At 66.8% G+C, this 56,077-nt stretch carries 49 protein-coding genes (2 of these 49 running past the window's edge); 17 read left to right on the top strand and 32 right to left on the bottom strand.

Translation table 11 applies throughout. The features are described 5' to 3' along the window. Positions 1-3,840, top strand: the 3' portion of a protein-coding gene (locus AC5WJ1_RS27765; RefSeq protein WP_494476792.1) for a response regulator. Its footprint begins 6 nt before the window's first position; 3,840 of the gene's 3,846 nt are visible here — the last part of the coding sequence; its start codon lies off the left edge, out of view; it ends in the stop codon at positions 3,838-3,840. A gap of 16 nt (positions 3,841-3,856) precedes the next feature. Here the strand turns inward: AC5WJ1_RS27765 and AC5WJ1_RS27760 are convergent, their stop codons facing one another. The 7 genes from AC5WJ1_RS27760 to AC5WJ1_RS27730 all read right to left on the bottom strand — a co-directional run bounded on the left by AC5WJ1_RS27760 (position 3,857) and on the right by AC5WJ1_RS27730 (position 9,727). Then, complete coding sequence (locus AC5WJ1_RS27760; RefSeq protein ID WP_133093184.1) at positions 3,857-4,192, bottom strand: cupin domain-containing protein; 336 nt, start codon at positions 4,190-4,192, stop codon at positions 3,857-3,859. A gap of 122 nt (positions 4,193-4,314) precedes the next feature. Beyond that, a complete protein-coding gene (locus AC5WJ1_RS27755; protein WP_135702608.1) occupies positions 4,315-4,509 on the bottom strand; it encodes a hypothetical protein in 195 nt (64 codons plus the stop codon). Between the two features lie 104 nt (positions 4,510-4,613). Continuing rightward, the gene (locus AC5WJ1_RS27750; protein WP_135702610.1) at positions 4,614-4,955 is read right to left on the bottom strand and encodes a hypothetical protein; all 342 of its coding nucleotides are present in this window, start codon (positions 4,953-4,955) and stop codon (positions 4,614-4,616) included. 192 nt (positions 4,956-5,147) lie between these two features. Next, the gene (locus AC5WJ1_RS27745) at positions 5,148-6,623 is read right to left on the bottom strand and encodes an efflux transporter outer membrane subunit (protein ID WP_494476791.1); all 1,476 of its coding nucleotides are present in this window, start codon (positions 6,621-6,623) and stop codon (positions 5,148-5,150) included. After that, positions 6,620-7,510: an efflux RND transporter periplasmic adaptor subunit gene (locus AC5WJ1_RS27740; RefSeq protein WP_494476790.1), complete on the bottom strand. Its 891-nt coding sequence runs from the start codon at positions 7,508-7,510 to the stop codon at positions 6,620-6,622. The genes AC5WJ1_RS27745 and AC5WJ1_RS27740 overlap by 4 nt, the downstream gene beginning before the upstream one ends. Next, positions 7,507-7,725 (bottom strand): DUF1656 domain-containing protein, encoded by a 219-nt coding sequence (locus tag AC5WJ1_RS27735; protein WP_135702616.1) that lies wholly within the window; start codon positions 7,723-7,725, stop codon positions 7,507-7,509. Before AC5WJ1_RS27735 ends, AC5WJ1_RS27740 begins: the two co-directional genes overlap by 4 nt. A gap of 28 nt (positions 7,726-7,753) precedes the next feature. Next, positions 7,754-9,727: an FUSC family protein gene (locus AC5WJ1_RS27730; RefSeq protein ID WP_494476789.1), complete on the bottom strand. Its 1,974-nt coding sequence runs from the start codon at positions 9,725-9,727 to the stop codon at positions 7,754-7,756. A 204-nt stretch (positions 9,728-9,931) separates the two neighbouring features. Between AC5WJ1_RS27730 and AC5WJ1_RS27725 the strand changes: the two genes are divergently transcribed. Continuing rightward, the gene (locus tag AC5WJ1_RS27725) at positions 9,932-10,837 is read left to right on the top strand and encodes a LysR family transcriptional regulator (protein ID WP_135702620.1); all 906 of its coding nucleotides are present in this window, start codon (positions 9,932-9,934) and stop codon (positions 10,835-10,837) included. A 28-nt stretch (positions 10,838-10,865) separates the two neighbouring features. Here the strand turns inward: AC5WJ1_RS27725 and AC5WJ1_RS27720 are convergent, their stop codons facing one another. The 3 genes from AC5WJ1_RS27720 to AC5WJ1_RS27710 form a co-directional block, all read right to left on the bottom strand. After that, positions 10,866-11,426, bottom strand: a complete 561-nt coding sequence (locus AC5WJ1_RS27720) for a hypothetical protein (RefSeq protein WP_135702622.1) — start codon at positions 11,424-11,426, stop codon at positions 10,866-10,868. A 148-nt stretch (positions 11,427-11,574) separates the two neighbouring features. Then, positions 11,575-13,917, bottom strand: a complete 2,343-nt coding sequence (locus tag AC5WJ1_RS27715; protein ID WP_494476788.1) for a cytochrome P450/oxidoreductase — start codon at positions 13,915-13,917, stop codon at positions 11,575-11,577. Positions 13,918-13,981: 64 nt separating this feature from the next. Continuing rightward, positions 13,982-14,980: a Bug family tripartite tricarboxylate transporter substrate binding protein gene (locus AC5WJ1_RS27710; protein ID WP_434034043.1), complete on the bottom strand. Its 999-nt coding sequence runs from the start codon at positions 14,978-14,980 to the stop codon at positions 13,982-13,984. 144 nt (positions 14,981-15,124) lie between these two features. Between AC5WJ1_RS27710 and AC5WJ1_RS27705 the strand changes: the two genes are divergently transcribed. Together AC5WJ1_RS27705 and ampC are read left to right on the top strand one after the other, a co-directional pair. After that, the gene (locus AC5WJ1_RS27705) at positions 15,125-15,976 is read left to right on the top strand and encodes an IclR family transcriptional regulator (RefSeq protein ID WP_133093174.1); all 852 of its coding nucleotides are present in this window, start codon (positions 15,125-15,127) and stop codon (positions 15,974-15,976) included. A 101-nt stretch (positions 15,977-16,077) separates the two neighbouring features. After that, positions 16,078-17,262 carry a class C beta-lactamase gene (ampC, locus tag AC5WJ1_RS27700; RefSeq protein WP_494476787.1) on the top strand — a complete coding sequence of 395 codons (1,185 nt, stop codon included), beginning with the start codon at positions 16,078-16,080 and terminating at the stop codon, positions 17,260-17,262. A 79-nt stretch (positions 17,263-17,341) separates the two neighbouring features. Here the strand turns inward: ampC and AC5WJ1_RS27695 are convergent, their stop codons facing one another. The 3 genes from AC5WJ1_RS27695 to AC5WJ1_RS27685 form a co-directional block, all read right to left on the bottom strand. Continuing rightward, the gene (locus tag AC5WJ1_RS27695) at positions 17,342-19,126 is read right to left on the bottom strand and encodes an acyl-CoA dehydrogenase (RefSeq protein ID WP_434034041.1); all 1,785 of its coding nucleotides are present in this window, start codon (positions 19,124-19,126) and stop codon (positions 17,342-17,344) included. Between the two features lie 229 nt (positions 19,127-19,355). After that, positions 19,356-20,291, bottom strand: coding sequence for an AraC family transcriptional regulator (locus AC5WJ1_RS27690; protein WP_135703936.1), 936 nt, complete (start codon positions 20,289-20,291; stop codon positions 19,356-19,358). 152 nt (positions 20,292-20,443) lie between these two features. Beyond that, the gene (locus AC5WJ1_RS27685; protein ID WP_494476786.1) at positions 20,444-21,007 is read right to left on the bottom strand and encodes a MarR family winged helix-turn-helix transcriptional regulator; all 564 of its coding nucleotides are present in this window, start codon (positions 21,005-21,007) and stop codon (positions 20,444-20,446) included. A gap of 318 nt (positions 21,008-21,325) precedes the next feature. Here AC5WJ1_RS27685 and AC5WJ1_RS27680 point away from each other — a divergent pair, with 318 nt between their 5' ends. Beyond that, the gene (locus AC5WJ1_RS27680; protein ID WP_135702634.1) at positions 21,326-21,718 is read left to right on the top strand and encodes a hypothetical protein; all 393 of its coding nucleotides are present in this window, start codon (positions 21,326-21,328) and stop codon (positions 21,716-21,718) included. A gap of 90 nt (positions 21,719-21,808) precedes the next feature. Here AC5WJ1_RS27680 and AC5WJ1_RS27675 read toward each other — a convergent pair whose 3' ends face one another. The 3 genes from AC5WJ1_RS27675 to AC5WJ1_RS27665 form a co-directional block, all read right to left on the bottom strand. Further along, on the bottom strand, positions 21,809-23,188 hold the full coding sequence (locus tag AC5WJ1_RS27675) for an MFS transporter (RefSeq protein ID WP_135702636.1): 1,380 nt from the start codon (positions 23,186-23,188) through the stop codon (positions 21,809-21,811). A 349-nt stretch (positions 23,189-23,537) separates the two neighbouring features. Continuing rightward, entirely contained in the window at positions 23,538-24,062 is a 525-nt protein-coding gene (gene uraD, locus AC5WJ1_RS27670; protein ID WP_135702638.1) for a 2-oxo-4-hydroxy-4-carboxy-5-ureidoimidazoline decarboxylase, read from the bottom strand. A 130-nt stretch (positions 24,063-24,192) separates the two neighbouring features. Next, positions 24,193-25,149, bottom strand: coding sequence for a LysR family transcriptional regulator (locus AC5WJ1_RS27665; protein WP_133094712.1), 957 nt, complete (start codon positions 25,147-25,149; stop codon positions 24,193-24,195). Positions 25,150-25,561: 412 nt separating this feature from the next. Here AC5WJ1_RS27665 and AC5WJ1_RS27660 point away from each other — a divergent pair, with 412 nt between their 5' ends. The 3 genes from AC5WJ1_RS27660 to uraH are packed head-to-tail and all read left to right on the top strand — an operon-like array spanning position 25,562 to position 27,788. Next, positions 25,562-26,902 (top strand): MFS transporter, encoded by a 1,341-nt coding sequence (locus AC5WJ1_RS27660; RefSeq protein WP_494476785.1) that lies wholly within the window; start codon positions 25,562-25,564, stop codon positions 26,900-26,902. A 1-nt stretch (position 26,903) separates the two neighbouring features. Continuing rightward, positions 26,904-27,425, top strand: coding sequence for a hydroxyisourate hydrolase (locus AC5WJ1_RS27655; RefSeq protein WP_494476784.1), 522 nt, complete (start codon positions 26,904-26,906; stop codon positions 27,423-27,425). Between the two features lie 27 nt (positions 27,426-27,452). Continuing rightward, complete coding sequence (gene uraH / locus AC5WJ1_RS27650) at positions 27,453-27,788, top strand: hydroxyisourate hydrolase (RefSeq protein ID WP_135702642.1); 336 nt, start codon at positions 27,453-27,455, stop codon at positions 27,786-27,788. Between the two features lie 8 nt (positions 27,789-27,796). Here uraH and AC5WJ1_RS27645 read toward each other — a convergent pair whose 3' ends face one another. The 3 genes from AC5WJ1_RS27645 to AC5WJ1_RS27635 form a co-directional block, all read right to left on the bottom strand. Next, entirely contained in the window at positions 27,797-29,185 is a 1,389-nt protein-coding gene (locus tag AC5WJ1_RS27645; RefSeq protein ID WP_494476783.1) for a beta-propeller fold lactonase family protein, read from the bottom strand. 11 nt (positions 29,186-29,196) lie between these two features. Beyond that, positions 29,197-29,640, bottom strand: coding sequence for a DUF305 domain-containing protein (locus tag AC5WJ1_RS27640; RefSeq protein WP_135702646.1), 444 nt, complete (start codon positions 29,638-29,640; stop codon positions 29,197-29,199). A 119-nt stretch (positions 29,641-29,759) separates the two neighbouring features. Further along, positions 29,760-31,286, bottom strand: a complete 1,527-nt coding sequence (locus AC5WJ1_RS27635) for a Fic family protein (protein ID WP_434034656.1) — start codon at positions 31,284-31,286, stop codon at positions 29,760-29,762. A gap of 453 nt (positions 31,287-31,739) precedes the next feature. Here AC5WJ1_RS27635 and AC5WJ1_RS27630 point away from each other — a divergent pair, with 453 nt between their 5' ends. From AC5WJ1_RS27630 to AC5WJ1_RS27620, 3 genes are all read left to right on the top strand, one after another. After that, the gene (locus tag AC5WJ1_RS27630) at positions 31,740-32,546 is read left to right on the top strand and encodes a hypothetical protein (protein ID WP_135702650.1); all 807 of its coding nucleotides are present in this window, start codon (positions 31,740-31,742) and stop codon (positions 32,544-32,546) included. A gap of 103 nt (positions 32,547-32,649) precedes the next feature. After that, the gene (locus AC5WJ1_RS27625; RefSeq protein ID WP_135702652.1) at positions 32,650-33,105 is read left to right on the top strand and encodes an Xre family toxin-antitoxin system antitoxin; all 456 of its coding nucleotides are present in this window, start codon (positions 32,650-32,652) and stop codon (positions 33,103-33,105) included. Beyond that, positions 33,102-33,578 (top strand): RES family NAD+ phosphorylase, encoded by a 477-nt coding sequence (locus AC5WJ1_RS27620; RefSeq protein ID WP_133094703.1) that lies wholly within the window; start codon positions 33,102-33,104, stop codon positions 33,576-33,578. Before AC5WJ1_RS27625 ends, AC5WJ1_RS27620 begins: the two co-directional genes overlap by 4 nt. A gap of 53 nt (positions 33,579-33,631) precedes the next feature. Here the strand turns inward: AC5WJ1_RS27620 and AC5WJ1_RS27615 are convergent, their stop codons facing one another. The 4 genes from AC5WJ1_RS27615 to AC5WJ1_RS27600 form a co-directional block, all read right to left on the bottom strand. Continuing rightward, on the bottom strand, positions 33,632-34,708 hold the full coding sequence (locus tag AC5WJ1_RS27615; RefSeq protein ID WP_133094702.1) for a porin: 1,077 nt from the start codon (positions 34,706-34,708) through the stop codon (positions 33,632-33,634). Between the two features lie 571 nt (positions 34,709-35,279). Next, complete coding sequence (locus AC5WJ1_RS27610; RefSeq protein ID WP_494476782.1) at positions 35,280-36,680, bottom strand: ISNCY family transposase; 1,401 nt, start codon at positions 36,678-36,680, stop codon at positions 35,280-35,282. 198 nt (positions 36,681-36,878) lie between these two features. Further along, positions 36,879-37,466, bottom strand: coding sequence for a hypothetical protein (locus tag AC5WJ1_RS27605; protein WP_133094701.1), 588 nt, complete (start codon positions 37,464-37,466; stop codon positions 36,879-36,881). A gap of 167 nt (positions 37,467-37,633) precedes the next feature. Continuing rightward, complete coding sequence (locus AC5WJ1_RS27600) at positions 37,634-38,899, bottom strand: IS256 family transposase (protein ID WP_022540107.1); 1,266 nt, start codon at positions 38,897-38,899, stop codon at positions 37,634-37,636. A 795-nt stretch (positions 38,900-39,694) separates the two neighbouring features. Here AC5WJ1_RS27600 and AC5WJ1_RS27595 point away from each other — a divergent pair. From AC5WJ1_RS27595 to AC5WJ1_RS27585, 3 genes are all read left to right on the top strand, one after another. Then, entirely contained in the window at positions 39,695-40,066 is a 372-nt protein-coding gene (locus AC5WJ1_RS27595) for a PHA-granule associated protein 4 (protein ID WP_133094699.1), read from the top strand. A 145-nt stretch (positions 40,067-40,211) separates the two neighbouring features. Continuing rightward, positions 40,212-40,640 carry a GNAT family N-acetyltransferase gene (locus AC5WJ1_RS27590; protein ID WP_133094698.1) on the top strand — a complete coding sequence of 143 codons (429 nt, stop codon included), beginning with the start codon at positions 40,212-40,214 and terminating at the stop codon, positions 40,638-40,640. 96 nt (positions 40,641-40,736) lie between these two features. Continuing rightward, positions 40,737-41,504 carry a ParA family protein gene (locus tag AC5WJ1_RS27585; protein WP_133094697.1) on the top strand — a complete coding sequence of 256 codons (768 nt, stop codon included), beginning with the start codon at positions 40,737-40,739 and terminating at the stop codon, positions 41,502-41,504. A 33-nt stretch (positions 41,505-41,537) separates the two neighbouring features. Here AC5WJ1_RS27585 and AC5WJ1_RS27580 read toward each other — a convergent pair whose 3' ends face one another. Beyond that, the gene (locus tag AC5WJ1_RS27580; RefSeq protein WP_368671110.1) at positions 41,538-43,577 is read right to left on the bottom strand and encodes a transcriptional regulator; all 2,040 of its coding nucleotides are present in this window, start codon (positions 43,575-43,577) and stop codon (positions 41,538-41,540) included. A gap of 93 nt (positions 43,578-43,670) precedes the next feature. Between AC5WJ1_RS27580 and AC5WJ1_RS27575 the strand changes: the two genes are divergently transcribed. Together AC5WJ1_RS27575 and AC5WJ1_RS27570 are read left to right on the top strand one after the other, a co-directional pair. Next, positions 43,671-44,912, top strand: coding sequence for an MFS transporter (locus AC5WJ1_RS27575; protein ID WP_494476781.1), 1,242 nt, complete (start codon positions 43,671-43,673; stop codon positions 44,910-44,912). Positions 44,913-44,922: 10 nt separating this feature from the next. Continuing rightward, a complete protein-coding gene (locus AC5WJ1_RS27570; RefSeq protein WP_494476780.1) occupies positions 44,923-45,753 on the top strand; it encodes an alpha/beta fold hydrolase in 831 nt (276 codons plus the stop codon). A gap of 24 nt (positions 45,754-45,777) precedes the next feature. Here AC5WJ1_RS27570 and AC5WJ1_RS27565 read toward each other — a convergent pair whose 3' ends face one another. The 5 genes from AC5WJ1_RS27565 to AC5WJ1_RS27545 all read right to left on the bottom strand — a co-directional run bounded on the left by AC5WJ1_RS27565 (position 45,778) and on the right by AC5WJ1_RS27545 (position 51,542). Next, a complete protein-coding gene (locus AC5WJ1_RS27565) occupies positions 45,778-46,710 on the bottom strand; it encodes a GntR family transcriptional regulator (protein ID WP_494476779.1) in 933 nt (310 codons plus the stop codon). A 214-nt stretch (positions 46,711-46,924) separates the two neighbouring features. Next, the gene (locus AC5WJ1_RS27560; RefSeq protein WP_133094693.1) at positions 46,925-47,902 is read right to left on the bottom strand and encodes a Bug family tripartite tricarboxylate transporter substrate binding protein; all 978 of its coding nucleotides are present in this window, start codon (positions 47,900-47,902) and stop codon (positions 46,925-46,927) included. A 125-nt stretch (positions 47,903-48,027) separates the two neighbouring features. Next, positions 48,028-49,275, bottom strand: coding sequence for a CaiB/BaiF CoA transferase family protein (locus tag AC5WJ1_RS27555; RefSeq protein ID WP_135702667.1), 1,248 nt, complete (start codon positions 49,273-49,275; stop codon positions 48,028-48,030). Between the two features lie 303 nt (positions 49,276-49,578). Beyond that, on the bottom strand, positions 49,579-51,240 hold the full coding sequence (locus tag AC5WJ1_RS27550; protein WP_133094691.1) for a cation acetate symporter: 1,662 nt from the start codon (positions 51,238-51,240) through the stop codon (positions 49,579-49,581). Continuing rightward, positions 51,237-51,542: a DUF485 domain-containing protein gene (locus tag AC5WJ1_RS27545; protein WP_133094690.1), complete on the bottom strand. Its 306-nt coding sequence runs from the start codon at positions 51,540-51,542 to the stop codon at positions 51,237-51,239. The genes AC5WJ1_RS27550 and AC5WJ1_RS27545 overlap by 4 nt, the downstream gene beginning before the upstream one ends. Before the next feature lie 375 nt (positions 51,543-51,917). Between AC5WJ1_RS27545 and AC5WJ1_RS27540 the strand changes: the two genes are divergently transcribed. Further along, positions 51,918-52,448, top strand: a complete 531-nt coding sequence (locus AC5WJ1_RS27540; RefSeq protein WP_494476778.1) for a hypothetical protein — start codon at positions 51,918-51,920, stop codon at positions 52,446-52,448. 16 nt (positions 52,449-52,464) lie between these two features. Here the strand turns inward: AC5WJ1_RS27540 and AC5WJ1_RS27535 are convergent, their stop codons facing one another. The 3 genes in view from AC5WJ1_RS27535 to AC5WJ1_RS27525 are tightly spaced (at most 2 nt apart) and all read right to left on the bottom strand, a layout consistent with a single transcriptional unit that may run on beyond the window. Further along, positions 52,465-54,450 carry a hybrid sensor histidine kinase/response regulator gene (locus AC5WJ1_RS27535; protein ID WP_494476777.1) on the bottom strand — a complete coding sequence of 662 codons (1,986 nt, stop codon included), beginning with the start codon at positions 54,448-54,450 and terminating at the stop codon, positions 52,465-52,467. Positions 54,451-54,452: 2 nt separating this feature from the next. After that, positions 54,453-55,361 (bottom strand): sensor histidine kinase, encoded by a 909-nt coding sequence (locus AC5WJ1_RS27530; RefSeq protein WP_195427364.1) that lies wholly within the window; start codon positions 55,359-55,361, stop codon positions 54,453-54,455. A gap of 2 nt (positions 55,362-55,363) precedes the next feature. Then, positions 55,364-56,077, bottom strand: partial view of a SpoIIE family protein phosphatase gene (locus AC5WJ1_RS27525; protein WP_494476776.1) — the 3' portion only. Its footprint extends 285 nt past the window's final position; the window shows 714 of its 999 coding nt (coding positions 286-999); its start codon lies off the right edge, out of view; its stop codon occupies positions 55,364-55,366.

Genomic DNA, 56,077 nt, shown 5'->3' with positions numbered 1-56,077 from the left:
TCGCTGCGCATGGCACTGCGCCGCCGCGCCGGCGTGCGGCCGTTCGGCCCGCTGCTCGCCTATGCCGCGCTGCTGGCGGTGGCGGTATGGCTGCTCGCGCTCGGTGCAGCGTCGGTGGTGCGCGAGAACGAGCAGGCCAGCGTGGGCGCGCGCCTGGGCGCCACCGTCAACACCACCGCGCGGCTGCTGGAGGTCTGGGCGGGCGAGCAGCGCCGCCGCGCCGTGTCGATCGCCGCAATGGACCACACCGTGCGGCTGGCGCTGCCGCTGCTGGCCAGCCATGGCGGCGCCACCCCGGCGCAGGCTGCCGAATTTGCCCGCTGGATCGCGCCGCTGATGCGTTCGCACGGCTATATCGGCTTTGCGCTGGTGAACGCGGACGACCGCATCGTGGCCTCCGAACTGGCCGACCGCACCGGCCAGCTGCTGTTGCCCGAGTCCGCCCGCACCGCGCAGCGTGCGCGCCACGACGGCGCCGCGGTGTCCGCGCCGTATCCCGGCCCGCAGCCGATCCCCAATGCCAGCGGTCGTGCCGGCGTCCCGACATTCCAGGTGGTATGCGCGCGGCTGTCGGATCTTGCCGGACAGGATGCCAGGCGCGCGGCCGGCACCCTGTGCCTGCGCATCGACCCGCATGTGGTCATGCTGCAGATCGTCATGGCGGCGCGCTATGGCCGCAGCGGCGACCTGTACATGATCGACGGCCAGGGCCGCCTGGTGTCCCCCGCGCGCTTCGATGAAGAACTGGCCGCGCAGGGGCTGCTGGCGCCCGGCATGGCGTCGATGTTCCATACCGTGGCGCGGATTCCCGCGGCTGACGGCAACGGCACCTACCGCCTGCCGCCGGGAGCGCCGCTGACCCGGCTGGCGCAGCAGGTGCTGTCGCACCAGACCCTGCAGCTTGCCTTCGGCTACCGCGACTACCGCGGCCGGCGCGTGGCCGGCGCCGGGCTGTGGGTGCCGGCGCTGGCGAGCGGGCTGATCGTCGAGCAGGACATGGAGGAGGCCTTCCATTCGTACTTGTCGACCCGCACCGTGGTCATCGGCATGGCACTGGCGATCCTCCTGCTGATCGGCCTGGCGGCGTGGGCGCTGCGCCGCGGCCAGCTGCGCCTGGCGCACAGCGAGGAGCGGCTGCGCGCCATGCTCGACCATTCGCCCGCCATCATGCACCTGAAGGACCGCAACCACGCCTTCCTGGCGCTGAACCCGGCCACGCAGGCATTGATCGGACAGCCCGAGCGCGCGGCGCTAGGCCGCACCGACCGCGAATTGCCGGCGATGCCCGATGGCACGCAGGAGCGCTGGGATATCGAAGAGCGGGTGATGGCGAGCGGGCAGGCGGAGGAACACATCTACACGATGCAGGCGGCGGAGGGCGCGCGCGAACTGCAGGTGATGCGCTTCCCGGTGCGCAATCCGGCCACCAACGAAGTGGTCGGCGTGGGTTCGGTCGGCATCGACATCACCAGCCAGGTGCGGGCGCATCGCGAGCTGAAGGAGCTGTCGCAGACGCTGGAGCACAAGGTGTCCGAGCGCACCCGCGAACTTGCCATCGCCAACGCCGAGCTGGCCGAGGCCAAGCACGCCGCGGAATCGGCGGCGCAGGCCAAGGCCAGCTTCCTGGCCAACATGAGCCATGAGATCCGCACGCCGATGAACGCGGTGATCGGCATGGCCCATCTGGCGCTGGGCACGCAGCTCGATCCCAGGCAGCGCGACTATGTCGGGAAGATCGAGCGCTCGGGCCAGCACCTGCTTGGCATCCTCAACGACATCCTCGACCTGTCCAAGATCGAGGCCGGCAAGCTGGAAGTGGAAGAGATCGACTTCTCGCTGGAGCGCGTGCTGCGCACCGTTGGCGACCTCGTGTCGGAGCGGGCCGCGGCAAAGCAGCTCGAGCTGATCGTCGAGGTCGCCCCCGACGTGCCCGACGCGCTGCGCGGCGATCCGCTGCGCATCCGCCAGGTGCTGATCAATTTCACCACCAACGCGGTCAAGTTCACCGAGCGCGGCGAGATCGTGGTGCGCGTGGTGCGCGTGGCGCCCTGTGCCGGCGTCGGCGACAGCAACGGCGACGGCAACCCGCCGCAGGTGCGGCTGCATTTCGCGGTGCGCGACACCGGCGTCGGCATCGCGCCCGCGGCGATCGGGCGGTTGTTCCGGAACTTCGAGCAGGCCGACAGCTCGACCACGCGCCGTTACGGCGGCAGCGGCCTGGGCCTGGCGATCAGCCAGCGGCTGGTGCATCTGATGGGGGGCACGCTGGGCGCGGACAGCACGCCTGGCGAGGGCAGCACGTTCTGGTTCGAGCTGTCGCTGCGGCCGGGCAGCCAGCGCGCCCCGGCGCTGCTGGTGCGGCCAGAACTGGCCGGACGCCGCCTGCTGGTGGTCGACGACCACGGCTACGCGCGCCAGGTCATCGCCGCGATGCTGCGCCGCTTCGGCTTCCGCGCCGACCAGGCCGCCTCGGGCGAAGCGGCGCTGGCGGCGATCCAGGCCGCGGATGCCGAGGGCGATCCTTACCACGCCGCCTTTATCGACTGGCGCATGCCCGGCCTGGACGGCATCGAGACCGCGCGCCGGCTGGCCGGACTGGCGCTGCGCGGGCCGCGCCCGCGGCCGCTGATGGTGACGGCCAACGGCAGCGAGGCGGGGTTGCGCGCCGGCGAGCAGGGCGGCTTCGACGCGCTGCTGCTCAAGCCGGTCAGCCCGTCGGTGCTGTTCGATGCCACGCTGCGGGTGCTCGCCGCCGAACCCGGCATGCCGCCGCGGGCCGAGCCGGAGCGCGCGGCGCCCGGCCCGGGCTGGTCGCTGCCGCAGCGGCGCGTGCTGCTGGTCGAGGACAACGAAATCAATCGCGAGGTCGCGGTACACCTGCTGCAGCAGGCCGGCATTACGCCGGACACCGCCGGCAACGGGCGGGCCGCACTCGAGCGGCTGGCCACGCATGCGTATGACCTGGTGCTGATGGACATGCAGATGCCGGTGATGGACGGCGTCGAGGCCACGCGGCGAATTCGCGCCGATGCGCGGCTTGCCGCGCTGCCGGTGGTCGCCATGACTGCCAACGCCTTGCCCGAGGACCGCGAACGCTGCCTGGCGGCCGGCATGGACGACCATATCGCCAAGCCGATCAGCCCGCCGGTGTTCTTTGCCACCGTGCATCGCTGGCTGACCCGCGACGGCGAGGTGCCGGCCGTGGCGCCGAAGTGGCCGGCATGGCTTGGCGCGCTCGCCGCGACGGGTGTGCTGGATATCGGGGATGCGCTCGAGCGCGCCGGCGGGCAGCCGGAGACTTACCGGGGTCTGCTGGCGCGGCTGCGCGACCGATACGCCGATGCCGGCACGCAGCTCACGAAGCTCACGCATGGCCATACCGGCGAAGCCGCGCAGCTTGTGCACGAGCTGGCCGGCATGGCGGGCAACCTGGGCGCGATGGCAGTGTCGCGCGCCGCCGCGGCGTTGGAAAGCACGCTGCGCGACGGCGGCGGTGATGAGGGCGGCGTCGCGCTGCAGGCTGCCGCGTTGCAAGCGGCGATGTCGGATCTCCTGGCGGCACTGCGCCTGCACCTGCCGGATGTAACGCCTGCGCCGCCATCCACGGTCCAGCCTTCCGCCGGATCCGCTGCGCGGGCGCTGATCCGGCTGCGGCGGCAGCTGCGCGAAGGCGCCAGCGAAGCCGGATCGACCCTCGCCGCGCAGCGCGCCGCACTGGACGCGGTGGTGCCTGCCGGCATGCTGGCCGAACTGGAAGGCGCGATCGGAGCGTACGACTACGCCACTGCGCTCGCGATCCTCGACGACGTGCTGCCCGTCACGGCATCTGGCCAGGGCTGATACCCGGCCCAGGCCGTCAGCGGCCGGCCGGCAGCACCATCGTCACCAGCACCGATGCATCGGTGTCGGCGGTCAGGTCATAGCGCACGCACGGGCCGACGTAGAGCAGGTCGCCCTGGCGCAGTCCGCGTTCGGCGCCGTCCACGCGCAGGCGGACTTCGCCTTCCAGGCACTGCACCGTCATCGGGCCGTCCACCGCATGGGGCGGCACATGCTTGCCCGCCTTCAGCACCAGCCGCATCACTTCAAGCGGGCCTTCCTTGAACAGGGCTTGGGTGACAGTCTGGTCCAGGCGCGTGCCCAGGGGCAGCACGCTGGCGATCTGTCCGGAAGCTAGGTGAGGGAGGGACATGCGCGGCTCCTCGCTGAAGTGGGGTCGTGGGGTCGTGTGCTATGTGCGTTGTCAGGCGCTGCTGGCTTTTGCCGCCAGCACGCCTTTCCAATCTAGCACCGGAGCGCGCGCCTCAGTAGCGTTCAGCGTGCCGCAGTCGGCGAAGCCGGGGCCGCCGATGCGGGCGCCGCGTGGGCGTTTTGTGCGCACGGAATCGCATGGCGGGCGCGTGCTTCGGCGCGGGCGCGCTCGATCACGGACCAGTCCGGGCCCGCGCTGGCGGGCAGGGATGCGGCAAGGGCGCCAAGGGCGAGCATGGCGATCAGGATGGCTTTCATGGGGATGTCGTCGAAGCGAGTGGGAGGCTTGGGGGGCTGGCCGAAAAGGTCCTTCCGGCCAGCAGTGCCGCCACGGCGAGCGCCGCGGCGGACGGAAGCAAGTTTCAGGCGGCGTGTGCCGGCGGCGCCGAGACGCCGGTGCGGTCCATGCCCGCCAGGTCCATGCCGGCGGCCGGCTGGTTGGCGCCGTCGGTGAACGGGTCGCGCCTGCCGTTGACATGCGCGCCGTCGGTGAACGGATCGCGCTTGCCGTTGACGTGCGCACCCTCGGTGAAGGGATCGCGCTTGCCGTTGTGCTGCAGGTTGTAGCCGTAGCGGGCGGCTTCGTCGGTGCCGTGGTCGCTCAGGCCTTGCGCTGCGGCCGGGCCGCAGGCGAGCATGCCGGCGCCGAGGGCGGCGATGGAGAGTGTCGTGGCAAGGAGGGCTTTGAGATCGTTGTTATGCATGTCTGCTGTGTCTTGGGTAAGGGGACGGCACGGTTTACGCAGCTTGCTGCGGTCCGTGCGGGGTGGGCGGATCTGCCTGCCCGCACGCCGTCCGTTTCGCCTTGTGGGCGGTGCCGGGCGCGCAACGCGCGGGGCACGGGACGAAGTGTAGTCACGCCGATCCATTCCGGTGATGATTTAAAAGGACAAAAGTCAGTCGCTTTTTTCATCGTTATGCGAAGCGCCTTCCGACGGTCCTGGCGAGGCTTTGCGGCCGGCCTGCCAGCCGCCGCCCAACGCGAGGAACAGGTCCACCTGGCGGTATGACACCTGTGCTTCGGCCGCGGCCAGCGCGGCCTCGGCATCGGCCAGCGCCAGCTCGGCGTCGAGGCGGTCGAGGAAGGGGATGCGCCCGGCCTGCTGCAGCCGCACCTGCTGGCACGCGGCTTCGCCGGCCTGCTCGCGCGCGGCATGCAGCGCCTCGCGCCGCTCCAGCGCGCGGATATAGGCGGACAGCGCCGTCTCCGTTTCCTGCAGCGCGCGCAGCACTGTGCCGTCGAAGCGGGCCAGCGCGGCGTCGGCGGCCGCCTCATGGCCGTGGATGCGGTGGCGCACGCCGTTGGTCGGCAGCGACCAGCTCAGCAGCGGACCCAGGCTCCAGCGCGCCGTCGGGCCGCTGCCGAGGTCGCTGAGCACGCCGGTCAGGCCGGCGCTGGCGCCGATGCGGATCGACGGATACAGGTCCGCGGTGGCGACGCCGATGCGCGCGGTCGCCGCGGCCAGTTCGCGCTCGGCCTGGCGGATATCGGGACGGCGCCGCAGCAGCGCGGCACCGTCGCCTACTGGCAGCGGCGCGTGCAGTTCCGGCTCGGCATGGCACTCGACCTCGTCCGGCGCCAGCGCCGACGGCGCCTTGCCCAGCAGCAGCGCCAGGCGGTGATGTGCGGCGGCGCGCTCCGCCGCGAAGGCCGGCAAGGCGGCGCGCAGCGCTTCCGTGCGGGCGCGTTCGCGTGCCACGTGGGGCGGCTGCGCGCGGCCGGCGGCGACCAGCCGGCGGGTAGCGTCCAGTGTTCGCTCCTGCACCGCAAGCTGCTGCGTGGCCACGGCCAGTTCATGAGTGGCGGCGCAACCCTGCACGTAGGCGCGCACGGTCTGCGCGGCAACGCTGACGCGCACCAGGTCGAGGGTGGCTTCGCTGGCTTCGGCGCTGGCGAGCGCGGCCTCGTCGGCACGCGCCAGCTTGCCGAAGAAATCGACCATGTAAGACACGCCGAAGCCGAAATCGCCCAGGTTGAACACCGGCGGCTTGACCGTCTGCAGGAAGCTCTGGGCCGACAGCTGCGCGCGCGCCACGCTGGCGTCGACGCCGCCTTGCGGCAGGTTCTCGGACTCGACTTCATGCAGCAGCGCCACCGCGCGCCGCAGGTTGGCCGAGGCGGCGCGGATGTCGGTGTTGGCCGCCAGCGCCTGCCGCACCAGCTGGTCGAGCCGCGCGTCGTCATAGAGGCGCCACCAGTCGTCCGGGACCGGGCCGATGTCGACGCCATGCGCATTGGCGCCCAGCAGCGCGCCGTTGGCCTGTGGCGCCTTGATTGCGGCGTGCTCCGGCACACGGTAGTCCGGGCCTACCGTGGTGCAGGCGCACAGGCACGCGGCCGCGCACGCCAGCCAGCGACGGCGCGCGCTCATGATCGCGCCGCCGCCTGGCGCCGGGGTTCGCGCACCGACACCGTCGCGGTGCGGCCCGACACCAGCCGGACGTCGGCCGGAACGTCTTCCAGCACGATCCGCACGGGCACGCGCTGCGCCAGCCGAACCCAGTTGAAGGTCGGGTTGACGTTGGGCAGCAGGTTCGAGCCGGCACTGCGGTCGCGGTCCTCGATGCCGGCGGCGATGCTCTGCACATGCCCGCGCAGGTGCCGCGGCTCGCCCATGATATGGACGTCCACCGGGCTGCCGATATGGATGCGGTGCAGCCTGGTTTCCTCGAAATAACCTTCCACATGGAACGACGCTGCGTCGACCATCGACAGCACCGGGCGGCCGGTGGAGACGTAGTCGCCCAGCCGCGGCAGGCGGTCGTTGAGGTAGCCGGCCACCGGGCTGCGCACGCTGGTGCGCTCCAGGTTCAGCCGCGCCAGCCGCACCGTGGCCTCGGCCTGCGCCAGCGCGGCCTCGCCTTGCTCCACGCGGGCGCGGCCCTGTTCGGCGACTTCGCCCGCCACCAGCCCGTCGAGCGCCCGGTTGCGCGTGGCTTCGCGCCGCGCCTGGGCCAGCGTCGCGCGCAGCGTGGCGGCGGTGGCCAGCGACTGCTGCAGCGCCAGCACGTAGCGGTCGCGGTCGATCTCGAACAGCACCTCGCCGCGCTGCACGTACTGGTTGTCGCGCACCAGCACGCGCGTGACCAGCCCGGAAACGTCGGGCGCGACCTGGACGATATCGGCGCGCACATGGCCGTCGCGGGTCCACGGGGCGGCCGTGTAGTAGTCCCACAGGTGGCGCAGCACCAGCACGGCGGCCAGCACGGCCAGCAGCGTCGGCAGCAAGGGAAGCAGGGGGCGGAGTCGGAGTTTCATGACGGCAGTCCCGGCACCGCGGCGAAGACTGCCGCCACGGCGCCCAGGACGATCACATAGAGGGAAAGGTTGAACAGCGAGCGGTGCCAGATATGCCGGTAGCAGCCCAGCGACGCCAGCGCCATGCGGATCGCGGTGGCGACGGCGAAGGCCAGCACCATCAGCACCAGCACGCCTGGCACGAACACGCCATAGAGATCGATTTCACTGAGCATCGGGGAGCGGCAAGAGCGATGAGTGGGATCAGGCTGCGCGCGCCGGCGGGCACGCGGGCTGCAGCGTTACCTGCAGCACCACCAGCGCGCCCAGCGCACCGCTGTCCTGGCGTGGCAGCGCGGCGATGGCATCGGCGACCCAGCGCTGCAGCGCCGCCGGCGCCGCCACGGCATGGCCGCTGCGCAGCCGTGACCGGTAATGCCGCGCGACTGCCGCCAGCACCCGGCGCACCGGCTTGCGTGCCGCAAGCGGGAGGTTCGGCAGCGCCTTGTGCAGCGCCAGCGCGCAATAGCCGACCTGCAGCGCATGGAAGCCGTCGGCAGAGAGCGGGTCGCCAGCGACCCCCAGGCGCGGCACCAGCTGGCCGAGCCGGTCGAGCATGCGTGCGCCGAGCCCTGCGTCGCCATCAGCCGCGCGCAGCGTGGCCGCCCGCGCCAGGTCCTGCCAGCTCGCGCGCACCAGCCGGTGCGCTGCCGCGCGCGCGCCGAACGGGCGCACCGCCATCGCCCACAGCGGTGCGAACAGCATCGAGGCGGCACTCGCCAGGCAGGCATTGAAGGTGCCGAGGAAATCCGCGTCGAAGACTGCCTGCACATTGGCGAACGAGGCGGTGTTGACCGACAGCAGCATCGCGATCAGCTGGAAGCCCGGCCGCGCCACCAGCAGGCCGATGCCGAGGTAGGGCAGCGCCAGCATCGCCGCCAGCACCTCGAAGGTATGCGCGTGCGGGACCACCACGAAGAGGTAGCCCGAGGCCACCAGCAGGCACACCAGGCTCCAGCGCAGGAAGGGTGCAGCCATGCGGCGCGGTTCGTCGATGGCGGCAAAGAAGCAGCACGCGATCGACGCCACCGCCACCGCGCCGGCGCCGTCTTCCCAGCCCGAGAAAATCCACAGCAATCCGGCACAGAACACCGCCAGCCCGCTGGACGCGGCGCCGAACAGCAGCATGCCGTGGTCATGGTGACGGCCGGTACTATCTGGTGCCGGCTGGCTGCCGGCGGACAGCGCCTCGGGGCCGCGCTCGCCGATGCCACGTTGCAGCGCCAGGCATTCCGCGTACAACGCGCACAGGCGTTGCAACTGGTCGACGGCGGTCGTGGCGAGCCGCGCCGGCCAGTCTTCGTCCGCGCCGTACAGGCGCCAGTCGCTGTGCAGCGGCGGAGCCGGCTGCGCGGCACCGCTGTCCAGCCAGGCGGCGGTCGCATCCAGTGCCTGCCGCAGCGTCGCCGGCAGGCCGCCGGGCAGGCCGCGCAGCGCCTGCAGCACGCTTTCCAGCGACGACAGCAACGGCATCAGCATGGTCATGCGCTGGCGCAGCGCGCGCGCATGGCGCAGCGTGCGGCTGCCTTCGGTGTCATAGGCGAGCTGGGCGATCAGCTGGTCCAGCGCCAGGATGTCGCTGGCAAGCCGATGGCGGCCGTCGTCGGCGCCGGGGCTGCCGCGCAGGATCGCCGCGGCCCAGCCGCTGGCGTCGGCAAGCCAGCTCTGCGCACGCTGGCGCAGCGCGGGGGCTACCTTGGCCGGGAATACGATCGATCCGACCAGCCCGGCGCAGGCAATACCGATCACGATCTCCTCGAGGCGCGCCACGGCAATATCGAAGATCGCCGCCGGCTGGCTGACCGCCGGCAGTGCCACGATCGGCAGCGTGTACGCCGCCAGCAGGAACACATAGCTGCGCGGCGAGCGCTGCAGCAGCGACAGGTACACCAGCACGGTGATCCACAGTGCGATCGCCCCCATCAGCACGATCGGCATGTTGACCAGCTGCGGCACCGTCGCGACCGCGGCCGTCGCGCCGAGCACCGTGCCGGCGACGCGGTACGCTGCCTTGGAGCGGGTCGCGCCGGTCAGCGGATGCGAGACGAAATACACCGTGGCCATGGCCCAGTACGGACGCGGCAGGCCCAGCGACAGGGCGATATAGAGCGCCAGCATCGCGGCGGCGAATGCCTTCAGCGAGAACAGCCACTGTCGTGCATTCGGCCAGCTAGCCATGGAACAGGGTCTTGAAGACAAGGAGTTTGGGGGCGCGCAGCGCCGCCTGCCACTCCACGCTTCATGGCGGCGCAGTCGGGCAGGGGCGATGTGTGGAAGCGAAGTGTAGCCAAACCCTTGGCATTCCATTCATGATTTAATATTGGCTTCACCATTCGCTTTGTTCATGGATGCGGTGCCGCCACGGTCCAGCCTCAGATCCACATGCCTATCGATATCCGCGCGCTGCGCTATTTCGTCGAGACCGCGCGCCTGCACAGCTTCACGCAGGCGGCGGGTTCGCTGTTCGTCACCCAGTCGACCATCAGCAAGATGGTGAAGCAGCTCGAGGACGAGGTCGGGCAGCCGCTGCTGATCCGCGAAGGCAAGAGCGTGCGCCTGACCGACGTGGGGCGCGTGGTCTACGAACGCGGGCAGGAAGCGCTCGGCGTGGTCCACCGGCTGACGCTGGAGGTGGCCGACCTGTCATCGCTGGGCCGCGGACAGCTGACGGTCGGCATCCCGCCGATGGTCAACCTGTTTTTTTCGCCGGCGGTCAGCGCGTTCCGGCAGCGCTATCCCAACCTGCAGCTGACGCTGGACGAGCACGGCGGGCAGGTGGTCGAGCAACTGGTCGCCAGCGGCGAACTGGAGGTCGGCGCCACGGTGCTGCCCGGAGACAGCGGCCTCGCGCTGGAGACAAGGCAGTTCGGCCGGCACCCGATCTGGGCGGTCGGGCCGCGCAAGGCGAAGTGGGCGCGCGGGCGCACGGTCACGCTGGGCGCGCTGCGCGACGAGCCGCTGGTGATGCTGACCGACGACTTTTCGCTGACGCGCAAGCTCAAACAGGCCTTTGTGGAAGCGCGCATCGAGCCGCGCATCGTGGCGCGCAGCGGCCACTGGGATTTCCTGGCGTCGATGGCGGCGGCAGGACTTGGCACCACCTTCCTGCCGCAGCCGCTCGCCGAGCGGCTGCAGGGCCAGGACACGCTCGCCATGGCGCGCCTGACTGAACCGGCGATGGACTGGACCATGGCGCACATCTGGTCGCCGGGACGCTACCTGTCGCACGCGGCGCGCGCGTGGCTGGCGGTCTGCGATGAAGTCCTCGGGGAAGGAGGAAAGCGGTAGCGGCGCCAGTGTGTGCCTCAGTGCGCGCCTATTTGCGCCGGCACTGGTCCGGCGCGATATTCAGCCGCACCAGCGACTGCCGCCCCGCGGTGTAGTGGTACAGCAGCGTCACGCCAAGCTTGCCCAGCACCGGCACGTCCGGATTGCGGCAGATGCCGCGCTCAAGGATCGGCTTGGCCGAGGCCATGTATTCGCGCGTGCCGTCGCGCGTGGCATCCACGCCCGACACCTTGAGCTGGAACTCGACGATCTTGCCAGGCCGGGTCACGCAGCCCTCGAAGCGCGTGGTGTCGTCCAGGTCCAGCGGGCCGGCGCGCATCAGCTCCTGGCAGGCCATCCGCAATTCGCGGTCGGCATTGCCGGCCGTCAGCCGCGTGACGCCGGTCATGCCGGTCGGCTTGCCGCGCACGGTGCCGAGCAGCAGGGTGGCGAGGCCGGAAAGCTGCTGGCCCTCCACCGGCGGCGCTGCCGGCGCGGCGGTGGCGGCCAGGGATGTGGCCAAGAATGTGGCCAACGCGGCGGCCACGGAAACAAGGACCGGCAGGGAGCGGTGGGGCGTCGCCGTCGAGGCGGCTGGGGTAAAGCGCATAAAGGGGCAGGGTGGGTTAGTTTTTTTGTAGCCTGCTACTTTAGCCCCTGCCCCCTGTTGCCGTTGTCAGGCATTGTCCTACGCGCCACGGCGTTGGCGTCGTGCGACGGGCTGTCGGAAGCACTTTGTGCCGATGCGGTCGCCGCCGTCACAGCTCCAGCACCAGCCGGCATCCGCCGGCCGCACGCGAGCAGCACGCCATCATCCGGTCGTTGGCATCGCGTTCGGTGCGGGTCAGGACCACGTCGCGGTGATCGACCTGGCCGGCCAGCACGCGCACTTCGCACGAGCCGCACAGGCCTTCCTCGCAATCGCTCTGCACGTCGATATTGGCGCCGCGCAGCGCCGCCAGCAGGGTCTGGCCGGCGGGCACCTCCATGACCAGTCCGGAGTCCTTCAGCTCGACGGTGAAAGGCTGTTCCTTCGACGCGTCCAGCGTGCCCAGCCGCGACACGAAATGCTCGACCCGCAGCGCGTCCTCCGGCCACGCCGCGCAGGCATCGGCGAGCGCATCGAGCAGCCGTTGCGGGCCGCAGGCGTAGACGTGGGTGCGCGGCTGCGGCGTGGCCAGCATGGCGGCGAAGTCGGCGCGGCGGCCTTCGTCGCCGGCGTAGACATGCAGGCGCTCGCCATGCAGGGCCTGCAGCGCGTCCAGCATCGCCATCGAGCCGCGCGAACGGCCGCAGTAATGGATCTCGTAATCGATGCCGAGCTGGCGCGCGCGGCGCGCCATCGCGCTGACCGGCGTGATGCCGATGCCGCCGGCGATGAAGATGGCGCGCGCGCAGCCCTCGTCGAAGCGGAAATGGTTGCGCGGGCCGCGGATGCGCAAGCGGTCGCCCGCCGTAACGCTGCCGTGCACCCAGGCCGAGCCGCCGCGGCTGTCGGGCTCGCGCAGCACGGCGATTTCCAGCGCGGCGGCATCGTCGGGGTCGCCGCACAGCGAATACTGACGCGACAGCCCGGTATCGCCACACTCCACGTCGATATGCGAGCCCGGTGCCCAGCGCGGCAGCGGCTTGCCGTCCGGCGCCGCCAGCCGCAGCCGTACCACGCCGGCGGCGGCGGGGGCGATGCTTTCCACCACCACGGTGCGCGCGCTGGTGTGCGCCGACGGCTCGCCGATGCGCACGGGCTGGCGCTGCGCCAGCAGCGCGGGGTCGCGGCGCTCCGGGTTCTGCGCCGGGTCCCATTCGACCAGCAGGTGCTCGGGGCCGCGGAACGACGTGTTGGGCACGTAGGTGAAGGACTGTTCCGCCAGCCGCATATGCGGGAGCCGGCGCGTCAGCTCTTCCAGGAAGATCTGCATCTCCATGCGCGCCAGGTTCTTGCCCATGCACTGGTGCGAGCCGTAGCCGAAGGTCAGCTGCTCGCTGGCGTTGTCGCGGCGGATGTCGAACAGGTCGGCATCGGCGAAGTGGCGCTCGTCATGGTTGGCCGAAGAGGTCACGATCAGCAGCTTGCTGCCGGTGGCCAGGCTGATGCCGCCTACCTCCGTATCGCGCGTGACCAGCCGGCGCCACGCCGCCACCGAGCCGTTGTGGCGCAGGCATTCTTCCACCGCGTTGGGGATCAGCGACGGATCCTCGCAGATCTCACGCCATGTGTCGGGATGCTGCAGCAGCAGCTTGATCGCGTTGGCCGAGGCATTGGCGGTGGTCTCGTGCGCGGCGACGATGCCGGCCATCATCATCGAATGCAGGTAGGAGTCGGTGACGACCTCGGGCAGTGCCTTCTGCTTGCGCAGGCCGTACTGCATCCAGCCCGGACCCGACGGGTCCTCGCGCATCTTGTCGAGGATGCGCCCCGCCAGCTGCCAGAAGTTGCCGACCGCATGCGCGACCGCGACCTGTTCATCTGGCCGGGGCCGTCCCCACGTGTTGACGGTATGGGCAATGGAGTACTGGCGCAGCAGGTCCATGTCTTCTTCGGGCACGCCGAGGAAATGCAGTGCCACCGTCAGCGGCACTTCCCACAGCATCTGGTCGACCAGGTCGGCGCGGCCGTCGTCGATAAATTGGTCGACGTATTCGCGCGCCAGGCGCCGCACCATCGGCTCGTGATGCGCCAGCTCGGCAGGCGTGAACGGATCCATCAGCGCGCGCCGGCGCGGCATGTGGGCCGGCTCGTCCTCGTTGACCAGCGTGCGGTTCATGGCATAGCCGTACGAGGCCAGCACCGCGTTGGCTTCATCGCCGGTGGGCGTGATCTTCTCCAGCGCGATCGACGGGCTGAAGGTGATGTTGTCGCGGAAGATCGCCTTGATGTCGTCGTAGCGCGTGACCACCCAGTAGCCCAGTTTGGGGCTGTAGAACACCGGTTCCTGCTCGCGCGACCAGCGCACGTATTCGGGCGGATCCTGCTGGTAGCCGTCGCCGAACGGATCGAACTCAGCCGCCTTGTGGCTGACCGGGCAGCCATTGGGGGCGGTGAAGGCGGAATGGTCGACGGGACAGCCGCCGCGCGCGGTGCCGGGGGAGGGGGTGGCCATGCTGCGTACTCCTGCAAAAACATTGCCGTCCGGGCGGGCCGGACGGCCTCAAAACGATACCCGCTCAGTTGTCCAGCGTGATCTTCAGGTCGCGGATCAGCCTGGTCCAGCGTGCCGACTCGGTGCGCAGCAGTTCGCTGAACTGCGCCGGCGTATTGCCCACCGGCTCCACGCCGAAGTCCACCAGCCGCTTGTTCACCGCCGGCTCGCGGATCGCCGCGACCACGTCCTTGTTCAGCGTGTTGATGACCTCCGGCGGCGTGGCGGCCGGCACCACCATGCCGACCAGCGCGGCAGCTTCGACGCGCGGATAGCCCAGTTCGGCGAAGGTCGGCACGTCGGGCAGCTGCGGCAGCCGGGTGGCATTGGCCACTGCCAGCGGCCGCACCTTGCCGCCCTTGATAAAGCCGGCGCCGGCGGCGTAGTCCACCATCATCGCGGCGACCTGGCCGGCGGCCACGTCGGACAGCGCGGGCGCGGCGCCGCGGTACGGCGCGTGCGTCATCGGCAGGCCACCGGCTTCGACCTTCAGCAGTTCCATCGCCAGGTGGTGCGGGCTGCCGGCGCCGGCGGAGCCATAGTTGACGCCGCCTTGCGTGGACTTCGCCTGCGCGATGAATTCCCTGGCGCTTTTCACCGGGCTGTTGGCGCCGACCACCAGGATCATCGGGAAGCGGCCCAGCAGCGTGACCGGCGCGAGGTCCTTGCCCGGGTGGTAGGAAAGCGTCTTGTACAGGACCGGGTTGAACACCAGTGTGCCGTTGTCGGCGGACAGCACGGTATAGCCGTCTGCGGCCGAGCGCGCCGTCTCGGCCGCGCCGATCGCCGTGTTGCCGCCGGGCTTGTTGTCCACCACGACCGGCTGCCCGACCTTGGCCGACAGGCCCTGGCCGATGGTGCGCGCGAGGAAGTCGGAGCCGCCGCCGGCGGCGTACGGCACGATCCAGCGGATCGGCTTGGCCGGGTAGCTGTCGGCGGCGTGCGCCGGCAGCGTGGACAGCAGGGGCAGGACGAGCGCGCCGAAAGCGGCGATAGCCAGGCGCGGCAGCAGGGGGCGGGGCATGTGGTTGTCTCCGATGAATTTCTGTTTTGCGTAAATCTTATACGCATTGCGTAATCATTGAATGAGGGTTAACCTGCAAGCGACCGCCCTACCGCCGCCAGACGAGGCGTGGCCTAATCGCCTGCCTATGCCAACACCACTGCCATGCCCGCATCCCGCTCCAAGCCCGCCGCCCCCGAAACGCCTGCCGACGCCGCCTCGCCCCGCGCACGGGAGCGCCGCCAGCGCGTGCAGTCCGCTGTCACGGGCATGGCGGTGCTCAAGGGGCTGGCCAGACTGGGCGGGCGCGCCAGCCTGACCGCGCTGGCCGCGCATATCGACGAAAGCCCGGCCAAGGTGCATCGCTACCTGGTCAGCCTGCTGGAAGAGGGGCTGGTTGCGCAGGAATCCGGCACGCAGCAGTACCACCTGGGCTACGAGGCGCTGCAGATCGGCATGGCGGCGATGCGCCAGGCCGACCCGATCCGGCTGGCCGAAGCCTCGCTGGTGCGGCTGCGCGAGGCGCTGGAAGTGACGTGCTTTGTCGCGGTGATGGGCAACAAGGGCCCGACCATCATGCGTTTTGAAGAACCGGGCTTGCCGGTCACGGTGAACGTGCGCGCGGGGTCGGTGATGCCGCTGCTGTGGTCAGCCACCGGGCGCGTATTCCTGGGCCTGCTCGACGAAACCCGGGTGCAGGCGCAAGCGGCGGAAGAACTGGCAGAGGCTAGCCCGGCGCGGCTGGCATCGCTCGACCGGGACGACCCGATCGGCGCGCTGCGCCGCGCCGTGCAGGCCGACGACTGCGCCTGGGTGCGCGACACCAACCTGACCGGCATCAGCGCCGTGGCCGCGCCGGTACGCGACTACACCGGCCGCGTGTGCGCGGTGCTGACAGCGCTGGGCGCCACCGGCGGCTTCGATCCGTCGATCGACGGGCCGGTCGGCACCGCCGTGCGGCACGAGGCCCGCGTGGTCAGCGCCGCGCTCGGCTTCAACCCCGAAGCGGCGTCCTAACGTCCGGCTTAAGCGCCGGACCAGCCTGCACGGCATTGTGCGGTCCGCGCTCAAACGCGTATATTCCTCGCGGATTGCCGACATTCCTGCCACTGCCTGACATGAAGACCCTTGCCCCCACGCGCCTCGCGGCGCTTGCCGCCGGCGGCCTCCTGTGCACGCCAGCCACGTACGCCGCCGACAAGGCCGACCCGCGCCAGCTCGAACGCGCCGTCAACGAGGCGATCGCGCCGATGATGAAGGCGCACAACGTGCCGGGCATGGCCATCGCGGTGACGGCCGGCGGCAAGCAGTACTTCTTCAACTATGGCGTGACGGCGAAGCGGGGCGGCAAGCCTGTCACCGAGTCGACCCTGTTCGAGATCGGCTCGGTCAGCAAGACCTTCACGGCGACGCTGGCGGGCTACGCGCAGGCGCGCGGTCTCATGTCGCTGTCGGATCCCGCCGGCAAGTACCTGCCTGCGCTTGCCGGCAGCGCGCTGGGCACGACCAGCCTGCTCGACCTTGGCACCTATGCGGCCGGCGGCCTGCCGCTGCAGTTTCCGGAGACGGTCAACAGCCCGCAGGCAATGACCGATTACTTCAAGGCCTGGCGACCGGCGTACGCGGCCGGTACCCACCGGCGTTACTCGAACCCCAGCATCGGCCTGTTCGGCTACCTCGCCGCGCGCAGCCTGGGCGAGCCGTTCGACGACCTGATGGAGAAGACCCTGTTTCCGGCGTTCGGCCTGAAGCGCACCTATATCCGGGTGCCGAAGCCGCTGATGCCGGACTACGCGTGGGGCTATACCAAGGACGACAAGCCGGCGCGCGTGACGCCGGGCGTGCTGGATTCCGAGGCCTACGGCGTGAAGACCACGTCTGCCGACATGATCCGCTTCGTCGAGGCCAACATGGCGCCGGCGGGGCTTGACGGCAGGATGCAGCGCGCCATCGCCACCACGCGTACCGGCTACTTCAAGGTCGGCGGCATGGTGCAGGGGCTGGGATGGGAGATGTATGCCTATCCGACGCCGGTCAGCGCCATCCTGGCGGGCAGCTCGCCGCAGATGGTGTTCGAGGCCAACAAGGTCGACAGGCTGGAGCCGCCGCAGGCGCCGGGCGCCGATGTGCTGGTCAACAAGACCGGGTCGACCAACGGGTTTGGCGCATACGTCGTGTTCGTGCCGGCAAAGCGCATCGGACTGGTCATGCTCGGCAACAAGAACATGCCGGTGCCGGCGCGGGTGGAGGCCGCGTACCACATCCTGACAGTGCTGGACGGCGAGCTGGCAGCAAAGCGCTAGGGGAACGACCTCCAGTCGCGCAATAAAAAAAGCGGCCCGAAGGCCGCCTGTGTCTACTACGCTACGCGCTGAAGCGCGGTCAGAACTGCTCCGGCGTCAACGCATTGACCGGCGCGGCACCGCCGACGACGGCATCGCGCAGCGCCGTTGCCTGCGACAGGATGTGCTGTGCGAAGAAATGCGCCGTGGCGATCTTGGCGTCGTGGAAGTTCGGATCCTCGGCGCGCTTCGCATCCGCGGCCAGCATGGCCCGGCCCAGCTGCCAGCCCGAGAACACGATGCCGCACAGCTTCAGGTACGGCACGCTGCCGGCGAACACGGCATTCGGGTCCGACTTGGCATTGGCCACCACAAACTCGACCACCGCTTCCAGCGCCGCGCGGCCATTGGCCAGCTGCGCCTGGACCGCGGTAAAGGCCGCGCCGCCATGCTTGCCCAGCGCGGCCTCGGTCTCGGCGATCTGCGCGCAGATCGCGCGCGCCACCGCGCCGCCGTCGCGCAGGGTCTTGCGGCCGACCAGGTCGTTGGCCTGGATGGCCGTGGTGCCTTCGTAGATCGGCAGGATGCGGGCGTCGCGATAATGCTGCGCGGCGCCGGTTTCCTCGATAAAGCCCATGCCGCCGTGCACCTGCACGCCGAGGCTGGTGACGTCGATCGACAGCTCCGTGCTCCAGCCCTTGACCACCGGCACCAGGAATTCATAGAACGCCTGGTTCTGCTTGCGCACGGCTGCGTCCGGATGCTGGTGCGCGGTGTCGCTGGCGGCCGCGGCCACATAGGCGACGGCGCGGGCGCCTTCGGTCAGCGCGCGCATCGTCATCAGCATGCGCTTGACGTCGGGGTGATGGATGATGGTGACGCCTTCACGCGCCGAGCCGTCGACCGGGCGGCTCTGCACGCGCTCGCGCGCATACGCCACGGCCTGCTGGTAGGCGCGCTCGGACACCGCGACGCCCTGCATGCCAACGGCGAAGCGGGCCGAGTTCATCATGATGAACATGTACTCCAGGCCACGGTTCTCTTCGCCCACCAGCGTGCCGATGGCGCCGCCGTGGTCGCCGAACTGCAGCACGGCGGTCGGGCTGGCCTTGATGCCGAGCTTGTGTTCGATCGACACGCAGTGCACGTCATTGCGCTCGCCCAGGCTGCCGTCGGCGTTGACCAGGTACTTGGGCACGATGAACAGCGAGATGCCCTTGACGCCTTCGGGCGCGTCGGGCGTGCGGGCCAGCACCAGATGGACGATGTTCTTCGCCATGTCGTGCTCGCCGTAGGTGATGAAGATCTTGGTGCCGAAGACCTTGTAGGTGCCGTCGCCCTGCGGCTCGGCGCGGGTGCGCACCGCGGCCAGGTCCGAGCCCGCCTGCGGCTCGGTCAGGTTCATGGTGCCGGTCCACTCGCCGCTGATCAGCCTGGGCAGGATGGTGGCCTTCTGTTCGTCCGAGCCGGCGGTCAGCAGCGCTTCGATGGCGCCGTCGGTCAGCAGCGGGCACAGCGCGAACGACAGGTTGGCGCTGTTCAGCATTTCGATGCAGGCGGTAGAAATCAGCTTGGGCAGGCCCTGGCCGCCAAATTCCTGCGGATGCAGCACGCCTTGCCAGCCGCCTTCGCCGAACTGGCGGAAGGCATCCTTGAAGCCGGGGGTCGTGGTGACCACGCCATCCTTCCAGCTGCTCGGATCCAGGTCGCCGGTGCGGTTGAGCGGCGCCAATACCTGTTCGTTGAACTTGGCGGCTTCGTCGAGCACGGCCCCGGCCGTTTCCGGCGTGGCTTCCTCGAAGCCGGGCAGCTGGCTGACAGCTTCAAGACCTGCGAGCTCGTTCATCACGAACAGCATGTCTTTGAGCGGGGCACGGTAGGTCATGGATGTCTCCTGTCTGTACGTAGTACGTCTTTGTTCCTGGGTGGCGCGCAAGCCATGGCGCCTGGCCGCAATGCGGGCCGTGATGGGTGATTAACGAGATCGTAACGCGGGAAGCGCCGGCCGCGGCTATCCAAAGCTGCCCATTCATTGACGAAACCTGCCGCCCTATGCAAACCGGCGCGCGGGAATGCGCGCTGGCCGGCGGGCCCCGGCCGGGTGGCAGGATTTGTCAGGCGCTCGCGGGCATGGTCCGGTAGGCCTTGGGCGTGCTGCCGGTCCAGTTGCGGAAGGCGCGATGGAAGGCGGTCGGGTTGTCAAAGCCGATATCGAAGGCGATCTCCGCGATCGCGTCCGTGGTGCGCGTCAGCCGCTGGATGGCAATGTCCCGGCGGACCTCGTCCTTGATCGCCTGGAAGGTGGTGCCCTCGGCGGTAAGCCGCCGGCATAGCGTGCGCACGGAGAAGTGCAGGTCCTGCGCCACCGCTTCGATGGTCGGCGTCGCCGGCAGGCAGTCGGCCAGGTACTGGCGCACATGGTGGCACACCATCTGTTCCTCGAACGAGACGAAGATCCAGTCCTCCGGCGCGCGCGCCAGGAACTTCTGCAGGTCGGCCTTGCGTCGGCGCACCGGCATGTCCAGGTAGGCGTGGTCGAACCTGAGCAGCGTCTGGCGGCCGCCGAACTGCACGGGGCCGGGAAACAGGTAAAGCGAATCGCTGGCGCGCGGCGGCCGCGGGAAATCGAACTCCACCCGGGCCAGCGGGATGCGCTTGCCGATCAGCCAGGAGGCGACGCCGTGGACCAGCTTGAGCATCAGCTCGCTGCCCAGCGCGCTGACGCCGGGGCCGGCCGGGTCGGCCTGCAGCACGACCTCGCCGAAGCCGTCCTCGCGCCCGGACTCGAGCCGGAAATCGTCCAGGATCAGGTGGAAGAACTGGCCGAAGCGGTGCAGCGCCACCTCCAGCCGCGGCGCATCGAGCAGGCTCAGGCACAGGAACTTGAGCGTGCCGTTGCGCAGCGGCCGGCTGAAGATGCCGGGCATCTCGTCGTCCAGCTCCATCGCGAGTTCGCGGTAGAGCGTGGAAAACTGTTCCTCGGTCACGCGCGCGGCGGGGGCCTGCAACAGGCCACGCGGGATCCCGGCGCGCTCCGCCAGCCGCGCCATGGCGGCAGGGTCGGCACCGGACAGGAAGCCGTTGACCAGTGAAATCGGGACGGTGGCGGTGAACTGGGTCAATGTCGCGGGACGGGCAAGGCGGTACGGAAGCGGGGCGGTGCGTGGCTTATTTTGTCATAGCCCGGCGGGTGTCGGCGGCGCTACGGATGTCGTTGCTGGCCGTGTCGAGCGTCGCGACTGTGGCCGGTCCTACGCGGACCGTGCCGGTTCCTCCGGCGCGCGCGCGCCGGGTCCGCCTCCATATGTACGCTGGCCAGGCCGGCGTTGAGCTGGTTCAGGAAATGGACCAGCGAAACCTTGTCGTCGAAGCCGAAACTCGCCAGTGCCTGGCGGTAGAACTCATAGATCCTGGGTTGCAGGCCGTTCCAGAACTCCCGCCCCTTTGGCGTCAGCACAACCTTCTTGGCGCGGCGGTCCACCGTGTCGGCCACACGCTGGACATGCTTTTCCCGCTCCAGCCGCTTGAGCACGCCATCGAGGCTTTGCCGGCTCACCACAAGGTATTCCGTCAGCTCGGAGAACGACATGCCTTCCGATACCTGCGGCCGCGACAGCGCCCCCAGCACGGACCACTGCACGGTAGTGATGCCGAGCGACTTGCTGGTCTGCCGGTCCAGCGTATTGCCGGCCTGGAACAGCCGGAAGAACAGCCGGTTATGGACGGATGCGTCGGACGGGTCGTACGTGGAATCTGGTTTGGTCATGGTGTGGGTTGGACACTGGCGCGCCGTGCGCTTGCCATGGGTGTGCCTATTCTAAGGCGGCGGGGAGCACACACGTGCGCGGGGCGAAGGGTGGGGCGGCGCGGGCCTGGTCCTACCTCAATCGGTCCGGATGTGTGTTGTCGTCCTCTTCTTCTGCATTTGCGCAAGGATCTTGATTATTATTTCTGCCGTTTGACAGGCAGAACCTGGCCTGGTATCGGATATTTCAGTAAATATGAGTAATGATATTGACGTATAGCCGGCGCATACCTAGTATTCTCCGGACTCTTGCTACAAAGGCTCGCTGGAACACAAGACATGGAAGTGGCACAAGCCGCGCGAACCCACCGGTCCACCCAACCGGAAATGGGCATCGCCGACATGCTCCATCGCATCCGCGCCGCGGCCCGGACCATCCCGGCCGAGGCAAGGCGCCAATGGCCCGGCGACGCCAATGCGGTGACACGCCGCCTCAGCCGACTGCTGTCGCTGGCCATGCGCCAGCAATCCGCGCTGGACATTGCGGTGATCCTGGGCAGTGCCGCCGAGCTTCGCTATTTCCCGGACGATGCGGCGCTGGAGCGGTGTACGCGCATGGTCGAGTCCCACGGTGGCAAGGCCATGCGTGCGGTCGTCTGGGCGGTCCGGCATCGCCGCGTGCGGGCCGGCGTAACTATTACCCGCCGTTTTATCGTCGACGCGGTCGACTGACCTCAAAGAAGAAGCGGGCCCTGGCATTGTGCCGGGCCCGCCCTCTATTTCCAGCGGCGCACCGTCGCGCCGCTCGCCAGCAAGACTTTCTCAGGTTCGCGCTTCAGCCACGCCCGGCACCACCGATGCCGGGGCCACGCTTGCCGCCGCATCGGCATGCTGCGCCGATGCCGACAGCCGATGGTTGATGCACGCCAGGGCCAGCGCACCCACGATCCCCGCGGCGCCGATGACCAGGAAGTTCTGCGCCAGCGGCAGCTGCAGCGAAACGATCAGCCCGATCAGCACCGGCGCCGCGATGGCGCCGAGCCGTCCGATGCCCGAGGCCATGCCTACGCCGGTCGAACGGATCGACACCGGATAGAACTGGCCGCTATATGCATAGGCGACGATTTGCGCGCCGGTAGTGCAGGCACCCACCGCGCCGATCAGCAGGTAGAGCATCTCGGTCGAGGTCTTGAACGTCATCAGGTACAGGAACCCGCCGCCCAGCAGGTACATCACCACCAGCACCCACTTGATATGGAACCGGTCGGCCAGCCAGCCGCCGCCGATCGCACCGACCACCGCGCCCACGTTCAGCGCGATCACGAAGCTGAGCGCCGAGCCCAGGCTGTAGCCCGACATCGCCATCAGCTTGGTCAGCCAGGTGCTGAGCGCATAGACCATGAACAGGCCGGTGAAGAAGGCGATCCAGAACATGACCGTGCTGAAGCCGCGCCCGTCCTGGAACAGGCGGGCCACCGGCACACCGGTGGCGCGGTCCTGCTGCGGTACGCGGAAGGTAGCGCCGGCATCCAGACGCAGTTGCGGGTCGATGCGCTGCGCGAGGGTGCGCAGGTCCTTTTCGTTCTGGCGCGACACCAGGAACGACAGCGACTCCGGCATCGTCTTCAGGATGAACGGGATCAGGAGCACCGGCACGCCGGCCGCGAAGAACACGATCTGCCAGCCAAATCCGGCAATGAACTGCTTGCCGATCACCGCGGCCAGGATGCCGCCGATGGCGTAGCCGGAGAACATCACCGTGGTCATGAAGCTGCGGATCCTGCGCGGCGAGTATTCCGTCATCTGCGCGACGATATTCGGCATGACGCCGCCGATGCCGAGGCCGGCGATAAACCGCATCACGCTGAACGTGACCGGATCGCTGGTCAGGCCTGCGGCCGCGGTGAACACGCTGAACAGGAACACGCACAGCGAGATCGTCCAGCGCCGGCCGATCCGGTCTGACAGGGCGCCCAGGAAGATGGCGCCGAACATCATGCCGAACAGCGCCGAGCTCGCCATGAAGCCGGCCGTCGACGCGGTGACGCCCATCTCCTTCATGATCGAAGGCAACGCGGCACCCGCAACGGCGATGTCATAGCCGTCGATGATGATCACCAGCAGGCACCAGGCCAGGACGCGCGCATGGAATCGGTTAAAGCGGGCGTTGTCGGCCAGCTTTTGTACATCAATGTGCTGCATTGTATGTCTCCTTCACCAATCTTCTTTTGAATGCTCAACAAGCGGCGAGGGCCTTGAAGCCGGCTCCCGGCCTGGGCTGGACGGAATATGGTTGAAGCGAGGTTATACGTCAAGATCATTACTTATATATAGACGAAAACCTAGGGTAATTCCGGTAAAAAAGTGCGGAATTGTCGGTTATTCGGTCAATAAGTTGATTTATCAAGGTATGCGGGTGGACGCCAATAGGTCCGGTCGCCGATTGATGCAATGCGCGCACCTGCAAGGGCCCGGCGCGCAGCGCTGAAAGCCGGGACGCGCGGCTGGCCTGGATCGCCTGATGGCCTGCGTCCCGCACCCGTCACGGCATTCAGGCCAGCGTACTGAGCCGTGCCTGCAGCCGCCCGCGCGTGATCGCGCCGATCTGCGCCAGCGCCTCGTCCAGCTCCAGCTGCGTGCTGCGGTCGATACGGCGTTCCAGCGCGGCGAAGATGCCGTCGCGCGTGTAGTGCCGCACGCAGATGATGAACGGAAAGCCGTGCCGCGCGTGGTAAGCGGCATTCATGCGGTCGAGCGTGGCTTCCTGCTGCGCCGACATCGCGTCCAGCCCCGCGCTCTTCTGCTCGGCATTGGAATCCGCCGTCATGGTGCCGGAGCGGATATTGCCGGCGGACAGCATCGGGTGCAGGTTCAGGAAATCGCACTGGGCTTTCGCATCCAGCTTGCGGATGACATCCATCATCGCATCGTGCAGCGCGCTGGCCGAGGCAAAGGGCCGCTGCGCCCAGGCGCGTTCGGCGGCCAGCGGAAAATGTTCGAACACACTGCCGAACGCTTGCGTAAAGCCGGACTGGTCCAGCGCATTGACCGGCGCCAGATCGAGTGACTGTGACATGGACTGCTCTCCCGTAAGGCCCGCCGCAGTGGGCCGGGCATGGAAACCGAATACGGGCCGAGTATAGAAAGCAGGCATGGCCGCGGCGAGGGGCCCGGCCGTATAGGACGCATAACAGAATCCGATACCGCTAGGCGCGTCCGGCAGCGCCCAGGTCACGCAGGTCACGCAGCGCCTGCGACGCCGCCGTCAGCATGCCGCGCAGCCACGCATGCGCGGCCGAGCGGTGGCGCGCGGGATGCCACAGCTGGTAGAAGCGCATGAACGGGAACTCGATCGGCGGCCTGAGCACCGCCACCGGCACGTGCTGCGCGTGATAGTTGGCAAAGTGGCGGCCCGTGGTCAGGATCAGGTCAGTATCCGGGATCAGGCTCGGCGCGAGGTTGAAGTAGGGGCAGCTCACGCGGTTGTCGCGGTGCACGCGCATTGTGCTCAGGCCCGTGTCGACCAGCCCGCGCTGGTCGCGCGAGTAGGGCGTGGGCACGATATGCGCAGCGCCCAGGTAGGCCTGCGCGGTGAACTTGCCCGGCTGGTTATGCACGCTGTCCCGCGCCACCATGCAGACCACTTCGTCTTCCAGCAATACCGACAGGTGCAGGTGTTCCGGCGGATTGGGCCAGTTGCCGATCACGATATCGATGGCGCCCTCGGACAGCGCCTGCTCATAGTCGAAAGTGGCGGTCAGCGGAATCGCCGCGAGCCGCGCGTGCGGCGCCACGCGGCGGAACTCCCGCACCACGTGGGCAAAGAACGGCGGCGCGAGGTAGTCCGGCATGGCTACGGTAAAGCTCTGCTCGGTGGTGGCGGGGTCGAAGCGGTCGTCCGACACCAGCAGGTTGTCCAGCGCGCTCAGCGCCGCCTGCGCGTTGCGGGCGATCTGCAGGGCGCGCTCGGTCGGCACCATCACGTTCTTCTCACGCGTGAGCAGCGGGTCGTTGAAGATTGCGCGCAGCCGCTTGAGCGCCGAGCTGATGGCCGGCTGCGACTGGTTCAGGCGGATGGCGGTGCGCGAGACGCTCTGCTCGGCAATCAGGATGCACAGCACGCGCAGCAGGTAGGTATCAAAGGGGTCGTCGGCGCGGATCATGCGGAGTCTCGGGCGTTCTGGTCGGTAAGTAGGCGCGGGCAGCCGGCGGCGCAACCGTCGCATGTTACGTGCTGCCCATGGCGGCTTTGTAGCCTTTTGCGCACCGCACGGCAACGCGGTCGAACCCGCACGCGGCCGGGAACGGCAACCCACAAGTGGCCCGCGCAACGTGGCAAAGCCGGGTCCCTAGGGTAATCCATAGGTCCGCCAACGGACCAGGAAAATGACCGGAAACCCGCGCCAGGCAAGGCTTTCCGGGCCATATCCAAGCTGATATAGGGCCTATACCAGCCCCCCCGTTCCGCATTCCGGGCCCGTTCCTATACTTGCACCCAATCCAGACGGAAGGCCGACGCCGCAGCATCCCCGCGGCAGCGGCCGCACCACACAAACCGACAAGACAGGAGACTCCATGTCCATTACAAAACAGGGCGTTCCGCTGTTCGCCGGCACGGCGGACGATGCGGAAGCCAGCGTCTTCCGCAAGGTGTCGTGGCGCCTGCTGCCATTTCTTGGCGTGCTGTGGGTGCTGGCGTGGCTGGACCGCGTCAACATCGGCTTCGCCAAGCTGCAGATGCTGGATTCGCTGCGATTCAGCGAAGCGGTGTATGGCCTGGGCGCCGGCATCTTCTTCCTCGGGTATTTCTTCTTCGAAGTGCCGTCGAACATGCTGCTGCAGAAGATCGGCGCCAAGAAGACCATCATGCGCATCACCATCTGCTGGGGCGTGATCTGCATGCTGCAGACCTATGTCACCACGCCAACGCAGTTCTATATCCTGCGCTTCCTGCTGGGGGCGTTCGAGGCGGGCTTCTATCCCGGCGTGATCCTCTACCTGACCTACTGGTATCCGTCCGAGCGGCGCGCCCGCGCCTTCGGCACCTTCATGTCGGCATCGGCCATCGCTGGTGTGCTCGGCGGCCCGCTGGCCGGCTGGATCATGACCTCGATGGGCGGCGTGCACGGCATGCATGGCTGGCAATGGCTGTTTATCCTCGAAGGCATCCCGTCCGTGCTGGCCGGCATCTTTGCGTGGTTCTACATGACCGACAAGCCGGAGCAGGCCAGCTGGCTGAGCGACCACGAGAAGCGCGTGGTGCTCGATGCCCTGAAGCGCGACAACGCCGCCATGGGCGAGCGTGGGCACGACTGGCGCACGCTGTTCACCAACCGCAAGGTGTGGCTGCTGATCGCCATCTTCTTCTGCCTGCTGTGCGCCAACTCCACGCTGACCTTCTGGATCCCGACCATCATCAAGGAAGTGGGCTTCACCACGCCCATGGCGGTGGGCTGGATCGCGGCGGTGGCCTACCTCTGCGGCGCGATCGGCATGATCGCCAACGGCGCCCACTCCGACCGCCGCAACGAGGTGCGCTGGCACTTCAGCGGCGCCGCGCTGACCGGCGGGGCAGCGATGGCCGTGCTGGCCGTGATGCTGGGCGCGCAGGCGCTGTCGCCGGTGATCACCTTGCTGGCCATGACCGCCGCGCTGATCGGCACCATGAGCGCCATCCCCGTGTTCTGGCAACTGCCCAACCGCTACCTGGCGGGCAGCGCCGCCGCGGTGGGCGTGGCCCTGATCAACTCCGTCTCTAACCTCGCCGGCTTTGGCGCGCCCTATGTGATGGGCCTGATCAAGACCGCGACCGGCACGGTCAGCAGCGGCCTGTACCTGGTGGCCGCCATCGAAATCCTGGCTGCGGTGCTGGTTGTGTTCGGCATCCGCCGTCTCCATCACAAGCGCGAGGCCTGACATGCACGACGATCACGATCCCGGCTTCAATGCCGCCCGCCGCCGCTTTGGCCTGCAATCGATCACGCTGGGAGGCAGTGCGCTGCTGGCCGGCAACGCACTGGCCACCGGCCCGGCAACGGCGCCCGCACCCAACCAGACCGCGGGCCCGGTGCAGCAGGGCGGCCTCGGCCCCCGGCTGACCATGCACGCGCTCGACACCTGGCACGGCACGCCCGCCTCCGGCATGCGCGTGGACATGTACCGCGTCGAGAACGGACAGCCACGCCTGCTGCAGACGGTGACGCTCGCCGCCAACGGCCGCAGCGAACCGCCGTTGCTGCTCGGCGATGCCTACCGCACCGGCACCTACGAACTGGTGCTGCACGTGGACGAGTATTTCGCGGCCCGCAAAGCCAGCCTGCCGCGGCCGCTGTTCCTGTCGAAGATCCCGCTGCGCCTGCGCGTGACCGACGCCAGCCAGCGCATCCACCTGCCCGTGCTGTTCGGGCCGTGGAGCTACAACTACTACCGCGGCAGCTGATGCCGTCGCACTGAAAGGAGACAGACCATGGCAGGCATCAGCACCCACGTGCTCGACGTATCGCTCGGCAAGCCGATTGCCGGCATGCACATCGAACTGTTCGACGTCGGCACGCAGCCCCCGAAACTGATCGCAAAGGCGCGCACCAACAACGACGGCCGCACTGACTCGCCCATGCTGCCCGCCGCCCAGGCCCGCACCGGCGACTTCGAGCTGCGTTTCTGGGTGGCGGACTATTTCAAGACGCCGGACACGTTCGCCGACATCGTGCCCGTGCGCTTCACCATCGCGGACGCCGCGCAGCACTACCACGTGCCGCTGCTGTGCTCGCCGTGGAGCTTCGGCACCTACCGGGGCAGCTGAAGCGCAAGCTACTGCGTGCCCGTCAGCACCGCATGGGAGGTGGTCGGCGGCGCGTTGCCCTCGACCACCAGCAGCGTGGCAGCGGCGGCCTGCTTCCCGGACAAGGCGGGCACCACCTCGCGCAACGGCCCGATGGCCGTGCCATTGGCGGCGCCTGCGGCATTGGTCCTGAAGCTTGCAACGGGCGTCCGGTGGCCGGACACGTAGACGTCGTAGACAGTCTGCGGCTTGAGCTGGAACAGGAACACTTCCAGCGCATCGACCAGGCCGAGGTTGCGTGCCACGACGAAGCCGCGCCCCGAGCCGGCGGTAGCCTTGAGCGGAATGTTGATGGGATCGCTGTTTGCGCGCGGCGTGAGGTTTGCCTTGCCATCGCCGGCCGGCACGGCGTTGGAGACATAGACCAGGGCCTGCGGTGCCTGTCCCACCGGGGTGCGGGCGATGACGCGCTGGGTGGCGGTGTCGATCACGTCGACGCCGTCGCCGTTTTCCAGGCCGACATACATGCGGCTGCCGTCATCGGACGGCCAGATGCCATGCGGCAGCGCGCCGACGGGGATGGTCGCGACGAGGCGCGGCTCGGCGTCGGTGGTGTAGACCTTGACCGCATTCTCGCCGCCGACCGTCACGTAGGCGAGCGTGCCGCGCGCGGTCCTGGCGAAGCCGAGATGGTTGGTGATAAAGCCGGTATCGAACACGCCCCTGACGCTGAGGTTTTTCGTGTCGATGCGGGTGACCTTGCCCACGTCCTTGTGCGTCATCCACACTTCGCTGAAGTCCGGGGTGAACTGCAGGAAGGGCGAAAACGGGCTGGCGACCGGAATGCGCTTGACCACCTGGTGCGTGGCGACGTCGATCACATCGACCTCGGGCGTAAAGCTGGACACGGCAAAGGCGAGCTTGCCGTCGGGATGGAACAGCACCATGCCGGGCCCCGGTGCGGTCGGGATGCGGCGGATCTCCTTGTAGCTGGCCGGGTCGATCACCGAGATATAGTCCTCGCCGCGCACGACCACCCACGCTTCCTTGCCGTCGGCGGTAAAGAAGCCCTCGTGCGGCGAGCGGCCGATATAGGCAACGCCCTTGACCCGGTTCGTGGCGGTATCGATGAACGTTGCCGAGTTCGAGCCGTTGGAGACGACAAGCAGCGTCTTGTGATCCGGCGAGAAGCCCAGGCCATGCACGTTGATCTCGCCCTTGTAGAGCGGCGAAAGGATATCGGGCCGCGCGTTGCCAAGGCGGATCTGGCCGAGCAGCGTATTGGTGGCAGGGTTGATGACCGACACGGTGTTGCTGTTCTGGTCCGCCGTGTAGACGCGGTCGCTGGCGGCCGGTGCCGCGGCGGCAAGCGACGACGCCGTGGCCAGGACCAGCGCAAGCTGCGAGGTCTGCTTCATGTGGGCTTCCTTTAGTGAGAATGGGCAGGTGCCGGGTTGAGGCTCGGCGCGGCCTTCGGATGGCGGGCAAGCCAGGCTTGCATCAGGCGGATCTCGTTCTGCTGGTCGGTGATGATGCCCTGCGCCAGGTTGCGCAGTTCAGGATCCCTGGTGTCGAGCAGCAACGCCTTGGCCATGTCGATGGCGCCCTGGTGATGCGGGATCATCATCGCGACGAAGTCGTGGTCGGGGTCGCCGTTCATGGCGGCGGCGCGCATGCCGGCATCCATGACGGCCATTGCGTCGTCCATCCGTTGTGCGAACGGCTTTGCGGTGCTGGCGACAAAGGGTTCCGGCTGCCGCACCACTGGTGTCTGGCCATGACTATGCGACACCTCGACACCGCCTGCCAGGCAGTTCGATCCGGCCGTCGCCGCAAGGGCGGCGAGCATGAAAGCGGGCAGGGGGAGCTTCATGTGGCGTTCTCCAGGTTGTCGTTGGGCGGGCTACGTTGAAGTAAACACACCTGGAGCCGGCTTTATTCCACGTTGCCGGATTTTTTTTCGCGGTCGTCGAGACACCACCTCAGCCGAGGTCAGTCCGCCTTCACCGTGGCTTCGAAGTAGTCGGCGAATTCGTCGCGCACCACCTCTTCGATCCGCGCGATTTCTTCATCGGACAATTCCGTGAATCTGGCGCGCTTGCGGTTCGACAGCTCGCCGTGGTTCTGGACCACCAGGTCGATCAGGTTGGTGAGGCGCGGCTGGCGCAGGTCCAGCCATCCTTCGATCCGCGCCACGCTGGCGTCGAACGCCTTCAGGTACCGGATCTCCAGCGCGAGGTCTTCCTCGACGCACTGCTGGATGCATTCAAAGACAAACTCGCAAAGGGCGGTCGCATCGAACGACGCATACAGCCAGTTGGGCTGCGGCGACTTGATCAGGATGGTGTCGCTGTCCGAGTCCAGGACATAGTTCAGCAGCCCCGTGCGGGGCGCCGAGTAGTCCTTGAGCAAGCCGGCATAGACCTGCAGGTTCTTCAGCATGCTCGCCGAAACCGGCAATACGACACCCTCCGGCGTCACGCCGGCCTGGCGCAACAGATGGTGGATCAGGAAGCGGTGGATCCGCCCGTTGCCGTCATAGAACGGGTGGATATAGACAAAGCCGAACGAAACGCATGCCGCGATGATCAGCGGGTGCGCCGCCTTCGTCCTGATCAGGTCCGCAACCTGTGCCAGGCCTTCCATCATCGGCTCGACCTGCTGCGGGGGCGGGGGGATGTAGTCGGCAATGTTGCGCAGCCGTCCGCCGCGCGAGAGCCAGTTCTGGCGGTCGCGATAGGCGTACTCCGCCCGGATCGATGCAATGATTTCGTTCTGCCATTCGCAGAACTGCGCCTCGTCGAGCCGCACCGGGGCGCCGGCAAATTCCAGCAGGCGCCTGAACCTGGCGACACGCTGGTTGTCGGGCAGTTCCTTCTCGATCGAATACGTCGATCGGGTTTCAGCGAGATAGAGATAGTCCACCGCGCGGGCGAGCACTTCCGGTTCGAGCCGGTTGATCGCGGCGGCGATTTTTCCCGGCAGGTCGGCGCCGATCAATGCCTCAAGGCGCTCGGTGCGGCGTACCAGGGGGCAGAATGCCGCCGGGCCGAGGTGGTTGTTCAGGATCCCGAACTGTGCGTCGATCTGGCTTGTGCCGGTTACATAGTCCGCTTCGTCAAGCGCTGGAACCCGCGCGGTTCCGGCTGGCAGCTTGTAGTCGAATTCAGCGCCGGCAAGCCACTTCGCGTAGAAGCCGCCCAGCCGTGCATAGCGCGACCCGGGCGAGGACGCCAGCCACTGGGCGACCTCGTCAATCGCCGGCTGGTGCTCGAACAGGGCGGCGAGCACGGTCAGGTTCAACGGCTCCTTGCGCAACGCAAAGGTGAGGTGGTCAACTGTCGTGTCGCCGCCGCGGTAGCGGTTCCTGGGATAGACCGTCTTCACGCTGCCGTCCGCACCGGTATGCGTGCTCAGGACCCCCGTCTTGTCTGAAAGCTCGGAGGTGGAATGCAGGGGCGGTACGCGAAGCCTGAACTTCGCGATCAGGGCGCTGTAGCCGAGTGGAGCGTGAGCCATAGACGGACTGCGGTGTGAATTAATGGATGCATGGGCGGTTACCAGAGTTTATATGCCGCTTACCGATTCGTCTATTTTGGCTGGGTCATCTTACTAAATTGCCTATGCTGGCCGGGCACCCCGGTTTGCGAATTTGCCTATACGACTTACCGATGCAACTATCCTTCGCGATGATGGTTACCAGTTTGCATATAATCAACGGCCGTTTTGCGATTGACGGTGCACGTCAGTACCCGGGAAAAGATCGAACAGGACGATCTCCACGGTCGCCGAAACCGCATCGTTTGGTTTCGGCGAAACTACAAGCGCTCGCTCGTCGGGCTGGCCGAGCAGGCAATCGGGGGGCAGCGGCGAATGCCGCCGCGTCCCGGTAAAATGATGATGTTTTGACAGGCAGTGATGGACAGTGCACAGCTGAAGGCTGTGGGCTGCGTTGTTCAGTAGGGGAGTAAAGTGGTTTTCCTGGATTTGTTCCGCACCAAGAAAAAGGCAATCGCGCCGCGGCCCGCAGCGCTGCGCATGCCGTCTGCGCCGACAGCGCTTGTTCCTGTGCGCGCTTACGACCGGGTTTTCGCGCAAGTCATGGAAACGGTCGAGGGCATTTCCGCTGAAGAGAAATCCCAACTGCGGGACCTGGTGACGGAGACGGGTAGCGATGGGCTCAATCTCGGAGGCTACTTCGAGAAAGGTTATGAAGTCTTCTTCAAGGGCCGCCAGTGGAAGTGGGGCGAATATGAAGAATGGCGCGACACATTCGAGCGGCTGGGGTCCTTCCCGTCCAACTGGATCGATGTCGATCAAATCGCCAGACTCGGCACGCGAAGTACTTCTGACAAGCTGCTGGAGCTAAGGATATTCGAGCTCAGGGAATTCCTGGCCGCCGAGGGAATTTCTTTCGACCCTGACGCCCCCAAGGCTCAACTCGCGTCCTTGGCGGAGCACGCACCAGGCTTGACCGCGTCGTCCCTGTGGGCGCGCCTGCATCGGAACGAAGAAGAGGCGCGGCAGAGGGCAGAAGCGCGTCGGCCAAAGGCGCTCTACGACTTGTTGATGCGGACCATCGCCTATCGGGCCAAGAGTGTTCGCGACCTCGAGCGAGCGCACTCCAACGGAATCCACCGGCACGAAGTCATGCTCGTCCTGGAAGCGGACCGCAAGTTCATCGATCTCGCGCGCAAGAAAAATCCCCAGGCCGTGCCGCCGTACTATCCCAACGACTTCACGCAGCTCAGGCCTATCGTCGACTTCACCAAGCAGTAACCTGCGGTGCGCCTGTCTATGTGCCTCAAGGTCGATATTGCGTGTCGCGGCACGACTTTGGCAAAATGCCTATAATCGAATGGCAAATTGCCAAGGTGCAGATATGCAGACGATAGAGTTCAAGCCCTCGGGTAGCGTGGCGCCGCGGAACCGCTATCTTGACAGCCTGAGTGACGTTCTCAACGCAGACATTCGCTCAGGCGCCGATCTCGTCGCGCTCGCCGTGGAGCGGCTGCCCGCCGACACCATGGAGCGTTTACTGCATGCAGGCCTGGTGTGGGACGAGATCAGCTTTATTATCCCGCGCCGCACGCTCAGCCACAGGCGCGAGCGCGGCGAGTCGCTCACGGTGGACGAATCGGACAAGGCCATTCGGCTGGCGCGGATTCTCGCGCAAGCCATCTCCACCTTCGGCGAAGCCGATCGGGCACTGGCCTGGCTGAGAGCCGGCCAGCAACGCTTTGCCGGCAAGTCGCCGCTTGAACTGGCGGGCACGGAACAGGGCGCACGCCTGGTCGAGGAAGAACTGCTTCAGATCGATGAAGGGTATTTCGCCTGATGTACCTGTGGCGGATCAGCAATTACGCCGACCTGAAAGGGTTGGGCGGACTTCGGGCGGGCGGCCGGTGGCATTTTCCAGGCCAGCCAGTCGTCTACCTCGCCGAGCATCCGGCGCTGGCATTCCTGGAGATCCTCGTCCATCACGAGGTGGCGAGGATCGAGGACCTGCCGAAGCAATACCAGCTGCTCCAGGTAGAAGTCCCCGAGTCGGTGGCCGTGGCCGAAATTGCGGCATTGCCCGAAGACTGGAAAACCGACAGCCAGTGGTCCAGAAGCGCCGGCACGGAATGGCTTGCCGCTCGCACCAGCTTGCTGCTGAAGGTGCCGAGCGTGCTGGTGCCATACGCCTCCAACTACGTCCTCAATCCCGAACATCCGGATGCGACCGCCGTCAGGATTGTCCTGGCCACGCGCGTCGATCACGATCCCAGGATTCTGTCGCTGCTGACGGAGCCGAAAGCGCAGGGCTAGAAGCCAGGGCACAAGCAACGCGCCCGGCGGTTCCCGGCACTACAGGCAGGGAGTCAGAACCGGTGGCGGATGCCCATCACCGCACCCAGCTGGTTCTGGCCGGGCTGGACGTTAATGACCGCTGTCGACCCGCTGCCGCTGTTGTAGCCGTTGACGCCCAGGTACGACTGGTCCTTGTTCAGGGCGTAGGCCACGGACGCGTACAGATCGGTGCGCTTGCTGAACGTATAGTCGCCCGTCACAACGAACTGCCACGGGTCCGACCCGGTGTGGCGGAAGTCCTGGTAATAGGTTGCACCCATCAGCGAGAAAGCGGGGGTCAGCTTGTAAGTCAGGCCAAGCCAGTAGAGGTTCGCACCGGCATTGGGAGCTTGCGCACCTGGCAGCATGGCGCCGTCGAAAGCCTTGGCCAGGCGATACCCGGCAAAGATCTTGGCCGCGCCCGCCGTGTACGTGCCGGCGATCGCATAGCGCCGCAGCGAGGGCGCCTGGTTGGCCGGCGTGCCGACGTGCACATCGTCATAGCCCACGCCCACCGCAACGGGACCGCTGGCGTAGCTCAGGTAGGCGCCGTAATCGCGGCCGAAGACGTTGCTGCCCGCCACCTCATTGCCATTGTTCTGGAACGAATAAAAGGCTGCGCCGGATAACGCGCCAAAGGTGCCTGCATATTTCACGGCGTTGTCCGCGCGCGCGCCAAACTCCGGCGCGATCCCCAGGATGCCGTAGCGATCGGCAGTCGCGGCGGGATCATAAAAGGCATTGAAGTCGCGCAGGGCGGTCTGTTGCCGACCGAACAGAAGTGCGCCATATCGGCTTTCCACTCCGACGTATGCATTGCGCCCGAACAGGCGCCCGCCCTGGGCCGAGTTGCCGGTGTCCAGGTCGAAACCGCTTTCCAGCAGGAAGACTGCCTTCAGGCCCGTGCCCAGGTCCTCGGTGCCGCGCAGGCCCCAGCGTGAGCCGGACTGGTTGCCGGAGCTCAGCCTGAACAGGTTGTCGCCCTCGGGACCAACGTGGTTGTTGTATTCGACGCCAATATCGGCAATGCCAAACAGGGCCACGCTGGATTGGGCGTGGGCAGTGCCGGCAGCCAAGGATGCGGCAAGCAGGGCGATTGTCTGTTTCATGGCTCCTCCGGTTTTCTGTTTTACTCACGGGTCCCTCCGCCCCGACGGCAGGCGGAACGAAGCAGGCCTGCTAAGGCAAGCATAGGCCATGCCCTCGCACCTGGGCACGGTGCGAGACCTGACGGTCGAAGAGGGAAGGTGCGCCGCCGAACTGGCCGCCCTCGACTTGCTGGCGCAGAACCCGGCCGGTACGCCCGCCATAAACGGCCAGTTCACAAACATGTCACTCGATGGACATATCGTCCGAGTGCCCGGAGCCACAGGTCAATATGGGAAGGAAGGGACATGAACCGAAAAGCAAAATTGCTCCCGCTCGTGCAGTCGCGTTCAGGGCTCAGGCGCTATGCGGTTTCACCATAATGCGCCCCGTGATTGTGTCCAGGCAAAGTTGAAATATCCGGTCGCCAGCAAAGTTGAAATGTCCGGTTGTTCGGTGTCATTTCATCTTGTTTGTTCTGTCTTTTGGGGGTCCCGTCGGGCGGTGGTGCTGGCCTGAAGCGGCAGAGTTGTGATCAGGGTGAGGCCGTCATGCCAGCAGGGCGGATTTGAATTTCCAGGTGTCAAGCTGAAATCAATTCTCAGTTCCATTAAGCGGCCACGGCTGCTGCTGCAACTGTTGCAGCGCTTCCAACATATCGTTCTGGCCCAGCGAGCGCTGCGACTTCTTGCCGGGCGGTCGTCCACGCTTGCGGGGAGCCCCCTCCGTGCCAGGCACAGAGAGTGACCGCGTGTTGTCGCGCTTCTCCTGAACGTATTGCGCTAATTGCAATACGTGCCCCAGGCGCTTGTTATCAACGATCGCGCCTTGATCCACTTCCGAGAGCCGATCGTAAATCGTGTAGGGCAGGGCGGCGCCATTTGCGCGTGGCTCGATTCTGCCGTCCGGATAGTGATAGACATCGATATAGCGACCGGCCAGTTTCCGATGCTCTGGCGTATCCGCCAGCAGGTAGAGCATCTTGTCGTACTGAATCGTCAGGCTCTTGGACACACAGCGCGGCTCGCGCCACGCGAAGATGAGATCCAGGTTCTCGTCTGGTCGCAGCGGCCGATGGGCGTTGTGGTCATTGCGCGGCACCTTGGCAAAGCGCGCGTTATAGTCGGCGATGAATTCCGCCATGAAGGCATTGGCTGCCTCCATCGTGTTGATCCCACGCAGGCGCAACTCCTTGACCAGTCGGTCCTGCAAGGTCAGGTGAGTCCGCTCGACACGGCCTTTGGCCTGGCTGCTGTTGGCGCAGATACCTTCGATGTTCAGCTCGAACAAGGCCCGCGCAAACTGGGTGTGGCCGTCGCCACTGGTTGCTCCTTTCTTGTTGACCCGAAAAACGCTGGCCTTGTCGCTGTAGAACGCCACCGGCTTGCCGTGGCGCTCCAGATAGGCCCGCGTCGCCGCAAAGTATGTGAACGTGGATTCCGAATGAGTGAAGCGTAGTTCCATGATCTGGCTGGTGGCGTCGTCGACGTACACCAGCAGGGTGCAGGCTGGGGCGCGCTCCTCAAACCAGCGGTGATCGCTGCCGTCGATCTGGATCAGTTCGCCATAGCAGGCGCGCCGGTTACGAGGCTGGTAGACCTTCGGCGGCCGCTGTTTGCGCGGCACCCACAGGCCGGCCACCGTCATCAGTCGGCGGATCGTTTCTTTGGACAACGTTAGCCCATGACGCTCTCGCAGCTTCTCGGCCGCCAGGGTCGGGCCGAAGTCGGCGTAGTGTTCCCGAATCAGGCCGAGGGCCACGGATTCGCGGTCCGCTGGCATGCGATTGTTGCTGGGTCGACCGCGCCGGCGAGAAACCAGCCCGGATGCGCCTTCTTGCCTATAGCGCTCCAGCAGCCGCCGGAATTGCCGATCCGTGATCTCCAACCGTTCGGCAGCCACCCCGGGCCGTAACTGACCATCCACGACCGCCTGGACGATCTTGAGCCTGTCTAACTCACGCATGCTTACTGTAATGACCTCGGTTCCCGCCATCCCCGGACATCCTCCATTGCATTCAACCGGGCAGGCTGAATACCATGGACAGGCGCCTCAGGCGGACATTTCAACTTTGCTAGAACCGGACATTACAACTTTGCCGCTACAGATTGGATTCGCATAATAAACCTTATGTTAAATGCAGGTGAGCCTGACATGCCTCAGGTGCCTTGATTTCCCGGCCATGTCCGCCCTTCAGCGGCTCGTCTTCGGCGCCATCGACACCGCAATCGCTTCTGTGTAGACCGCCTGCACCTGGTCGCCGCGATGGATGGCCTTGAGCTGCTGCGCATCGCTGACATGCACGTCGACCGTTTTCCCCTTTGGGCCCTTGAGCGTCACCATGCCGGTCTTGCGGTCGACGTTCACGACATCCGCGGTCACGGTCACCTCGCGGCCTATGCTGCCGCCGGGCTTGGCTCCGGGCGGCGCGCGTTCGATCGTCTCGCGCTCGATGGCCGAGCGCATGCCGGTCTGACGGGTCATGCTGACGGACAGCGCTCGCTTGTACTCGACGGCCACCACGTCGCCAATGCGGACCTGGTCGAAGTTCCGCACGTCGTCGCCGACCTGCAACTCGGTAACCTTGCCTTGCTTGTCCTTTAACGAGACTGTGCGCGTGGCACTGTCGATGGCCACCACGGTCGCGGTGGTCTTGACTGTCTCGGTCGCCATCATTGCCCCGACGCCGGACGCTACGTGCACGCTGGATTCTGGCTGGGCTGGCGTTGCACCACTGGCTGCGGCCAGCGCGCAGGCTACGAGTAGCTTGTTGAAATGCATGCTCGCCTCCATGGCGCGGAGAAACTTTCGGTTACGTGAGGTTTAGTTCATCCACGCCAAAGTACAAGCCGCGCTGCAAACCTGGACTTGTGGGCGCGAAGCCACAGGACCCTACCAGGCTGAGATAAAGTCAAATCTGGTGTATGAAGGTTGATCGTGGCCGGTCGTCAGGCGGCGAGTTTCTGCTGAACCGGCGGATTGTCTTGCGCCGGGGCACCGTCCTTGAAGGGGACGCCCTTCAAGAGCAGTTCGATGTGTTCGGCACCTTTGATGCGGCGCCATGTTTTCTCGGCTTCCTCGATCAGCTTGAAGGCCAGGCCAAGGAAAGTCGCTCGTGACACGCAATTGCGCGTGCGCGTCGTGCGGTGACGCACGGTCGCGAAGGTCGACTCAATCGCGTTGGTCGTGCGGATGTGCTGCCAGTGCTCGGCCGGGAAGTCGTAGAAGGTCAGCAGGCTGTCTCGGTCCTTGGTGAGCACGCCGGTGGCCTTGGGGTACTTGGCGCCGTAGATCGTCGCAAAGCGATCGAAGGCAGCATAGGCATCTGCCCTGGTGGCCGCCATCCAAATCGCCTGCAGATCTGCCTTGGCGCGGCCGTGCTGGGACTTGGGCAAGGCGTTCAGGACATTGCCCATCTTGTGGAACCAGCAACGCTGGGCGCGCGTGGCCGGGAACACCTCCTCCAGGGCAGCCCAGAATCCCATGGCGCCATCGCCGACCGCCGCCAGCGGGCCAGCCTGCAGGCCGCGGGATTTCAGGTCCAACAGTACTTCCACCCACGATGCCTTCGATTCCCGATAGCCGTCACCGATCGCCACGCGCTCCTTCCTGCCGTCTGGCGTAACGCCGATGATGACCAGCAGGCATTGCCCGTCCGATCCCTCGCTACGCAGACCCGTGTGGATGCCGTCCACCCACCAATACACATGGCGCGCCGCCGACAGATCACGCTGATTCCAGCTCGCATGCTCGTCTGCCCACTGCGCCTTCAATCGGCTCACCACGTTGGCCGATAGCCCTTTGGCATCCTCACCAAGCAGCACCGACAACGCCTCGCTCATGTCGCCTGTCGATACTCCCTTCAGATACAGCCAGGGCAGCGCTGCACTCACCCGCGGCGACTTCCTCACATACGGCGGCACGATCGCCGAGTTGAACTTCACGCCAGACCCGGACCGATCGCGCACCTTGGGCACCTTCACGGCAATCGGGCCGGCCCCCGTCAGCACCTCGCGCTCCGGGAGGTAGCCATTGCGAACCACGGCGCGCTGCCCGCTCAACGTCTTGACGTTACTGAACTGCTCAAGCAGCTCTGCCAGCTCCACTTCAATCGCCTCCTGGATGACCCGCCGAGCCCCGCGCCTGATCAGCTCCTCGAGCCCAAGCCCGATTTCCGATAGACCGACTGCTTCTTTCCCTTTATCCTTGCTCATGGTGGACCTTTCTTGTGCTGGTTTCCGATCTCGACAATCAGATTCTCAGCGGAAAGCTCCACCGCCCTCTACTCCGCGCCTCAAATTCCCCGCCCGTACACCAGTTTCGACTTTAGCTCTACCAGGCTGTCTTGTTCCTCCAGACTAATGGACAGCGGCAAACATAGCGCGCGGTAAGGGAGGAGACATGGAAGCAACCTTCTTTCCCGCCATCTGGTGGCGGCGGCATTGGCTTGTTTCGTTTGGCAATTGCGAAACCGGTTCCTGCTGTACTGCAAATGGTCCGGTGCGGTCTCGCGACGCGAAAGCCGGTTCATGACCTGCAGCTTCGCTGGGTGGAGTGAAAACATCGGACGGCGCACAGCATACTCGCAATCATTTTTCCCGCTATCGGCCAAAAGGATTAGCTGCATATATACCTTCTCCTCGTTGCCAAGTCCTGGTTTGCGCTGAAGAATTCAGTCATGGACCACGGGAGGCTGACGATGGAAATGCGTTGGGAGAAACTCTACTCAGGCGGCCTGGCCGAATTCCACAAGTCCGAATCCGGGGCCTGCCGCGCGGCGCGGCGCGCAAGCGCGTTGGACGCAGTGTGGCTGGGGGCGCTGTTGACGGTATTGATAATCGGTAGCGCCCTCCTCTTCAAATGACACCGACACGGGGACGCCTGGCCTCATTTCGTCTCCAGTCGGGTGCCAGGCAAGATGGCCACGCCATGCGCTTCGCATCCGCTTGCGTCATGCCCCGCCTCATAGGTATAGTCACCCGCGATGACTCCATCGCGGAGACTTGCCGATGAGCGCCTTCATTGCACGCAGCCGGGCCAGCGCAGTGGCGTACATCAACGCCTGCGCGAAAGGTACTGTCGAGCTGGACTATGAGACAGCGTGGGAGGATGCGATCGAGCTCGGGCGGCTGGGCCAGAAGCTGGGCGTCGATGTCCAGTACCGGACAGTCGAGCATATCTGCGTCGAATCTGCCGACGCCCTGACACGCGGACTGCGTGAAGAGAAGCGGACCTTCCGGCAGCGATACCTCTATTGCAGGTTCGACATGGTTGCACTGCCTGAGACGATCCTGTGCGAACTCGAGTCGCTTGCCATCGAGCATGGCGACTACATCTTGCCCGGCCATTTGCTCGGGGAAACCACCCTGGTCTGGCGCTAGTAATATCCGCGGGATCACTGCGCCCTGCAGTGTGGCGTCGTGGCCTGAGGTGGCGATAGGCAAATTCACCTAAGGATCAATCCCTACAGGCATTATGTCCCCTCGAAAGTAGGATAAGAGGACGAACTATGCGAGGGTTTCCGCTATGCGTCCTCACTATGCTACCGAGGCGGACTGGCCGGACATTAAGGCGCTCCTGCACGCCTCATCATTATCCGTGGCGGGGGTTCAGGACCGGATCGGCCAATATATGGTAATCCGGGATAACGCCGGCCTGCTCGGCTGCGCAGGGCTGGAGCGCTATGAGAATACGGGCGTCCTAAGGGGCCTCGCCGTTGCACAGCGCGCCCGCTCATCCGGCCTCGGCGAACTCCTCATTTCCGCCATTGTCGCGGACGTGCGTCGCGACGGCGTCGAATCTATCGTGCTGCAGACCAGCAATGCCTCCGGCTACTTCGCGCGAATGGGCTTTACGCCTATCAGCTACGCGGAACTCGCTCCGGCGGTTCTTGCCTCCCCGGCCATGCGCCGCGACCAGGTCGAAGCCGGGACACTGATGCAAATCGCGCTGTGAACATAGCGCTGTGAAAATCGCCACCTGTGCCGTGGCCGCGCCCTCCCTCGCTAAGGTATGCTTTCGCCTTCAAAACGGTCTTCGGCAGGGGAAGAAATGCGGCGCGTCGTATTCAATCAAAAAGGCGGAGTTGGCAAGTCAACAATCGTATGCAATCTCGCGGCGATCAGCGCCAGCGAAGGCTTGCGCACTTTGGTCGTTGACCTGGATGCCCAGGGCAATTCGACCCAGTACCTGATGGGCGCGCGCGCCGGCGACGCAAGCCCGAGCGCGGCAAACTTCTTCGAGGCGTCCCTGACCTACAGCTTCAAGCCGGTGGACCTGGCGTCATTTATCCACCCGACGCCTTTTGAGAATCTCGATGTGATGCCCGCGCATGCCGACCTCGACGCGCTGCATGGCAAGCTTGAATCCCGCTACAAGATCTACAAGCTGCGCGATGCCCTGGTCGAGCTGGAGGCGACCTACGACGCGATTTACATCGATACTCCGCCAGCCCTGAATTTCTATACCCGTTCGGCGCTGATTGCCGTGGAGCGGTGCCTGATCCCGTTCGACTGCGATGATTTTTCGCGGCGAGCGCTTTACACGCTGCTCGATAACGTGAAGGAAATCCAGCAAGACCATAACGATGCGCTGGAGGTCGAGGGCATCGTCATCAACCAGTTCCAGCCGCGTGCCAGCTTGCCGGCAAAGCTGGTGGAAGAACTGGTCACCGAGGGACTGCCGGTACTCGAGTCGCGGCTGTCTTCGTCGGTAAAGATCCGGGAATCGCATCAGCACGCCATGCCGATGATCCACCTTGACCCGCGGCACAAGCTGTCGCAGGAGTACCTGGCGCTGCACCGGGAACTGGCGGGCTGAAGGCCGTCATTCCAGCACCTGCACCGGAACCCGTCACCGGAACCCGATGCGCCGCGCTCCCTCCCGGAACAGCGCCTCCCCGTCGGCATCGAACGGGAACGTCATCAGGAAATCCTCGAGCGAGTAGCGCGGCGCGACCTTGTAGATCGCCGCGGCCTGGGCCCGCGCCTGCTCCAGTGAGTCGGCCAGCGCCAGCGTGCAGGCGGCGATGGCGTGGATATGCGGGAAGACGTTGGGCCGCGCGGCGGCCTTGACGGCCCAGCCGGCGGCTTCCTCGAAGCGCCCGAGCCGGACCAGCGCCATCGCCCGCGTGGCCAGCATGCCGAACAGCATCGGGTCGAACGGACTCAACTGGCGCGACAGGTCCGATGAATCGATCGCCGCCTGCGGGTCGCCGGAGATCGAGCGGACGAACGACAGGTTGTAGTGCCCCAGCGCGAAGTTGGGGCTCAGGTCGATGGATTGCTCCAGCTCGCCGACGGACTCTTCCGGACGCCCCCGCAGCCACAGCGCCCGACCCATCGCCCAGTGCACCGCGGGGTCGCGGTCATCCGCCATCATGCCCTGTACCGCGGCTTCGTAGGCCTTGTCGATTTCCGGGCCGCGCTTCTCCCAGTTCTGGAACGCGTCCTGGAAATGCGTGAAGGACAGGCCGGCGTAGGCGCGCGAGAAGGTGGGGTCCAGCCGCAGCGCCGCCTGGAAGAAATGCCGGGCCATCTCGTTGTCGGCGCGGCGATACCGGTACATGTGCCACAGGCCGCAGTGGTAGGCTTCCCACGCATCGAGCGAGCCCGGTGGCTTCAGGATGGCGCGGTTGCGCTCCAGCGTCTCGATCTCGCCAGCGATGGAGGCGACGATGCGGTTGCCGACTTCCTCCAGCACAAGGAACGCATCGTCCAGCTTGTGGTGGAAAGTGTCCGCCCAGACGATCCGGGCGCTGCGTGTCTCGGCCAGTTCGACAGTCACGGTCAGGCGCCCTTCCCGCGTGCTGACGGTGCCGCCCACGACGTAGTCGACATTCAGCGTCCGGCCTGCGGCTTCCGCGCCGACATGGCGCTCATGCAGCGCGAACACGGTGCCCTGCGCGATGACAAACAGGCTGCGCAGCTTGGCAAGCCGCGTGATGATGTCGTGCGCCAGTGCATCGGCAGCGCCGCCGCGCGCCGGCACCGCGGTGGACGGGTCGACGAAAGGCATCACCGCGATGGAGCCGTGCCGGGGACCTGCCGGCGAGGCCTCGGGGGCCTCAGCGGCCTCAGCGGCCTCAGAGGCGCTTGCGACCGCGGTGACTTCGACCACCGCATTGCGCCCCACTGCCCCGCCCGCCGGCGTGGCCATGGCCGCGCGCCAGGCATTGCGGATCGGCCGGCTGTCCAACCCTTCGGCCTCGAACAGCCTGGTGGTTGCGGCGACGTGCTCTTCCCCTTCGCGAAGGCGGCCCTGGCGGGCGAGCGCAGCGAGGATGGTGGCGTGCACCTGCTGGTCGAATGGCGCCAGCTCGCGCCACTTGTCCAGGTAGCCGAACGTCTCCTCCTCGGCAGCGCCCTGCGCGAGCTGCTCCAGCAGCGCGGCGTGGCAGGCCCGGAAGCGCCGCCGTTGCGCGGTGAGCCACGTGCTGAACGCCGGGCACCGCGCAAGCTCGAGGCCTTCGAGAAAATCCCCTTCGAACAGCATCGCCAGGGCGCGCTGCCGCTCCGGCGCGAGGGCGGCGACGCCTGCCTCCATGGCCTGCGAGACCGCCAGCGCATCGACAAACCCGTCTGCCAGGTCCAGCCAGATCGTGTCGCCGCTGGTGCGCAGCCGCTGCCGTGCTGCGGAATCGACCAGCTTGCGGATCCGGCTCAGGCACCAGCGCAGTTCGCCACGTGGATCGTTGGGCACCTCCCACAGCAGCTCGCAGAGCTGGCTGCGCAACACAGGCCGCGGCGCAAGCGACAGGTACGCGAGCAGCGCGCGAACTTTCCTCGACGCCGGCAGCGATAGCGCAACGCCCTGCTGCCGGACGCGGACCGGACCAAGTAGCTGGATCTGCACAGGCGGGACGCCGGCTGCGGGCGGCAGGTTCGATTCCACGGCAATTTCCACGGCGGCTACCACGCCATCTTCCACGCACGCGGCAAAAGATCGGCACCTGAACGACCTGAACACAGGAAAGGAGACGGGATCATGGACACCACCGTGCATGTGCGCAGCCGCGGTCATCTCACCATCGCGCTCGCGGCCGGAGCGGTTTTCGCGCTGGGGCTGGGCCTGCGCCAGTCGCTGCCGCTCTTCATCAGCTTACTCAACTCTCATACCGGCGTCGGCTATGCCACCGTCAGCCTGGCCTTCGGCGTGTCGCAGCTGATGTGGGGGGTGGCGCAGCCGGTGGCAGGCGCGATCGCGGACCGCTGGGGGCCGCGGCCGGTGATGATCGCCGGCGCCACGCTGTTTGCCGCCGCGGTCGCGGCCACGCCGGCCGCGGACAGTGCCATCGCGCTGATGCTGCTGATCGGGGTGGCCGCCGCTGCGGGCTCTGGCGCGATCGGGCCAGCCATGCTGATGTCGGCGGCGAACCGGCTGATCCCCGAGGCACATCGCGCCCTGGCGAGCGGCATTGTCAACGCGGGTGGCTCGGTCGGCCAGTTCACGATCCTGCCCCTGACCCAGTTGCTGATCGGCTCCGCGGGCTGGCAGCCGGCCCTGGTGCTGCTCGGGGCGGCGGGCCTGGCCGCGATCCCGGCAATCCGGGCCATCACCCGCGCGGCGCCGGCCCATGCCGTCGCCCACACCGGAACCGCTGCCGGCGGCTCGGTTGGCACGGCACTGAAAGGCGCGGTGCGCGATCCCAGCTTCCTGCTGCTCAACGCGGGCTTTTTCGCCTGCGGCTTCCACATTGCGTTCATTTCGACGCACCTGCCCGGCGTGGTGGCGCTTTGTGGAATGCCCGCCACAGTCAGCGCGTGGTCGCTGTCGCTGATCGGCCTGTGCAACATCCTGGGGAGCCTGTTCATCGGCAAGGCCATCCAGACCGTGTCGATGAAATACGCGCTGACCGCCCTTTACTTCGCACGGGGGCTGCTGATCCTGGCGTTCTTCATGGCGCCCAAGACGCCGGTGACCTTCGCGCTGTTCGCTGCCGGACTCGGCTTCACGTACCTGTCGACGGTCCCGCCGACCGTTGGGCTGGTCGCCAGGTTGCGAGGTGCCCGCTACCTGGCCACGCTGTTCGGCGCCGTCATGCTGTCGCACCAGCTTGGTGGATTCCTGGGCGCCTGGCTTGGTGGCAAGGCCTTCGAGATGACCGGCCGCTACGACTGGATGTGGCTCGCCGACATCGCGCTTTGTCTGCTTGCCGCCATGCTGCATCTGCCGATCCGCGAGGCACGCCCCCTGCCCCTCGCTGCCGCGCAGATCCAACCCACCTGAGGAGACTGTCATGCGTTCATTCCACTCGGCATTCTTGCCTGTGCCCTCCCAGACCTTCTGCCGCGAGGCCGGAGCCGGACCCGGCGTCGTCTGCATCCATGCCAATGCCGGCACCTCCGGACAATGGCGTGCGTTGATGGAACAGCTCGCCCCGCGCTTCCACGTGCTGGCGCCGGATTCCTATGACGCGGGCCAGGGTCCGCGCTGGCCCTCGGACCGGGTCATTTCGCTGCGCGACGAGGTGGCGCTGATCGAGCCGGTGCTTGGCAAGGCTGGCGCATGGCCGGCGCTGGTGGGACATTCGTATGGCGCCGCGGTGGCACTGGTCGCCGCGCTGGCGCAGCCCGGCCGCGTGCGCGCGCTCGTGCTGTACGAGCCCACGCTGTTCTCGCTGCTCGATGCGCAGCAGCCCGCGCCGAATGACGCCGATGGCATTCGCCATACCGTCGCCGCCGCGGCGGCCGCGCTCGACGCCGGCAACGAGGACGCCGCCGCCGAACACTTTATCGACTACTGGATGGGAGCGGGAGCGTGGCGGCAGACCCCCGCGCAACGCAAGGCACCGATTGCCGCGTCGGTGAAGAATGTCCGCCGCTGGGCGCACGCGCTGTTCACCGAGCCCACGCCGCTGCAGGCATTCCGGTCACTCGACGTACCGGTGCTCTGCCTGGTGGGCAAGCGCTCGACGCGGTCAGCGCATGCCGTGGCGCGGCTGCTGGCGGCGGCATTGCCGCGGGTGGAAGTGGTGGAGTTCGCGCAGCTCGGGCACATGGGCCCGTTGACGCATCCGGAGACGGTCAACCCGGTGATCGCGGAGTTCCTCGAACGCCACCGGCAATGAGCCTCGTCCGTTCATCCATCGCGGCTACAAGGCGAGCGTAAACGGCAGCAACAGTGCATTCACCAGCAGCAAGCCGAAGAAAAGGATCGCGATGGCTGCGGAGATGCTGCGAGACCGTGCGCGCCCTGGTCCCGCCGTTCGCCGTGTCCATAGGAAACCTGCCCCCATGCCGAGCACCGCCAGCCCGGAAAACACACTCTCCGCGGTCAGCGCGGCCGGGTAGGACACGGCGGGGGTGGTGTTGAAGCTTTCGATGAACGGGAGCGATTCCATTTCCCGGGCTGCCGGCGCTGGCGCAGCCGCGGGAGCCGGCTGTGCCATCACCTGCGCGATCAGGACCGCTTGCGGAGCAGGCAATGCTGCCGCCGGTGATGGATCCGGCACGGGCTGCGCAGTCGTCTCTTCATGAGCGGCGGTCAGTGCCTGGGGCGGCACCGGGGTCGGCGGGATAGGCGAGATAGGCGAGATGACTGCGGTGGCCGGCGTAGCTGGTGTGGACGAGGCCTTCGGCACCTTGGCCCGGGGCGGCGTGGGGACAGGCCGCTCCGAAGCAGTTTTCATCGAGTCCCGTTCCCGCCAGAACTTTGCGAACAGGCTTTCCAGGCAGCGCGCCGAGTCGCACGCATCACGCCGCGCACGCCACGCCGAGATGTCGCCATCGTCGATCCTGCCCTTGCGCAACATCCGCTGCTGCTCGGCGTAGATTTTCTCGTAGCGGTCGGACAACCGGGACGAATCGCAGATCAGCCCGTGGCGCTGGCGCGGCCTGGGCTCGTCAGTGGCAACAATCGTGCATCGCACGCCGGAACCGTCCGGATTGAAGCAGCGGACCGTGGATTCGCCCGGCGGCGACTTGCATGCGATGTCGGAGGCCCATGCACCGCCGACGCCGAAAAGGCACGCAGCAACACCTGCTGCAACCACCGAAACCAGGCGCCCAAGGATCCTTTCCATCATGTTGCCCCATCGTGAATCGGCCCAAGGCTTTCAAGCTAGTCGCTAGTTGGTGGGTCATACAAGTGTCGGTTTTCGCAAGGCTGCACAAGCGCACATGGTGCCTGGCTACGTGGGCTTTCATGTGGGTGTACGGACCACTTTGCGTGGATGGCACCGGTGATTCAGGCCGGGCGCGCCATCGCGGCGGTTCCGGCCTGCGGGCACTGCCCGGCCGTTATTCGACCGCGATACCCTTGTCGCGGATGACCTTGCCCCACTTGGCATAGTCCGCGCGGATGCGCTGGCTCATCTGCGCCGGCGCCTGGTAGCTGGCGATGGCGCCCGCCTTCAGCAGTTTGTCCTGCACGTCCTTGTCGGCCAGGATCTTGCCGACTTCGCCGGAGATGCGGTCGACCACGTCCTTGGGCGTGCCCGGGGGCGCCAGCAGGCCGCCCCACGACACTGCGTCATAACCCTTGAAGCCCTGCTCCGCAATGGTCTTGACGTCGGGCAGCATGGCGACGCGCTGCGGCGAGCCGACGGCGATGGCGCGCAGCTTGCCGGCCTGGATGTGCGGCAGCGCCGCGACCAGGTCGGCATACATGATGGGCACTTGCCCGCCGATGGTGTCGCTGATCGCCGGCACGCCGCCCTTATAGGGCACGTGCTGCATCTCGAAGCCGCCCATCTGCTTGAGCAGTTCCATGCTCAGGTGGCCGAAGCTGCCGGCGCCCGAACTGGTGTAGTTGAGCTTGCCCGGCTGCGCCTTGGCCTGCGCGATCAGCTTGGACAGGTCGGTCACGTTGGGCAGCAGCGTCGGGTTGACCACCACTACGATGGGCAGGTCATAGACCGTGGCCACCGGCGTGAAATCCTTGGTGGTGTCGTATCCCGCCTTCTTGTACAGGAACGGCGCCAGCAGCGTCGGCGTGGCCAGCATCATCAGCGTGTAGCCGTCCGGCGCGCTCTTGGCGACCTGGGCCGCGGCGATGGAGCCCGACGCGCCGGCGCGGTTTTCCACCACCACCGGCTGCTTGAGGGCTTCGCCCAGCTTCTGGCCGACGATGCGCGATGCGGTATCCGTGGGCCCGCCCGGCGGGAACGGCACGACCAGCTTGATGGGCTTGGCCGGCCACGATTGGGCGAAGGCGCCGCTGGCCAGCAGCGGTGCGGCGGCCAGCGCCAGGAGCGCGCGGCGGCGGGAGTGAACCATACGGGTAATGTCTCGAATACGCACTTTCATGTTCCAGTTGAATCAGCGCAAGGCAATCCAGCCCCCTTGCCGGGCGCGCTGCGCGTGGGCCATGGCCTGCATGGCACGACGCGCGGCGCGAATGCTCAGGCGGACGCGGGCGCGTCCGGCAGCGTCAGCACGCCGCTGGCCTGCAGCGCCTGCAGCTGCTCATCGCTCATCTGCAGCAGGTTTTGCAGCACGGCACGCGTGCCTTCGCCCAGCGTGGGCGGCGCGCTGCGGATCGGCAGGCGCTGGCCATCGAGCCGGTAAGGCGGCGCGAACACATGGGTGGTGCCGGCGACCGGGTGCGGCATCTCGCGCAGCAGGCCGCCCTGGCGCGTGCGCTCGCTGGTGAGGGCCTCGTGCAGCCCGGCCACCTTGCCGCACGGAATGCCGCAGGCGCTCATGCGTTCGAGCAGCAGGTCGCGCGCAAAGCTGCGGATCAGGCCCGTGATCAGCGGGGTCAGCGTCTCGCGGTTCCTGGCGCGCTCCACATTGGTGGCATAGCGCGGATCCTCGACGATGTCCGGACGCTCGATCACCTGGCGGCAGAACTTGTCGAACTGGCTGTTGTTGCCGACCGCAATGATCAGCGGGCCATCGGCGGCCTCGAACATGCCGTAGGGCACGATCGACGGGTGGGCATTGCCGTAGCGGGCCGGATCGCGGCCCAGCAGCATGGCGTCCAGGCCGTAGTAGCCGGTCACCATCAGGCCGCAGTCGTAGAGCGCCATCTCGATCAGCTGGCCCTTGCCCTTGCGTTCGCGGCGGAACAGTGCCGCCAGCACGGCCTGCGCGGCGTACATGCCGGTCATCAGGTCCACCACGGCCACGCCAAACTTCAGTGGCGGCGTGTCCGCTTCGCCGTTGAGCGCCATCAGCCCGGCTTCGCCCTGGATCACCAGGTCGTAGCCGGGGCGCTTGGCCTCGGGGCCGCTGCTGTTGTAGCCGGAGACCGCGCAATAGATCAGCTCGGGTTTGATGGCCTTGAGCTGCTCGTAGCCCAGGCCCAGCTTCTCGGCGCCGCCGGTCTTGAAGTTGTGGATGACAACGTCGAACTGCGGCAACAGGTCATAGACGATCTGCACGCCTTCCTTGCTCTGCAGGTCCAGCGTGATCGACCGCTTGTTGCGGTTCATGCTGTTGAAGTACGTGGTCTCGGTCTTGCCGATGCGCATGCCCCAGTCGCGCGTATCGTCGCCGCGGCCCGGGTGCTCGACCTTGACGACTTCGGCGCCGAAGTCGGCCAGGACCTGGCCGCACAGCGGGCCGGCGAACACACGCGACAGATCGAGTACGCGCACGCCCTCAAGCGGGAAGTCGATGCCTTGGGATGATTCGGGCGTCTGCAAGTCTTGTCTCCTTGGGCTGTTTCGGGGTACGAGCCGTCTTTGGGAAATCGTAGCCCATGCCGGGCTGGCGGCACGCATGGCAGGCGTGGCCGTGGTGTGGCACCATGGTGTGGCGCGGTCAGCCCATCATTCTTGCTTGGATAAATAGCCTATACAATCCCAATCGACATTGACAAAATGTTCAATGGAATTTGACAACGCGCCGAGCCAGGGTCCCAAATGCATGGCGCCCGGGCATCCGACGATGGTCGAATTCCCGGGCGCCATGCTTGCTTCACATTTGCCGGTAGTTACCTGCCTGCTTCAGTGGCTGGCTCCCTCCACCGCGCCGATGCCGGTCTCGGAGCGCAGCTCCTGCGCCTCGAAGCCGGCCTTGTCCACGCGGGCCCGCGTGGACTTGTCGGTCACCGAGAAGAACCAGATCCCCAGGAAACCGGCCGTCATCGAGAACAGCGCCGGCGACGTGTACGGGAACGGCGCGCTGCTGAAGTGGAACACGTCCACCCACACCGCCTGCGACAGGATGGTCAGCACCACCGCCGACAACAGCCCGATAAAGCCGCCAACCGTGGCGCCGCGCGTGGTGCAGCCCCTCCACAGCACCGACATGAACAGCACCGGGAAGTTGGCCGACGCCGCCACGGCAAACGCCAGCGACACCATGAAGGCGATGTTCTGCTTCTCGAACACGATGCCAAGCACCACCGCGACCAGGCCGAGGATGATGGTGGTGATGCGCGACACGCGCAGTTCGACCGAACTCGTTGCCTGTCCCTTCTTGAAGACCGTGGCATAGAGATCGTGCGAGACGGCCGAGGCGCCGGCAAGCGTCAGGCCCGCGACCACCGCGAGGATGGTGGCAAAGGCCACGGCGGAGATGAAGCCGAGGAACACGTTGCCGCCCACCGCGCTGGCCAGGTGCACCGCCGCCATGTTGATGCCGCCCAGCAACTTGCCACTGCCGTCCTGGAAGCTCGCGTTGGTGCCCACCAGCACGATCGCGCCGAAGCCGATGATAAAGGTCAGGATGTAGAAGTATCCGATCCACGTGGTGGCCCAGAACACCGACTTGCGCGCCTCCTTGGCATTGGGCACGGTAAAGAAGCGCATCAGCACGTGCGGCAGGCCGGCGGTGCCGAACATCAGCGCAATGCCGAACGAGATCGCGGAGATCGGGTCCTTGATAAAGTTGCCCGGGCTCATGATCGATTCCTGCTTGGCATGGACCTCCACCGCCTTGGCGAACAGCGCCTCGGGGCTGAAGTGATACTGCGCCAGCACCATGAATGCCATGAACGAGGCCCCGCCCAGCAGCAGGCACGCCTTGATGATCTGCACCCAGGTGGTCGCGGTCATGCCGCCGAACAGCACGTACACCATCATCAGCGCGCCGACGATGACCACGGCGACCCAGTATTCCAGCCCGAACAGCAGCTTGATCAGCTGCCCCGCGCCGACCATCTGCGCGATCAGGTAGAACGCCACCACCACCAGCGTGCCCGATGCCGCGAACGCGCGCACCGGCGCCTGCTTGAAGCGGTATGCGGCGACGTCGGCAAAGGTGAAGCGGCCCAGGTTGCGCAGCCGTTCGGCCATCAGGAACGTAATCACCGGCCAGCCCACCAGGAAGCCGATCGAATAGATCAGGCCGTCATAGCCGTTGGCATACACCGCAGCGGAGATGCCCAGGAACGACGCCGCCGACATGAAGTCGCCGGCGATCGCCAGGCCGTTCTGGAAGCCGGTGATGCCGCCGCCGCCCGTGTAGAACGCAGCGGCCGACTTGGTCTTGGACGCGGCCCACTTGGTGATGTACAGCGTGCCGAGCACGAACACCACGAACATGCCGATGGCGGTCCAGTTGGTCGGCTGGCGCACGGCCTGCCCCATGTCGCCGCCGGCGGCGAACACGCCCGCCGACAGCAGCAGCGCCGCGGCGCCGAGAATTGCGTGGCGGGCGTTCATGCGACCTCCCGCTTGATACGTTCGGTCAGCTCGTCGTAGGTGCGGTTGGCATGCTGCACATACAGCCCGGTGATGAGCACCGTGAACACGATCACGAACAGCCCGATCGGCATGCCCCACGTCATCACGCCCTCGCCCATCTTCCTGGCCAGCAGTTCCTTGTCGAAGGCGATCAACAGCACGTAGCCGTAGTAGATCACCAGCATTGCCGCGGTCAGCAGCCAGCCTAGGCGCGAACGCCTGCGCACCAGCTGCAGATAATTGGGATTGGCCTTCAGTCGCCTGACCAGATCTTCATGCATTCCTGTCTCCTGCCATCTATGCGTGGTCTTGCCGGACGCACCCGCGGCGGGACGCCGCGAGTCCGTGCTGCATAAGGTAATGGCCGCCCCTTACCTGCTTCTTACACGGGACGGAAATCGGCACCGGGTAAACGCTGAGTGAGGCGCGGGACAGGAGGCTCCGTGGCGATGCAGGTTGTTGGTTGGCATGGGCGAAGCATGCGCCGCAAGTCGGGCCGCGCCCAACACTCTTGTCATGGACGAACGGCATTTCCCCGGGTAGCGGGACGTCGGCGGCATTTTCTTCCCGCTGCATCCGGTGGCATGGCTCCTGCGTAAATGCAAGCGGACGCTGCAGCGTTCTGCCCTCTTGTTACCGTTCATCGGAGTACCGCCATGATTCGACAGTTCGCTCACACGTTCCTTGCCACCGCCGCGATCGCAGTGGCCTGCACCGCCAGCATCGCCCATGCCGCCACGCCGCGCGACAGCGGGCACGCCGGCGACAAGTACGGCTATTCCTTCCGGGTCGACATGCGTGATGCATATAGCGACAGCGCACGCGCCGGCCGCTTCGACGTGTTCGCCGAAGGCGCCAGCACCGAGGCTCCGTCCGCCAATGCGCAGTCTCTCTATGGCATGGACCGCAGCGGTGTATCTGCTGATCCGGCGCGCAAGTTCGACGTCCATTCCGACGGTGCACTGGCAGGCATGGACCGCAGCGGTGTATCTGCTGACCCGGCGCGCAAGTTCGACGTCTATTCCGACGGTGCACTGGCAGGCATGGACCGCAGCGGTGTATCTGCTGACCCGGCGCGCAAGTTCGACGTCTATTCCGACGGTGCACTGGCAGGCATGGACCGCAGTGGTGTATCGGCTGACCCGGCGCGCAAGTTCAACATCTATTCCGATGGGGCATTGGCGTAAGCAATGCCAGTATGGCCTAGCCGTACTTTCCGCCCGGCAGCGCCATCTCGATTGCGCTGATCAGTTCCTGCAGGCGCAGCGGCTTCGCGCACACCGCATCGAAGCCGCTTTCCATTGCCAGGCGCCGGTCCTGCTGGCGCGTGAAGGCAGTCAGGGCGATGGCCGGCACGCGCGCACGCGAGCCGATCACCTCCTGCGCGCGCACTTCGCGGATCAGTTCATTGCCGTCGCGGCCAGGCAAGCCGATGTCGCTGATGATCAGGTCCGGCGTGGCGTTCGCCATCTGCGCCAGGGCGTCGTCGCTGTCGCGCGCGCTGCGGACATGGGCGCCAAAGCCGGCCAGGATGGCAGTGAGGGCGGCGGCCGCATCGCTGTCGTCTTCCACCAGCACGATATCGAGTCCGTCCAGCCGCGTTGCGCTCTCGGGTGCGCCGTGGTCAGTGCCGCCGGCAGCTTCTGCCTCCACTGGCTCGGTGCCCGGCGCCAGCAGCGGGATGGCAATTTCAAAGGTGGCGCCGCGGCCGACCCCCTCGCTGCAGGCCTGCACGATGCCGCCATGCATCTCGGCCAGGCGCTTGACGATCGCCAGCCCGAGGCCCAGCCCGCCCTGCACGCGACGATCGGGGCCGTCGCTCTGGGTAAAGCGGTCGAACAGGAACGGCAGGAATTCCGGATCGATGCCGCGGCCCGCGTCGACCACGGACACGCTCAGCGTTTCCGCATCGGACTTCGCGATCACGCGGACGGTGGCGCCTTCAGGCGAGAATTTGATCGCGTTGGAGATGAGGTTCCACAGGATCTGCTGGAAGCGCGCCGGATCGAGCCACGCAGCCTGCGCCAGGTCCGGGGCGATCTGCGCCTCCAGCGACAACCGCTTCTCGCTGGCCATCAGTTGCATGCTGTCGAGTGCGGCGCGGATGAGGGTGGCCGGGTTCGCCATCTCGCGTTCCAGCTTCATCTTGCCGACATTGAGCAGCGACACGTCGACCAGGTCGGCCACCAGCCGCTGCTGGATGGCGACATTGCGCTCGATCGCGGCCAGCCCGCGGCGTCCTTCGTCCGTGCTCACGTGGCGGCCCAGCACATGGGTCCAGACGGAGATCACATTGAGCGGGTTGCGCAGCTCGTGCGAGAGGATGGCGATGAACTCGTCCTTCATGCGGTTCACGCGTTCGACGCCGGCACGCGCCGCCTGTTCGCGCTCGATCAGCTGCTCCTGCTGGCGTTCAAGGTGCAGCCGAGCGGTAGCATCAGCCACGACCGCGACCCGGTCGCCCGATGGCGTGGTAGGGGAAATGCTCCAGTCGAGGTGGACCGGCGCGCCCGCCGCGTCGAGCAGCGGAAACGATCCCTGCCAGCCCTCGTCCGCGGACACCGTGGCTTCGGCGGCGCGCGCGGCGAAATCGCCGGGCGCGAGCGCGGTGACGGGCCGCCCGAGCAGGTCCGAGGCGGGCCTGCGCAGGAGCGTCAGCATGGCGGGATTGACGTCGACCAGCTGGCCGCGAGAGTCAAGCACGCAGATGCCGCTGGTGGCCTGCTGGTAGATCGCGCGCAGGCGTGCCTCGCTCTCGCGCAACGAGCGCTCGGCAGCGGCGGCGCGTGCCAGCGCCGAAACCGTGGCAATCAGCACCTCCGGCTCGGCGGGATGGATCAGGTAGGCCGTGGCGCCGGCATTCAGCCCGCGCGCCTTGTCGTAATCCTGCACGTAGGTGGCTGACAAATGGATCACCGGCAGCGTCGCGGTGTCCGGGTCGGCACGCAGCTGTTCGCACACCTGGATGCCGTCGATATCGGGCAGGTTGACGTCGAGCACCATCACGGAAATGCCCGGCGTCCGCGCCAGGCGCAATGCGTCCAGCCCGCAATCGGCCTCGATCGTGTGGAACCCGGCGTTCTTGAGCACGCGTACGGTTGAATAGCGGGTGACCGGATTGTCGTCGACGACCAGTACGCGCGGAGGCGACGCGGAGGGTGCTGCCTGCTGCGTGGATAGCGGGTCCATGATCATGCCTTTGCCGCGCCCGCCGCCGGTGCCGCCGGATAGGTGAGCGGCAGCGTGACATAGAAGCGCGAGCCCACATCGACTTCGCTCTCGAAACCGACCCGCCCCCCGAGCACCTCGGCCAGCCGCTTGCTGAGCGCAAGGCCAAGCCCGGAGCCGCGCAGGCGGCGCTGCAGCGGCGAATCGATCTGGATGAAATCCTGGAACACCGCGCCGTGCATCGCCACCGGGATGCCGATGCCGGTGTCCTTGACCGAGAACATGACCTCGCCCTCGCCCACCAGCCTCGCGGAAACGCGGACTTCGCCGCGCGGCGTGAACTTGAGCGCGTTGGAGATGAAGTTGCGCAGGATCTGCGACAGCTTGCGGTCGTCGCTGTAGAGGTTCGGCACCTCGTGCGGCTCCTCGAAGATCAGCGACACCTCGGGATTGGTCAGCACCGGCTTGAACATGCCGCGCAGCGTATCGAACAGCGCGACCATGTCGAACCATGCCGGCGACACGTCGACCCTGCCCGCTTCGAGCTTGGCCAGGTCGAGCAGGTCGTTGACCATGTCGGCAAACTCCGCGGCGGTCTCGCGCACGAACATCACCTGCCGTTCCTGCTCGGTGGTGAGCGGACCGTCCACGCGATCGATCAGCAGGCGGGTGATGCTCTGGATCGCGACGATGGGGGTGCGGAACTCATGGCTCATGTACGCCAGGAAGCGGCTTTTCAGTTCGGTTGCCTGGCGCAGCTGTTCCGCCTGGATGTCCAGTTCCGCATACAGCGCCAGCACGCCGCGGTTGGTTTCCTCCAGTTCCGCGCGCAGGCCCTCGCATTCGCGGGTCTTGACGTCCAGTGCCTCGCGCAGTTCGTCGGGGCTCAGCGGGGTGTCCGGCGGCAAGCGGGAGTAGTCGTGGCTGGCCATGCTTAATCCTCGGCGCGGCGGATCACGAGCACGGTGGCGTCATCCCGGCCCCGGCCGAACTTCCACACGATAAACGCGGCGATCAGCGTGGGGTCGTGCCGCAACAGGCTGGCATCGTCCAGTTGCCAGCGCGACTGCACGCCATCCGAGAACAGGATCACCAGTGCATGGGCCGGCCAATCCAGCACCTGCTCCTGGATGGTATGCACCTGGATTCCGGCGGTGCCATGCTGCGGCAGCAGCGTGCGGTCTGCCGTGCCGGAAATAACGCGGCCCATCACATTGCCGGCCCCGGCGAAATGGATCTGGTTGCCGCGCAGGTCCAGCCGCGCCGCGCTGACCGCCGCGCCGCGCGTGCTGCGCAGTGCCGTGTGGGCGTGTTCGATGACCTGGGACGGGCTGGCGCAGGGCATTTCGGCAAACGCCGCCAGCGCGGCCCTGGCTGCGTCGGCGGCCAGCGGGCCATGACCGAGGCCGTCGGCCAGCACCACGTCGGCGCCGCCATCGTGCTGTGCGATGGCCCAGCCGTCGCCGCTGACCTGCTCGCCGGGTGCGGCCAGGCACACCGCCCCGACCATGCAGCCGCGCACCGGCACCGCGCGCACCGGGCACCCGCCCGGCTCGCGGTCGCGGTAGAACCGCGCCAGGATGACACTGCCCTGGCCGAAGCGGCTGACGATATCGAAGTCGTCGGCCATGCGCTGAACGGCGCCCAG

It is taken from the genome of Cupriavidus sp. MEYA8 (genome assembly GCF_059278825.1).
This window is presented reverse-complemented; position numbering and strand designations above follow the sequence as displayed.

Bases quoted from the DNA above. Each gene is read 5' to 3' on its own strand.
- ampC (WP_494476787.1), top strand. From the start codon at position 16,078: ATGAAGACCCTTGCCCCCACGCGCCTCGCGGCGCTTGCCGCCGGCGGC.
- AC5WJ1_RS27595 (WP_133094699.1), top strand. From the start codon at position 39,695: ATGAGCGCCTTCATTGCACGCAGCCGGGCCAGCGCAGTGGCGTACATC.
- uraH (WP_135702642.1), top strand. From the start codon at position 27,453: ATGGCAGGCATCAGCACCCACGTGCTCGACGTATCGCTCGGCAAGCCG.
- AC5WJ1_RS27750 (WP_135702610.1), bottom strand. From the start codon at position 4,955: ATGCATAACAACGATCTCAAAGCCCTCCTTGCCACGACACTCTCCATC.
- AC5WJ1_RS27690 (WP_135703936.1), bottom strand. From the start codon at position 20,291: ATGGCGCGGCTGGCGGAGCGCGCCGGGATCCCGCGTGGCCTGTTGCAG.
- AC5WJ1_RS27610 (WP_494476782.1), bottom strand. From the start codon at position 36,680: ATGGCGGGAACCGAGGTCATTACAGTAAGCATGCGTGAGTTAGACAGG.
- AC5WJ1_RS27570 (WP_494476780.1), top strand. From the start codon at position 44,923: ATGCGTTCATTCCACTCGGCATTCTTGCCTGTGCCCTCCCAGACCTTC.
- AC5WJ1_RS27730 (WP_494476789.1), bottom strand. From the start codon at position 9,727: ATGGCTAGCTGGCCGAATGCACGACAGTGGCTGTTCTCGCTGAAGGCA.
- AC5WJ1_RS27535 (WP_494476777.1), bottom strand. From the start codon at position 54,450: ATGGACCCGCTATCCACGCAGCAGGCAGCACCCTCCGCGTCGCCTCCG.
- AC5WJ1_RS27655 (WP_494476784.1), top strand. From the start codon at position 26,904: ATGCACGACGATCACGATCCCGGCTTCAATGCCGCCCGCCGCCGCTTT.
- AC5WJ1_RS27590 (WP_133094698.1), top strand. From the start codon at position 40,212: ATGCGTCCTCACTATGCTACCGAGGCGGACTGGCCGGACATTAAGGCG.
- AC5WJ1_RS27545 (WP_133094690.1), bottom strand. From the start codon at position 51,542: ATGCATGAAGATCTGGTCAGGCGACTGAAGGCCAATCCCAATTATCTG.
- AC5WJ1_RS27720 (WP_135702622.1), bottom strand. From the start codon at position 11,426: ATGCGCTTTACCCCAGCCGCCTCGACGGCGACGCCCCACCGCTCCCTG.
- AC5WJ1_RS27740 (WP_494476790.1), bottom strand. From the start codon at position 7,510: ATGAAACTCCGACTCCGCCCCCTGCTTCCCTTGCTGCCGACGCTGCTG.
- AC5WJ1_RS27675 (WP_135702636.1), bottom strand. From the start codon at position 23,188: ATGCAGCACATTGATGTACAAAAGCTGGCCGACAACGCCCGCTTTAAC.
- AC5WJ1_RS27695 (WP_434034041.1), bottom strand. From the start codon at position 19,126: ATGACCTACCGTGCCCCGCTCAAAGACATGCTGTTCGTGATGAACGAG.
- AC5WJ1_RS27540 (WP_494476778.1), top strand. From the start codon at position 51,918: ATGATTCGACAGTTCGCTCACACGTTCCTTGCCACCGCCGCGATCGCA.
- AC5WJ1_RS27660 (WP_494476785.1), top strand. From the start codon at position 25,562: ATGTCCATTACAAAACAGGGCGTTCCGCTGTTCGCCGGCACGGCGGAC.
- AC5WJ1_RS27605 (WP_133094701.1), bottom strand. From the start codon at position 37,466: ATGCATTTCAACAAGCTACTCGTAGCCTGCGCGCTGGCCGCAGCCAGT.
- AC5WJ1_RS27550 (WP_133094691.1), bottom strand. From the start codon at position 51,240: ATGAACGCCCGCCACGCAATTCTCGGCGCCGCGGCGCTGCTGCTGTCG.
- uraD (WP_135702638.1), bottom strand. From the start codon at position 24,062: ATGTCACAGTCACTCGATCTGGCGCCGGTCAATGCGCTGGACCAGTCC.
- AC5WJ1_RS27715 (WP_494476788.1), bottom strand. From the start codon at position 13,917: ATGGCCACCCCCTCCCCCGGCACCGCGCGCGGCGGCTGTCCCGTCGAC.
- AC5WJ1_RS27640 (WP_135702646.1), bottom strand. From the start codon at position 29,640: ATGAAGCTCCCCCTGCCCGCTTTCATGCTCGCCGCCCTTGCGGCGACG.
- AC5WJ1_RS27530 (WP_195427364.1), bottom strand. From the start codon at position 55,361: ATGGCCAGCCACGACTACTCCCGCTTGCCGCCGGACACCCCGCTGAGC.
- AC5WJ1_RS27645 (WP_494476783.1), bottom strand. From the start codon at position 29,185: ATGAAGCAGACCTCGCAGCTTGCGCTGGTCCTGGCCACGGCGTCGTCG.
- AC5WJ1_RS27565 (WP_494476779.1), bottom strand. From the start codon at position 46,710: ATGATGGAAAGGATCCTTGGGCGCCTGGTTTCGGTGGTTGCAGCAGGT.
- AC5WJ1_RS27745 (WP_494476791.1), bottom strand. From the start codon at position 6,623: ATGAGCGCGCGCCGTCGCTGGCTGGCGTGCGCGGCCGCGTGCCTGTGC.
- AC5WJ1_RS27615 (WP_133094702.1), bottom strand. From the start codon at position 34,708: ATGAAACAGACAATCGCCCTGCTTGCCGCATCCTTGGCTGCCGGCACT.
- AC5WJ1_RS27680 (WP_135702634.1), top strand. From the start codon at position 21,326: ATGGAAGTGGCACAAGCCGCGCGAACCCACCGGTCCACCCAACCGGAA.
- AC5WJ1_RS27710 (WP_434034043.1), bottom strand. From the start codon at position 14,980: ATGCCCCGCCCCCTGCTGCCGCGCCTGGCTATCGCCGCTTTCGGCGCG.
- AC5WJ1_RS27575 (WP_494476781.1), top strand. From the start codon at position 43,671: ATGGACACCACCGTGCATGTGCGCAGCCGCGGTCATCTCACCATCGCG.
- AC5WJ1_RS27725 (WP_135702620.1), top strand. From the start codon at position 9,932: ATGCCTATCGATATCCGCGCGCTGCGCTATTTCGTCGAGACCGCGCGC.
- AC5WJ1_RS27760 (WP_133093184.1), bottom strand. From the start codon at position 4,192: ATGTCCCTCCCTCACCTAGCTTCCGGACAGATCGCCAGCGTGCTGCCC.
- AC5WJ1_RS27705 (WP_133093174.1), top strand. From the start codon at position 15,125: ATGCCCGCATCCCGCTCCAAGCCCGCCGCCCCCGAAACGCCTGCCGAC.
- AC5WJ1_RS27685 (WP_494476786.1), bottom strand. From the start codon at position 21,007: ATGACCAAACCAGATTCCACGTACGACCCGTCCGACGCATCCGTCCAT.
- AC5WJ1_RS27735 (WP_135702616.1), bottom strand. From the start codon at position 7,725: ATGCTCAGTGAAATCGATCTCTATGGCGTGTTCGTGCCAGGCGTGCTG.
- AC5WJ1_RS27755 (WP_135702608.1), bottom strand. From the start codon at position 4,509: ATGAAAGCCATCCTGATCGCCATGCTCGCCCTTGGCGCCCTTGCCGCA.
- AC5WJ1_RS27635 (WP_434034656.1), bottom strand. From the start codon at position 31,286: ATGGCTCACGCTCCACTCGGCTACAGCGCCCTGATCGCGAAGTTCAGG.
- AC5WJ1_RS27560 (WP_133094693.1), bottom strand. From the start codon at position 47,902: ATGGTTCACTCCCGCCGCCGCGCGCTCCTGGCGCTGGCCGCCGCACCG.
- AC5WJ1_RS27600 (WP_022540107.1), bottom strand. From the start codon at position 38,899: ATGAGCAAGGATAAAGGGAAAGAAGCAGTCGGTCTATCGGAAATCGGG.
- AC5WJ1_RS27625 (WP_135702652.1), top strand. From the start codon at position 32,650: ATGCAGACGATAGAGTTCAAGCCCTCGGGTAGCGTGGCGCCGCGGAAC.
- AC5WJ1_RS27585 (WP_133094697.1), top strand. From the start codon at position 40,737: ATGCGGCGCGTCGTATTCAATCAAAAAGGCGGAGTTGGCAAGTCAACA.
- AC5WJ1_RS27665 (WP_133094712.1), bottom strand. From the start codon at position 25,149: ATGATCCGCGCCGACGACCCCTTTGATACCTACCTGCTGCGCGTGCTG.